The sequence below is a fragment of the Streptomyces sp. TAA204 genome, assembly GCF_000424965.1.
The window spans coordinates 344,527-392,362 of sequence record NZ_AUKW01000009.1; the positions used below are offsets into that span (position 1 = coordinate 344,527).

The 47,836-nt window shown below is 69.6% G+C and carries 47 protein-coding genes (1 of these 47 cut by a window edge); 23 read left to right on the plus strand and 24 right to left on the minus strand.

Going from position 1 to position 47,836, the window contains the following annotated elements:
* The 3 genes from H343_RS0116185 to H343_RS0116190 all read right to left on the minus strand — a co-directional run.
* Positions 1 to 1,484, minus strand: the 5' portion of a protein-coding gene (locus H343_RS0116185) for an RDD family protein (RefSeq protein WP_486586919.1). 322 nt of this gene lie to the left of the window's left edge; only the first 1,484 of its 1,806 coding nucleotides appear in the window; the start codon lies at positions 1,482 to 1,484; its stop codon lies off the left edge, out of view.
* A 533-nt stretch (positions 1,485 to 2,017) separates the two neighbouring features.
* Positions 2,018 to 2,155, minus strand: a complete 138-nt coding sequence (locus H343_RS35950; RefSeq protein WP_078505708.1) for a DUF397 domain-containing protein — start codon at positions 2,153 to 2,155, stop codon at positions 2,018 to 2,020.
* Positions 2,112 to 3,026, minus strand: coding sequence for a Scr1 family TA system antitoxin-like transcriptional regulator (locus H343_RS0116190; protein WP_028432008.1), 915 nt, complete (start codon positions 3,024 to 3,026; stop codon positions 2,112 to 2,114). Before H343_RS0116190 ends, H343_RS35950 begins: the two co-directional genes overlap by 44 nt.
* A 152-nt stretch (positions 3,027 to 3,178) precedes the next feature.
* On the opposite strand from H343_RS0116190, the gene H343_RS35295 reads away from it, so the two are divergent.
* On the plus strand, positions 3,179 to 3,340 hold the full coding sequence (locus tag H343_RS35295; protein WP_158679568.1) for a hypothetical protein: 162 nt from the start codon (positions 3,179 to 3,181) through the stop codon (positions 3,338 to 3,340).
* Positions 3,341 to 3,725: 385 nt separating this feature from the next.
* Complete coding sequence (locus H343_RS0116200; RefSeq protein ID WP_028432009.1) at positions 3,726 to 4,202, plus strand: SsgA family sporulation/cell division regulator; 477 nt, start codon at positions 3,726 to 3,728, stop codon at positions 4,200 to 4,202.
* Positions 4,203 to 4,301: 99 nt separating this feature from the next.
* Here H343_RS0116200 and H343_RS0116205 read toward each other — a convergent pair whose 3' ends face one another.
* Both H343_RS0116205 and hppD read right to left on the minus strand, forming a co-directional pair.
* Positions 4,302 to 5,669: an FAD-linked oxidase C-terminal domain-containing protein gene (locus H343_RS0116205; RefSeq protein ID WP_028432010.1), complete on the minus strand. Its 1,368-nt coding sequence runs from the start codon at positions 5,667 to 5,669 to the stop codon at positions 4,302 to 4,304.
* Positions 5,670 to 5,776: 107 nt separating this feature from the next.
* The gene (gene hppD, locus H343_RS0116210; RefSeq protein ID WP_028432011.1) at positions 5,777 to 6,946 is read right to left on the minus strand and encodes a 4-hydroxyphenylpyruvate dioxygenase; all 1,170 of its coding nucleotides are present in this window, start codon (positions 6,944 to 6,946) and stop codon (positions 5,777 to 5,779) included.
* A 134-nt stretch (positions 6,947 to 7,080) separates the two neighbouring features.
* Here hppD and H343_RS0116215 point away from each other — a divergent pair, with 134 nt between their 5' ends.
* The 5 genes from H343_RS0116215 (at position 7,081) to H343_RS0116235 (ending at position 11,691) form a co-directional block, all read left to right on the plus strand.
* Complete coding sequence (locus tag H343_RS0116215) at positions 7,081 to 7,584, plus strand: Lrp/AsnC family transcriptional regulator (protein ID WP_028432012.1); 504 nt, start codon at positions 7,081 to 7,083, stop codon at positions 7,582 to 7,584.
* Positions 7,585 to 7,720: 136 nt separating this feature from the next.
* Complete coding sequence (locus tag H343_RS0116220; RefSeq protein ID WP_028432013.1) at positions 7,721 to 8,368, plus strand: ABC transporter permease; 648 nt, start codon at positions 7,721 to 7,723, stop codon at positions 8,366 to 8,368.
* Positions 8,361 to 9,686, plus strand: a complete 1,326-nt coding sequence (locus H343_RS0116225; RefSeq protein WP_028432014.1) for a betaine/proline/choline family ABC transporter ATP-binding protein — start codon at positions 8,361 to 8,363, stop codon at positions 9,684 to 9,686. The genes H343_RS0116220 and H343_RS0116225 overlap by 8 nt, the downstream gene beginning before the upstream one ends.
* Positions 9,683 to 10,594, plus strand: coding sequence for an ABC transporter permease (locus tag H343_RS0116230; RefSeq protein WP_486586920.1), 912 nt, complete (start codon positions 9,683 to 9,685; stop codon positions 10,592 to 10,594). Before H343_RS0116225 ends, H343_RS0116230 begins: the two co-directional genes overlap by 4 nt.
* On the plus strand, positions 10,594 to 11,691 hold the full coding sequence (locus H343_RS0116235; RefSeq protein WP_078505710.1) for a glycine betaine ABC transporter substrate-binding protein: 1,098 nt from the start codon (positions 10,594 to 10,596) through the stop codon (positions 11,689 to 11,691). Before H343_RS0116230 ends, H343_RS0116235 begins: the two co-directional genes overlap by 1 nt.
* 54 nt (positions 11,692 to 11,745) lie before the next feature.
* Here H343_RS0116235 and H343_RS0116240 read toward each other — a convergent pair whose 3' ends face one another.
* The 3 genes from H343_RS0116240 to gdhA all read right to left on the minus strand — a co-directional run bounded on the left by H343_RS0116240 (position 11,746) and on the right by gdhA (position 14,857).
* Positions 11,746 to 12,540: a S16 family serine protease gene (locus H343_RS0116240; RefSeq protein WP_028432017.1), complete on the minus strand. Its 795-nt coding sequence runs from the start codon at positions 12,538 to 12,540 to the stop codon at positions 11,746 to 11,748.
* Positions 12,541 to 12,659: 119 nt separating this feature from the next.
* Complete coding sequence (locus H343_RS0116245; protein WP_028432018.1) at positions 12,660 to 13,304, minus strand: helix-turn-helix domain-containing protein; 645 nt, start codon at positions 13,302 to 13,304, stop codon at positions 12,660 to 12,662.
* Positions 13,305 to 13,477: 173 nt separating this feature from the next.
* Positions 13,478 to 14,857: an NADP-specific glutamate dehydrogenase gene (gene gdhA / locus H343_RS0116250; RefSeq protein WP_028432019.1), complete on the minus strand. Its 1,380-nt coding sequence runs from the start codon at positions 14,855 to 14,857 to the stop codon at positions 13,478 to 13,480.
* A 341-nt stretch (positions 14,858 to 15,198) separates the two neighbouring features.
* Between gdhA and H343_RS0116255 the strand changes: the two genes are divergently transcribed.
* Both H343_RS0116255 and H343_RS0116260 read left to right on the plus strand, forming a co-directional pair.
* Positions 15,199 to 16,656 (plus strand): MBL fold metallo-hydrolase, encoded by a 1,458-nt coding sequence (locus H343_RS0116255; protein WP_028432020.1) that lies wholly within the window; start codon positions 15,199 to 15,201, stop codon positions 16,654 to 16,656.
* A 125-nt stretch (positions 16,657 to 16,781) separates the two neighbouring features.
* Entirely contained in the window at positions 16,782 to 17,621 is an 840-nt protein-coding gene (locus H343_RS0116260) for a sulfite exporter TauE/SafE family protein (protein ID WP_028432021.1), read from the plus strand.
* Positions 17,622 to 17,629: 8 nt separating this feature from the next.
* On the opposite strand, the gene H343_RS0116265 is transcribed toward H343_RS0116260, so the two are convergent.
* Positions 17,630 to 17,908, minus strand: a complete 279-nt coding sequence (locus tag H343_RS0116265) for a metal-sensitive transcriptional regulator (protein ID WP_028432022.1) — start codon at positions 17,906 to 17,908, stop codon at positions 17,630 to 17,632.
* A 149-nt stretch (positions 17,909 to 18,057) separates the two neighbouring features.
* Here H343_RS0116265 and H343_RS0116270 point away from each other — a divergent pair, with 149 nt between their 5' ends.
* On the plus strand, positions 18,058 to 18,624 hold the full coding sequence (locus H343_RS0116270) for a rhodanese-like domain-containing protein (RefSeq protein ID WP_028432023.1): 567 nt from the start codon (positions 18,058 to 18,060) through the stop codon (positions 18,622 to 18,624).
* A gap of 117 nt (positions 18,625 to 18,741) precedes the next feature.
* Here H343_RS0116270 and H343_RS0116275 read toward each other — a convergent pair whose 3' ends face one another.
* From H343_RS0116275 to H343_RS30970, 6 genes are all read right to left on the minus strand, one after another.
* A complete protein-coding gene (locus tag H343_RS0116275; RefSeq protein ID WP_028432024.1) occupies positions 18,742 to 20,535 on the minus strand; it encodes a DEAD/DEAH box helicase in 1,794 nt (597 codons plus the stop codon).
* 157 nt (positions 20,536 to 20,692) lie between these two features.
* Positions 20,693 to 21,994, minus strand: coding sequence for a putative sulfate exporter family transporter (locus H343_RS0116280; protein WP_078505712.1), 1,302 nt, complete (start codon positions 21,992 to 21,994; stop codon positions 20,693 to 20,695).
* Positions 21,994 to 22,593 carry a cysteine dioxygenase gene (locus H343_RS0116285; protein ID WP_028432026.1) on the minus strand — a complete coding sequence of 200 codons (600 nt, stop codon included), beginning with the start codon at positions 22,591 to 22,593 and terminating at the stop codon, positions 21,994 to 21,996. Before H343_RS0116285 ends, H343_RS0116280 begins: the two co-directional genes overlap by 1 nt.
* Before the next feature lie 137 nt (positions 22,594 to 22,730).
* A complete protein-coding gene (locus H343_RS0116290) occupies positions 22,731 to 23,636 on the minus strand; it encodes a LysR family transcriptional regulator (RefSeq protein ID WP_028432027.1) in 906 nt (301 codons plus the stop codon).
* Positions 23,637 to 23,677: 41 nt separating this feature from the next.
* Entirely contained in the window at positions 23,678 to 23,923 is a 246-nt protein-coding gene (locus H343_RS30965) for a hypothetical protein (protein WP_037903899.1), read from the minus strand.
* A 3-nt stretch (positions 23,924 to 23,926) separates the two neighbouring features.
* Complete coding sequence (locus tag H343_RS30970; protein WP_078505714.1) at positions 23,927 to 25,615, minus strand: MFS transporter; 1,689 nt, start codon at positions 25,613 to 25,615, stop codon at positions 23,927 to 23,929.
* Positions 25,616 to 25,871: 256 nt separating this feature from the next.
* Between H343_RS30970 and H343_RS0116305 the strand changes: the two genes are divergently transcribed.
* A complete protein-coding gene (locus H343_RS0116305) occupies positions 25,872 to 26,261 on the plus strand; it encodes a VOC family protein (RefSeq protein WP_028432028.1) in 390 nt (129 codons plus the stop codon).
* A 342-nt stretch (positions 26,262 to 26,603) separates the two neighbouring features.
* On the opposite strand, the gene H343_RS0116310 is transcribed toward H343_RS0116305, so the two are convergent.
* The 3 genes from H343_RS0116310 to H343_RS30975 form a co-directional block, all read right to left on the minus strand.
* A complete protein-coding gene (locus tag H343_RS0116310) occupies positions 26,604 to 28,172 on the minus strand; it encodes an FAD-dependent oxidoreductase (RefSeq protein WP_028432029.1) in 1,569 nt (522 codons plus the stop codon).
* 22 nt (positions 28,173 to 28,194) lie between these two features.
* The gene (locus tag H343_RS0116315; protein WP_028432030.1) at positions 28,195 to 29,121 is read right to left on the minus strand and encodes an AurF N-oxygenase family protein; all 927 of its coding nucleotides are present in this window, start codon (positions 29,119 to 29,121) and stop codon (positions 28,195 to 28,197) included.
* Between the two features lie 349 nt (positions 29,122 to 29,470).
* Entirely contained in the window at positions 29,471 to 30,088 is a 618-nt protein-coding gene (locus H343_RS30975) for a DUF6199 family natural product biosynthesis protein (RefSeq protein ID WP_037903902.1), read from the minus strand.
* A gap of 164 nt (positions 30,089 to 30,252) precedes the next feature.
* Between H343_RS30975 and H343_RS0116325 the strand changes: the two genes are divergently transcribed.
* The gene (locus H343_RS0116325; RefSeq protein WP_028432031.1) at positions 30,253 to 31,128 is read left to right on the plus strand and encodes an alpha/beta fold hydrolase; all 876 of its coding nucleotides are present in this window, start codon (positions 30,253 to 30,255) and stop codon (positions 31,126 to 31,128) included.
* Here the strand turns inward: H343_RS0116325 and H343_RS30980 are convergent.
* A complete protein-coding gene (locus H343_RS30980) occupies positions 31,112 to 31,486 on the minus strand; it encodes a hypothetical protein (RefSeq protein WP_051265331.1) in 375 nt (124 codons plus the stop codon). The two genes, H343_RS0116325 and H343_RS30980, sit on opposite strands and share 17 nt — an antisense overlap.
* An 89-nt stretch (positions 31,487 to 31,575) precedes the next feature.
* Here H343_RS30980 and H343_RS0116335 point away from each other — a divergent pair, with 89 nt between their 5' ends.
* The 4 genes from H343_RS0116335 (at position 31,576) to H343_RS0116350 (ending at position 33,596) form a co-directional block, all read left to right on the plus strand.
* The gene (locus H343_RS0116335) at positions 31,576 to 32,391 is read left to right on the plus strand and encodes a Scr1 family TA system antitoxin-like transcriptional regulator (protein WP_028432032.1); all 816 of its coding nucleotides are present in this window, start codon (positions 31,576 to 31,578) and stop codon (positions 32,389 to 32,391) included.
* Positions 32,388 to 32,633: a DUF397 domain-containing protein gene (locus H343_RS0116340; RefSeq protein ID WP_028432033.1), complete on the plus strand. Its 246-nt coding sequence runs from the start codon at positions 32,388 to 32,390 to the stop codon at positions 32,631 to 32,633. The genes H343_RS0116335 and H343_RS0116340 overlap by 4 nt, the downstream gene beginning before the upstream one ends.
* A gap of 178 nt (positions 32,634 to 32,811) precedes the next feature.
* Positions 32,812 to 33,291, plus strand: a complete 480-nt coding sequence (locus H343_RS0116345) for an NUDIX hydrolase (protein ID WP_028432034.1) — start codon at positions 32,812 to 32,814, stop codon at positions 33,289 to 33,291.
* Positions 33,291 to 33,596 carry a hypothetical protein gene (locus H343_RS0116350; RefSeq protein WP_028432035.1) on the plus strand — a complete coding sequence of 102 codons (306 nt, stop codon included), beginning with the start codon at positions 33,291 to 33,293 and terminating at the stop codon, positions 33,594 to 33,596. The genes H343_RS0116345 and H343_RS0116350 overlap by 1 nt, the downstream gene beginning before the upstream one ends.
* A 109-nt stretch (positions 33,597 to 33,705) precedes the next feature.
* Here H343_RS0116350 and H343_RS0116355 read toward each other — a convergent pair whose 3' ends face one another.
* The gene (locus H343_RS0116355; RefSeq protein ID WP_051265333.1) at positions 33,706 to 34,311 is read right to left on the minus strand and encodes a dihydrofolate reductase family protein; all 606 of its coding nucleotides are present in this window, start codon (positions 34,309 to 34,311) and stop codon (positions 33,706 to 33,708) included.
* A gap of 430 nt (positions 34,312 to 34,741) precedes the next feature.
* Here H343_RS0116355 and H343_RS30985 point away from each other — a divergent pair, with 430 nt between their 5' ends.
* The 7 genes from H343_RS30985 to H343_RS0116390 all read left to right on the plus strand — a co-directional run bounded on the left by H343_RS30985 (position 34,742) and on the right by H343_RS0116390 (position 42,185).
* Positions 34,742 to 35,707, plus strand: coding sequence for a hypothetical protein (locus H343_RS30985; protein ID WP_486586921.1), 966 nt, complete (start codon positions 34,742 to 34,744; stop codon positions 35,705 to 35,707).
* A gap of 189 nt (positions 35,708 to 35,896) precedes the next feature.
* Positions 35,897 to 37,045: a DUF819 family protein gene (locus H343_RS0116365; protein ID WP_028432037.1), complete on the plus strand. Its 1,149-nt coding sequence runs from the start codon at positions 35,897 to 35,899 to the stop codon at positions 37,043 to 37,045.
* Between the two features lie 215 nt (positions 37,046 to 37,260).
* Positions 37,261 to 37,482, plus strand: a complete 222-nt coding sequence (locus H343_RS30990; RefSeq protein WP_078505716.1) for a hypothetical protein — start codon at positions 37,261 to 37,263, stop codon at positions 37,480 to 37,482.
* A gap of 212 nt (positions 37,483 to 37,694) precedes the next feature.
* The gene (locus H343_RS0116375) at positions 37,695 to 38,141 is read left to right on the plus strand and encodes a hypothetical protein (protein WP_028432038.1); all 447 of its coding nucleotides are present in this window, start codon (positions 37,695 to 37,697) and stop codon (positions 38,139 to 38,141) included.
* The gene (locus H343_RS0116380; RefSeq protein WP_028432039.1) at positions 38,138 to 40,417 is read left to right on the plus strand and encodes a DUF6571 family protein; all 2,280 of its coding nucleotides are present in this window, start codon (positions 38,138 to 38,140) and stop codon (positions 40,415 to 40,417) included. The genes H343_RS0116375 and H343_RS0116380 overlap by 4 nt, the downstream gene beginning before the upstream one ends.
* A 1-nt stretch (position 40,418) precedes the next feature.
* On the plus strand, positions 40,419 to 41,075 hold the full coding sequence (locus H343_RS0116385) for a hypothetical protein (protein WP_028432040.1): 657 nt from the start codon (positions 40,419 to 40,421) through the stop codon (positions 41,073 to 41,075).
* Positions 41,076 to 41,186: 111 nt separating this feature from the next.
* Complete coding sequence (locus H343_RS0116390; RefSeq protein ID WP_028432041.1) at positions 41,187 to 42,185, plus strand: IS481 family transposase; 999 nt, start codon at positions 41,187 to 41,189, stop codon at positions 42,183 to 42,185.
* Between the two features lie 353 nt (positions 42,186 to 42,538).
* Here H343_RS0116390 and H343_RS0116395 read toward each other — a convergent pair whose 3' ends face one another.
* The 4 genes from H343_RS0116395 to mycP all read right to left on the minus strand — a co-directional run.
* Positions 42,539 to 43,630 (minus strand): hypothetical protein, encoded by a 1,092-nt coding sequence (locus tag H343_RS0116395; protein ID WP_158679569.1) that lies wholly within the window; start codon positions 43,628 to 43,630, stop codon positions 42,539 to 42,541.
* Positions 43,631 to 45,859, minus strand: a complete 2,229-nt coding sequence (locus H343_RS35300) for a hypothetical protein (RefSeq protein WP_158679570.1) — start codon at positions 45,857 to 45,859, stop codon at positions 43,631 to 43,633.
* 14 nt (positions 45,860 to 45,873) lie between these two features.
* Positions 45,874 to 46,380: a hypothetical protein gene (locus H343_RS35305; protein ID WP_158679571.1), complete on the minus strand. Its 507-nt coding sequence runs from the start codon at positions 46,378 to 46,380 to the stop codon at positions 45,874 to 45,876.
* An 80-nt stretch (positions 46,381 to 46,460) separates the two neighbouring features.
* The coding region (gene mycP, locus H343_RS30995) for a type VII secretion-associated serine protease mycosin (RefSeq protein ID WP_486586922.1) at positions 46,461 to 47,836 on the minus strand (1,376 nt) is incomplete at its 5' end.

Here is a 47,836-nt window from a genome sequence, read left to right on the forward strand (position 1 = left end):
GCGTCGAGCAGCCAGACCGTCCGGGTCTCGCCCGCCAGCCTGACCGCCTCCGTCTTCTGCTCGATGTGGTCCACGGCCTGACCGGCGAAGGGGAAGCCCACACCGACGGCCACGACGGACGTGAGCAGGCCGTCCACGACGCGCGCTCCGAACCGCTTCCCCGGAGCGGCCGGCCGGGCGTCCTGCTCCGCGGCGGCCTGCAGGAAGGGGTCCGAAACCGGCGGACGCCAGGGGGTGACGGCGTCGGGACCCGCACCGTGCTGCCCGTGCGGCGGGCCCGGCTGCCCGGAGGGGTGGTGCTGTTCGGGACCGGCGCCGCGCCCTGCCAGATCCTGGACCTGCTGGGCCCACGAAGGCTGCTGCGGCGCCTCCGGAGCACGGGGCGCGGCCTGCTGACCCGCGGAGTACGAGGCGGGGGCGGCCGGCTGAGCGGGCTGAGCGGGGGCGCTCTGCGCGAACCCGCCGTGCGGGGGCGGGGCTTGAGGGGGGATCTGCGGCGCCTGCTGGGCGTGGGGCGTCTGAGCCTGGGGGTGTGGCGTCTGCTGCTGGGCGGGAGGCTGTGGCGTCTGCGGCTGGGCGGGCGGCTGTGGCGTCTGCGGCTGGGCGGGAGGGCCGGGCACGGCGGGCGCCGTCGGTGACGGCCCCTGCTCGCCCTTCCCCAGGCCCGGCACGTCCGGGCGCCGCAGCCCCACCGTGTGCTCGGGCGGCTGCGCGCCCCCGCTGCCGGACTGCTCCTGCGCCGCGTTCCTGAGCGCCTCCGGGCTCACGGCCCGCATCTGGAACGTGCCGTCCGCCGGCGGCGACGCGGCGGGGCCGCCCGCCGCGCCCGAACCCGCGCCGCTGGTGGTCCGTCCGTCCGCGCCGCTGTCCGCACGGCCCTCTCCGCCGTCACGTCCCCAGCCGCCGCGCGGGTCGGCGGGGGCGGCCGTACCTTCGGGCTCCCCCTCGCCCCCTTCGCCGCGGCCCCACGAGACGCGCTCCTCGCGCTGCCCGGCGAAACCGGTCTGCCGGGCGGCGTCGGCCTGCCAGGCGGAGGCGGGCTCGGGACGCAGTCCGTGCAGCCGGCCCGGGTCGTCCCAGTCGATGGAAGCGGCAGGGGCGACCTCGCCGCGCGGGCGCACCTCGGGCAGCGACCCGCCCTCCCGCGCGCCCGGAACCCGGCCGGCGCCCTCGGCCGCGCCGTGGCCGGCGCCCGCACCCGTATCCGGGCCGGCGTCCTCGTCGAGGAAGACCGGGCCGGTCTCCTCCGCCGGGGCGGGTTCCTTACGGGAAGGGGGCGGGCCGGCAGAGATCGCCGAGGCGGCCGCGGCCGCCGACGGCGGCGAAGGCATCGGTTCACCCTCGCGGGGTTCGGGACGGCTGGTGCCCGGCACCCATGAACTCCCGTTCCAGTAACGGATGTAGCCGGGAATGGACGGGTCCGGGTAGAAGCCCGCGCGGGGCGCTCCTCCGCCGCTACCGCCGTCGGGGATCAATGCAGCCAACTCCCATCACCAGCACACTCGACCTGTCCGCCCTGCCGGAACGGCGATCGCGGGATCGCGCGCCTGCGTGGGCAGGGGCGGGTACGCCCCTGCTCTCACACCGGGCCGCGCGTCGTGCCGGCCTCGGCGGCCGGGGCGCGTATCTCCGTCCGTCCAAGGAAGACATTAACGAAGAACGCAGGGATCGGAAGAAGACGACCGGGCGTGGGGAGGGCCGTTGAGGCCCCGGGGGAAGGTGCCGGGTCCGAACGTGCCGCGGGAAACCGGCACTCCGCTGTGAAGATTCCCGGGAACTCGGACACCAGTGCTTACAGAAAAACCAAATCACTCGTCCGAATGACGTTGTCGACGGGGTTGCCCCCGTCCGGAGTGACGGGGGACGGCCTGTGGTGCCGTGGCGGGCCGGCCGCGGGCCTCAGCCGCCACGATCTCCGCCGCCCCTTCCTGCAGTTCGCAGGCGCGGGGCCTTTCGCCGGGGCACCGCCGGGAGGCCCGGGCCCGTCCCCGCTCTCGCGGAAGGGACGGACGATTTCTCAGACGGACAACTTCCCGTGGCTCACGGCGGAGACGAAGACGCCGAACGAGCGCGACGACGCCATCAGCCACGGCCCGTCGGGGCATTTGCTGTCACGGACCGGAACCACGCCGGGAATCCCGTCCGAGACCTCCACGCAGTCGCCCCCCTCCTGATTGCTGTAACTGGACTTGCGCCAGGCGGCGGCGCCGGGACCGGGAAGGGATACGTGAATCATGGTCGTTTTCCTCCATCGCAGCTCGAATCAGCTCTGCTGACAAGCCAGGGGGAAATGCAAGTGCCCTCAGCCGATCGTAGGTCCGAGCGTAACTCCTCACGTCACGCGGGTCTTCGACGAGCTGTCCGGTCTCCGCGCCCTCGGTGTAGGCCACGTCCGTCTCGTCCGGCATCGTCAGCAGGCTCAGCGACCCGCCGAGCGTCGCGTGTTCACCGCTGCTGAACGGGAGCACCTGGACCGTCACATGCTGTCCCTCCACCGGTTCCAGCAGCCGTGCGAACTGCTCGCGCATCGCCCCGGGACCGCCGACCGGGCGCCGAAGCACCGACTCGTCCAGCACCACGCACAGGTCGAGCCCGCCGGGGCCGTCCAGGAGACCGTGCCGGCCCATCCGGGCCCGCAGTCGCTCCTCGAGTTGCTCCGGGGTGCGCAGTGTCCGGCCGACCCGCAGCAGCGCCCGCGCGTAGTCGCTGGTCTGCAGCAGCCCGGGGACGACGTGCGCCGCGTACTGGTGCATCTCCGTCGCGTGCTCGGACAGCTCCATGAAGCGGCGTGACCAGTCGGGGAAGGATTCCCGGTGGACGTGGGGCCACAGGTCCATGAGCAGGTCGTCGCCGTGGAGCAGTTCGTCGAGCGAACGCGTCAGGGCGACTGTCGGCTTGTGCCCCGTCGCGCGCTCGACCTGCGCGATACGCGCGGCCACCACGTGGACGTTCCTGCCGAGTTCGGCCTGTGTCAGCCCCGCACGCACCCGCAGGCGCCGAAGTCGCGTCCCGAACAGCGCCGCCATGGAAGCCGCCGGATCAAGGTCGTTGGCCATGAGCTCACTCCCTTGTTTACGGATCGTGCCGTAAAGCCGCCGACCCTTATGACGATACGCGCACGGGCCGATTGTTGACGGACGGAGAGTCAGCACTGTTGACAGCGGAGAGGTAATGAGCTGTGGAAGCCAGTCCGGAGGGAACCGAGCGGGAAGGCGGCGAAGATCTGCCCACCGCCGACGAGCTGAACAGGCGCGCCGACGCGCTCATCGAGAAGGTCGACAGGCACCTGGCACGCCGGCGGCCTCCCCCCGACGCCTCGGTGGTGCCCCGGACCGCGTGAGGGCGGACCAAAGGGCGCCCGGGCGGAGACGAGGGCTTCCGGGCCGCTGCCGCGCACCGGCCCGTTCCCGGCCCGTTCTCCGCGGCGCCGCAGGAGACGCAGCTACTGCTTCCGGCCGATTCTGCGCCCCGGGCCCCCGAATCCGTCGACAGCCGTGTCGTCTTGTGGCGTATGTGCTCCGCAGACGCTCGGCAAGGGGCGGCCCTGAAGCGTAGTGTCCTCATCTACCGGACGGGGCAGGGAACTTGCCCTCCAACTGGACGCGGACGCCCTCGGAGCAGGAATGCAGCGAAGACGCGTGAGGAAACACGGCCTGGGCCCTCTCTTCCAGTGCACGCCACCGCCGGCTGCGCGACTGATCACGTGATCACGAAAGGGCGCTCCCATGGACATCCTCGTCGAATGCGAACTGGAGATCAGGCTCGTGCTCTCGCCGGAGCGCAGCCTTCCCGTCCCCGCACGGCTCGCCTACCGCGCCAACGATCCCTACGCCGTCCATATCGCGTTCCACCTCGACCCCGGCTCCACCATCACCTGGACCTTCGCACGTGAACTGCTGGTCGAGGGCGTCTTCCGGCCCTGCGGCGAGGGCGACGTGCGTACGTGGCCCGCCAAGGTGCAGGGGCGCGACCTGATCTGTGTGGCACTGTCCTCGCCGGACGGCGACGCCCTGCTGGAGATGCCCTCGGCGGTGGTCTCACGCTGGCTGGAGCGGACCCTGAGGGCCGTGGAGCCGGGACGGGAGGGCGAAGTGCTGGGCCTGGAGGCGGGGTTGGAGGCGCTGCTCGACCGGGCGGCCGGCGGGGACGTCTGCCTGCACGACCCCATGCCTTCCGACGATTCCGGTGACGCCGAGAGGTGAGGAGCACCGCGCGGCGTCCCGCACCGCCGGGCCCCGCGCCGCGCCCGTGGACGGCGTGCTCAGCGGCACTCCGCCAACCGTGCTGCCGGCGAGGCGAGTTCAGAAGAGTTTGCCCGGGTTCAGCAGTCCCAGCGGATCGAAGACGTTCTTCACCGCGCGCTGCATCTCCAGCCCCACCGGCCCCAGTTCACGGGCCAGCCACTCCTTCTTCAGCATGCCGACTCCGTGTTCGCCGGTGATGGTGCCGCCGAGCTCCAGGCCGAGCGCCATGATGGCGTCGAAGGCGTCGTGCGCGCGGCGCGTCTCGTCCTCGTCGTCCGGGTCGAAGCAGACGGTGGGGTGGGTGTTGCCGTCTCCCGCGTGCGCGCAGACGCTGACGGTCAGCCCGTACTTCTCGCCGATCGCCGCGGTGCCCTCCAGCATGTCGGCCAGCCGTGAGCGCGGTACGCACACGTCGTCGATCATCGTGGTCTTCGCGAACGCCTCCAGCGCGTAGTGCACACTGCGCCGCGCCTGGAGCAGCAGCTCCGACTCCGCCTGGCTCTCGGCGGGTACGACCTCGCTCGCGCCGGCCGCCTCGCACAGCGCGCCCACGGCCGCCAGGTCCTCTCCGGGCTCCGCGGTGTCGAACGCCACCAGCAGCAGCGCCTCCGTCGACTCGGGAAGCCCCATGCCGGTGAGCGCGTTCACCGCGCGCAGCGTCGTGCGGTCCATCAGCTCCATCAGTGACGGCACATGGCCGCTCTCCATGATCCGGCACACCGCGTCGCCCGCGGCCGCGGCGGAGGGGAACTCGGCGGCCAGCGCGAGCTGTCGGGGCGGCCGGGGACGCAGGGCCAGCACCGCGCGCACGACGACGCCCAGGCTGCCCTCGGAACCGACGAAGAGCCGGGTCAGGTCGTAGCCGGCGACGCCCTTGGCGGTGCGGCGGCCGGTGGACATCAGCCGCCCGTCGGCCAGTACGACGTCCAGGCCGAGCACGTACTCGGCGGTGACCCCGTACTTCACACAGCACAGACCTCCGGCGGCGGTGCCGATGTTGCCGCCGATGGTGCACTCCTCCCAGCTGCTGGGGTCCGGGGGGTAGTGCAGGCCGTCCTCGGCTGCCCTGCGGGAGAGTGCCGCGTTGACGACTCCGGGCTCGACGACGGCGGTGCGGTCGACCGGGTCGATCTCCAGGATGCGGTCCATGCGCACCAGGGAGAGCACGACGCAGCCGTCGGAGGCGTTCGCCGCGCCCGAGAGCCCCGTGCGGGCGCCCTGCGGGACGACGGGGACGCGCAGGGCCGTCGCGGTGCGCATGACGTGCTGGACCTCTTCGACGGTGCGCGGCAGTACGACCGCGCCGGGCGTGCCCGACTCGCAGAAGTCGGCCATGTCGCGGGCGTAGGAGATGGTGACATCCGGGTCGGTGAGGACGGCGTCGCGGGGGAGGCCGTCCCTCAGCCGTGCGGTCAGCTCGCTCATGCTCACACCCTCGCACCTGCCCGCGGGGGCGGGAAGTCCCGGCGGTGGCGGGCAGGTGCGGGGGCAGGCCGGGTACCGCGGCGCCGGTGGGCGGCCCGCGGCGCCCGTCAGAGGTTGCCGCGCTTGTCCTGCTCGCGCTCGATCGCCTCGAAGAGGGCCTTGAAGTTGCCCTTGCCGAAGCCCATGGAGCCGTGCCGTTCGATCATCTCGAAGAAGACGGTCGGACGGTCCTGGACCGGCTTGGTGAAGATCTGCAGCAGGTAGCCGTCCTCGTCGCGGTCGACGAGGATCTTCAGCTCGCGCAGTGTCTCCACCGGGACGCGGGTCTCGCCGGCCCACTCGCCGAGGGTGTCGTAGTAGGAGTCGGGGGTCTCCAGGAACTGCACACCCGCGGCACGCATGGCGCGGACGGTCGAGACGATGTCGTTCGTGGCGAGCGCGATGTGCTGTACGCCGGCGCCTCCGTAGAACTCCAGGTACTCGTCGATCTGCGACTTCTTCCTGGCGATCGCGGGTTCGTTGATCGGGAACTTGACCTTCAGGGTGCCGTCGGCGACGACCTTCGACATCAGCGCGCTGTACTCGGTCGCGATGTCGTCACCCACGAACTCCTTCATGTTCGTGAAGCCCATGACCTTGTTGTAGAAGGCGACCCATTCGTTCATCCGGCCGAGTTCGACGTTGCCCACGCAGTGGTCGATCGCCTGGAAGTTGCGCTTGCCCGGCTCGACCATGGGCGGCACGGCGGTGTAGCCGGGCAGGTACGCGCCGCTGTAGCCGGAGCGTTCCACGAGGGTGTGGCGGGTCCTGCCGTAGGTGGCGATGGACGCGAGTACGACGGTGCCGTGCTCGTCCTTGATCTCGTGGGGCTCGGTGAGGCCCTCGGCGCCCTGGGCGACCGCGTGTTCGTAGGCGGCGCGCGCGTCCGGCACCTCGATGGACAGGTCGATGACCCCGTCGCCGTGTGCGGCGACGTGCTCGGTCAGGAAGCGGCCCCAGTCGGTGGAGGGCTTGATGACGGAGGTGAGGACGAAGCGGGCGGCGCCCGATTCGAGGACGTAGCTCGCGGTCTCACGGCTGCCGTTCTCCGGGCCGGAGTAGGCGACGAGCTTCATGCCGAAGGCGGTGGAGTAGTAGTGGGCGGCCTGCTTGGCGTTGCCGACGGCGAAGACGACCGCGTCCATCCCCTTCACCGGGAAGGAGTCGGCGTCCCCTGCGTGTGCCGGGGCGGAGCCCTGCCGGGCGGTGTCGGGAGCTGCGTGGGTGGTCTCAGTCATACCTTCAGGCTCCCGCCGATCCACAAGGTGCGCAATACTTCGCGTATTCACTGGACAAGCTGCACAGTAACCTCTGGCCCACGCCGGACGATCTGTGCAAGGTGCGCAGCAGACCGGTCGCCGAAAGGGAAACCATGGGCATCGACCCGCTCGACGGACGCCTCCTCGAACTCCTCGCGGACGAACCGCGGATCGGGGTGCTGGAAGCCTCCCGGCGCCTCGGCGTCGCACGCGGCACCGTCCAGGCCAGGCTGGACCGGCTCAAGACGGCAGGCGTGATCCGCGGCTTCGGCCCGGACGTCGACCCCGCGGCGATCGGCTATCCGGTCACCGCCTTCGCCACCCTGGAGATCAAACAGGGCCAGGGCGCGGACGTACGGGCGCACCTGGCCTCGGTGCCGGAAGTGCTGGAGTTGCATACGACGACGGGACACGGCGATATGCTCTGCCGGCTCGTGGCCCGCTCGAACGCCGACCTGCAACGGGTGATCGACCGGGTGGTCGGCTACGGCGGCATCGTGCGGGCCTCGACGGCCATCGTCATGGAGAACCCGGTACCGCTGCGTATCGTCCCGCTGGTCCGGCAGGCCGCGGGTGCGGCGCGTGCGCCGGAGGAAACGGGGCAGGACCAGCTCTGACGGCCGTACGCGGCACGGCAGGGGTGCCGCCGGGCCGCCGGACCGCCGGGAAGCCCGCCGCGCGGCCGTTCGCGGTGGCGGCGCCGGTGGTGGTGAGGGAAGTGACGGAGACGAATGAAGGGCGAGGGATGCCGGAGTGAGCTTCTGGGAGTATCTCGGCAACCGGCATGCCCAACTGCTTGCGGATTCGCTCCAGCACGCGAGCGCGGTCCTGCAGTGCATGCTGGCCGCGACGGTTCTCGGCGTCGTGATCGGCGTCGTGACCTACCGCAGGGAGTGGGCCGCGGACCTGGCCACCACGACGACGGCGACGATCCTGACCGTGCCCTCGCTGGCGCTCATCGGTCTGCTGATCCCTCTCGTCGGCCTCGGGGTGGCGCCGACAGTCGTCGCGCTGACGCTGTACGGGCTGCTGCCCGTCGTCCGCAACGCGATCGTCGGTCTGCGCGGCGTCGACCCGTCGCTGGTGGACGCGGCACGCGGCATCGGCATGTCACGGGCCAGGCAGCTTCTGAAGGTCGAACTGCCGCTGGCCTGGCCGCCGATCCTCACCGGCATCCGTGTCTCGACGCAGATGCTCATGGGCATCGCGGCGATCGCCGCCTTCGCCTCCGGGCCCGGCCTGGGCAACCTCATCTTCCGCGGCGTGGCCTCGCTCGGCAGTGCCAACGCCCTCAACCAAGTGCTCGCGGGGACGCTCGGCATCGTCGTGCTCGCCCTGCTCTTCGACGCCGCGTACGTCCTCATCGGACGCCTGACCATCCCGAGGGGGATACGTGCCTGAGATCCAGCCCGCGACACCCGACGACACAGGCGCCACCGGCGAGACCCGAGACGCCGGCGAGGCCGGCGAGGCAGCCCGGCAGCGGTCCGGGCCCCCGCGGGGCGAGGCCGCGTCCGGAGCGACGATCCAGCTCGAAGGGCTGACCAAGCGCTACCCCGGGTCCACGGCGGCGGCCGTGGACGACGTCGGCCTGGAGATCCGTGCGGGCGAGATGGTCGTCCTCGTCGGCCCTTCGGGATGCGGCAAGTCCACCCTCCTGAAGATGATCAACCGGCTGATCGAGCCCACCTCGGGGCGCATCCGGATCGACGACGAGGACGTCACCGGCATGGACGCGGTCAGGCTGCGCCGCAGCATCGGCTACGCGATCCAGTCCTCGGGGCTCTTCCCGCACATGACCGTCGCGCAGAACGTCGCGCAGGTCCCGAAGATGGCGGGCTGGACGAAGGCGCGGATCAGGGCGCGCGTGGAGGAGATGCTCGACCTCGTGGGCCTGGACCCGGCCGAGTTCCAGGACCGCTACCCGCGTCAGCTCTCCGGCGGACAGCAGCAACGCGTCGGCGTCGCCCGTGCGTTGGCCGCCGACCCGCCGGTGCTGCTGATGGACGAGCCGTTCGGCGCCGTCGACCCCATCACCCGCGACCATCTGCAGGACGAACTGATCCGGCTGCAGCACGAGTTGCGCAAGACCATCGTCTTCGTCACGCACGATTTCGACGAGGCGATCAAGCTGGGCGACCGGATCGCGGTACTGCGCGAGCAGTCGCACATCGCGCAGTTCGACACCCCCGAGGCCATCCTCACCAACCCCGCCGACGACTTCGTCTCCGGCTTCGTCGGCGCGGGCGCGGCGCTCAAGCGCCTCAACCTCACCCGGGTGCGGGACGTCGGGATCGTCGACTTCCCCACCGCGACGGTCGAGGAGCCGCTGGAGACTATCTCGGAGATGCTCAGCGAGGGCACCACGAACGAGGTGCTGCTGCTGGACCGCAGGCAGCGCCCGTACAAGTGGCTGCGGCGGGGCGATCTCACGCACGCCAAGGGCTCGCTGGCCCGTGCGGGGACGCTCGTGCACGACACCGTCACCCGTGACGCGACCCTGCGTGACGCGCTGGAGGCGGTCCTCACGGACAGCGGGGGACGCGTCGCGGTGACCGGCAGACGCGGCGAGTACACGGGCGTCGTCGATCTGGAGACGCTGATGAACTGCGTGCACGAACTCCTCGACGCCGACCGGCTGGAGGCCATCGAGCACCGGCACCGGCTCAGCGGCAGCCGGGCCCGGCGCACCTACGCCGCGCAGGAGGGCCTCAGGTGAGCGACGCGGGCCGTGAGGCCACACAGGAAGCGGCGGACGAGGAGGCCGCCGACGGCGGGGTGCCGCGAGCGCGGACCCCGCAGCAGACACCGCACGGGTCACCGCAGCGGACACCGGGGTCTCCGCAGGGGCGGACGCCCTCTCCCCCGCCGGCCGCCGACGGGCTCCGCTCCAGGCTCACCTGGCAGAAGCTGACCATCGTGCCCGGGGTCGTCGCGCTCGTGCTGCTCGGCACCTGGCTGTGGTTCCAGGGGGCCGAACTCGACTCGATCGCCCGCAACTCCCTCGCCGACGGCAACGTCGCGCTGCGCCTGCGCCAGCACATCGAGATGACCGCGGTCTCCACATTCTTCGTGCTGATCATCGCCATTCCGCTCGGCATCGCGCTCACCCGCCCCTGGCTGCGCCGGGCGACCCCGGTCGCGATGGCGCTGGCGAACCTGGGCCAGGCCGTGCCCTCCCTGGGCCTGCTGGTGCTGCTGGTGTTCTGGCTCGGCATCGGCCAGGAGACCGCCGTCGTGGGCATGGTGGTCTACGCCGTGCTGCCCGTACTGGCCAACACCATCACCGGGCTGCGCGGCATCGATCCCGGCCTGACGGAAGCCGCGAAGGGCATCGGGATGTCGCCGCTGCGGGTGCTGAGCAAGGTCGAACTGCCCCTCGCCGTACCGCTGATCCTCGCCGGGGTGCGCAACGCCCTCGTCCTCAACGTCGGTACCGCCACCCTCGCCACCTTCATCGGCGGCGGCGGACTCGGCGACCTGATCTCCTCGGGCATCACCAACCAGCGGATGCCGGTGCTCATGCTCGGCTCGATACTCACGGTCGTACTGGCCCTGCTGGTCGACTGGCTCGCCTCACTCGTCGAACTGCTGCTGCGCCCGCGCGGCTTGGAGGGATCGTCCTGATGCGCACGCTGGGCCGACGCCGGCAGCAGGGTGAACGGCGACATGAACCGCGGTGGCGGCCGCGACTCCGGTGGTCCGCGCGGTCACGCCGCGGCGGCCGTACGTACCGCCGCACATACCGCCGTACGTACGCGCTGGCGGCGGCGTCGGCCGTACTGGCGCTCACCGCCACGCTCAGCGGCTGCGGCCTGGTCAGCGGCAGCCCGCTGAGCGACGAGGTGCGGCCGGGAAAGGTGGGTGCCGGGAAGCCGCTGGAGGGCGCCCAGCTGACCGTCACCTCCAAGGAGTTCACCGAGCAGATCATCCTGGGCAAGGTCATGGGGCTGGTCTTCCGCGCCGCCGGCGCCGAGGTCGTCGACCGCACCAGCGTCCAGGGCTCCATCGGCGCCCGCTCGGCGGTCGAGTCCGGCACGGCGGACGGGATGTACGAGTACACCGGCACGGCCTGGATCACCTACCTCGGCCACACCGAACCGATCCCCGATCCGAGGGAGCAGTGGGCGGCCGTACGGAAGGAGGACAGGGCGAACGGCGTCGAGTGGCTGGAGCCCTCCGTCCTCGACAACACCTACGCCCTGGTCGTCAGCGAGAGACTGCAGCAGAAGTACGGCACGAAGACCCTCTCCGACGTCGCCGAACTCTCCCGCGAGAATCCGCGGGCCGCGTCGGTGTGCGTGGAGAACGAGTTCGCCTCCCGGCAGGACGGCCTGGTGGGCATGGCCGAGAAGTACGGCATGAAGTTCCCCTCCAGCAGGGTGCACAAGATGGCGGGCGGCGTCGTCTACACGCAGACCGCCAAGGGCAAGCCGTGCGCCTTCGGCGCGATCGCGGCGACCGACGGCCGGATACCGGCGCTGAAGCTGAAGATCCTTGAGGACGACAAGAAGTTCTTCCCGAACTACAACGTCGCACCCGAGATGAACCGCGAGACGATGAAGAAGCATCCGGAGATCGCCGGACTGCTCGCCCCGATCACCGAGGCCCTGAACAACAAGATGGCGCAGAAGCTCAACGCAAAGGTCGACGTGGAGGGCCAGGACCCGCACGACGTCGCCAAGGACTGGCTCGTGCGGGAGGGCTTCATCAAGACGGGCTGAGGCGGGGGGAGTCCGGCATCCGCCCCGTCCGCCCCGTCGGCCGCGGCCCGCCGGTCAGCAACCGGGCACGTGCCCGCCGTCCTTGAGCGACTCCAGCGAGTCCAGCGCGCCCTCCAGCGTGCTCACCGGCACCAGCCGCATGCCCTCGGGCAGTTGTGCCTGTGCGTCGGCGCACTCGGCCTTCGGCACCAGGAAGACGGTGGCGCCGTCACGCTTGGCCGCCTTGGTCTTCAGCGGCACCCCTCCCACGGGCCCCACCGCGCCGTCGGACTCGATGGTGCCGGTGCCGGCGATCGTACGGCCGCCCGCGATCCCTTCGCCGCGGCCGCCGCCGTCGAGCCTGTCGATGATGCCGAGGGAGAAGAGCAACCCCGCGCTGGGGCCGCCGACATCGGCGAGGCGGAGTTCGACCCGTACCTTCTCGGGCGAGAGGCGGAGCTGCCGCAGCGCTGCCTCGACGGCCGCGTTCTGCGACTTCTTCATCTCGCCCTCGGCGTGCTTCTCGGCCTCCTCGGTGGACTCCCCCACCGGATAGACGGCGCTGGTCGGCATCACCGCCCGGTCCGTGCTGAACCATGTGCGCACGACCTGGCCGATCCTCACCGTCGCGTCCGGCGGCGTCGCGGCGATGGTCGTCATCAGCAGACTCCCGTTGTTGTCGGCCACGCCGCGCGACTTCGCTCCGGAGACGGTGATGACGGGCTTGCCCTTGTTCTGGCCGAGGACGTTCGCCGTCATGCCGGGCTGTACGAGCGACATCGGCAGCGGCGCGAGAGCGGCCACGGCCAGCAGCGCCAGCAGCGGCACGGCGCAGATCAGCAGAGTGCGGTGGCGCGAGGAGAGACGCAGCCGCGAGCGGAGCCGCCCGAAGCGGGAGTCGAGCGGCGGGCGCGGGTCGGGAGTCTTCACCCCGGCAACCTAACAACCCGCCCCGGCCGTCCCTGACGCACCTGTGTTCCCGCACGGGATCACCGCAGGGCGTCCGCCACTTCCTGCGCCGCCTTCACCACGCGCAGGCCGACCTGCTGGGGAACCGCGTCCATGAGCATGACCACGCCCACGCTGCCCTCGATGCCGGTCACGCCCAGTACGGGTGCCGCGGCTCCGCTCGCTCCCGCCTCCAGTTCGCCGTGGGTGAGTACGAAGCCCGGCTCCGATCCCGCGTCGGGTTCACGTCCGGCCAGTACGGCCCGGCCCGCCGCGCCCCGGTCGAGGGGATGGCGGAAGCCGGTGCGGTATGCCACGTGGTAGTCGGTCCAGCTCGGTTCGACGACGGCGACGGCCAGCGCCTCCGTCCCGTCCACGAGGGTGAGGTGCGCGGTCGCTCCGACCTCCTCCGCCAGGGAGCGCAGCGCGGGCAGCGCGGCCTCCCGTACGAGGGGATGCACCTGCCGCCCCAGCCGCAGCACCCCGAGCCCGACCCGTGCGCGTCCGCCGAGGTCACGGCGGACGAGCGCGTGCTGCTCCAGGGTGGCCAGGAGGCGGTAGACGACTGTGCGGTTGACGCCGAGTTTGTTGGACAGCTCGGTCACGGTCAGGCCGTGATCGGTGTCGGCGAGCAGCTTGAGGACACGCAGTCCCCGGTCGAGCGTCTGAGAAGTCTCCGCTGTCACGACGCTCCTCTCCTCATCGAGTGGCGGCCGCACGGGGCCGCGGGGCCGGGGCGTGGTGTGACGGGAAACTTAGCGAGCGGCACCGCTGACCGGAAGAGTCCGTCCAGAATCCGGTCACTTCCGCTCGCGCGATGCGCACTGCCGTCCGTTTTCGTACGCCCCGTGCCCCGCCGTCAGACGACGCCCTGCGCGAGCATCGCCTCCGCGACCAGTTCGAACCCGGCGATGTTCGCTCCGGCCACGTAGTTGCCGGCCTGCCCGTAGCGCTCGGCCGTCCCGTGGCACGAGTCGTGGATGTGCCCCATGATGTCCGCGAGCCGCTGCTCGGTGTGGGCGAACGTCCATGAGTCCCGCGAGGCGTTCTGCTGCATCTCCAGGGCGCTGGTGGCGACGCCGCCGGCGTTGGCGGCCTTGCCCGGGCCGAACGCGACGCCGTTGTCCTGGAAGACCTGCACGCCTTCGGGGGTGGTCGGCATGTTGGCGCCCTCGGCCACCGCCTTGACCCCGTTGCGCACGAGGAGCGCGGCGTCGTCGCCGGTGAGTTCGTTCTGCGTCGCGCAGGGCAGCGCCACGTCGCACGGGACGGACCACACGCTGCTGTCCTCGACGAACCGGGCACCGGTGCCCCGGCGCCGGGCGTACTCGGAGATCCTGCCCCGCTCGACCTCCTTGATCTGCTTGAGCAGTTCGACGTCGAGGCCCTTCTCGTCCACCACGAAGCCGCCGGAGTCGGAGCAGGTCACGACGGTGGCGCCGAGCCGCTGCGCCTTCTCGGCGGCGTAGATGGCCACGTTGCCCGAGCCGGAGACGGCGACGCGCTGCCCCTCCAGGTCCTCTCCGCGCACGCCCAGCATCTCCTTGGTGAAGAACACACAGCCGTAGCCGGTGGCCTCCTTGCGGCCCTGCGCCCCGCCCCAGCCCAGGCCCTTGCCGGTCAGCACGCCGGACTCGAAGCGGTTGGTGATCCGCTTGTACTGGCCGAAGAGGTAGCCGATCTCCCGCGTGCCCACGCCGATGTCGCCCGCCGGTACGTCCGTGTACTCGCCGAGGTGCCGGTAGAGCTCCGTCATGAACGACTGGCAGAAGCGCATGACTTCGGCGTCCGAGCGGCCCTTGGGGTCGAAGTCGCTGCCGCCCTTGCCGCCGCCGATGGGCATGCCCGTCAGCGCGTTCTTGAAGACCTGTTCGAAGCCGAGGAACTTCACGATGCCGACGTTGACCGAGGGGTGGAAGCGCAGCCCGCCCTTGTACGGCCCGAGCGCGCTGTTGAACTCCACGCGGAAGCCCCGGTTGATCTGCACCCTGCCCTCGTCGTCGAGCCAGGGCACGCGGAAGATCAGCTGGCGCTCCGGTTCACACAGCCGCTCGATGATCCGCGCGTCCCGCAGTTCGGGCATGCGGGCGAGGACGGGCCCGAGCGAGTCGAACACCTCGCGCACCGCCTGATGGAACTCCGTGTCGCCGCCGTTGCGCCGCAGGACCTCGCGGTAGAGGGGCTCCAGCGCGTCGTACTGGGATCCGTTCTGCGGTGTGCGGCGCTCCGTTGAGGGCATCTGACGGGTCTCCTTCGGCACGTGGGATGCGGGCGTGCGTACGGCCCCTGGTGCGTACGGCTCCTGGATCGTACGTGACCTGCTGCGCGCCCCGGACCGGCGGAGGCACCGCACGGGGCGGACGGTGCGGGCCCACCTGTTACGCACGGGGCGGGCGGTGCCGGCCCACCGTGCTTCGCGCCCTCGCGGAGAGCGGATTGCCCGCCGCGGGCGTGGTTACCCGGTCGGCGACGGGCGCCGGGCCGTCCCGCACCCTCTTTCCCAAATACCCCCATGGGTATTACTGCTACAGTGGCGACCAATACCCCCCGGGGTACAGCGCACCAGAAGGAGCCACAGCCGTGTACTTCGTCGACACCCTCGAAATCGAAGGTCTGGGCAACCGCAGCTACCTGGCCGGCGGACCGGAGGCCGCAGTGGCGGTCGACCCGCCACGGGACATCGACCGGGTGATCACCGCGGCGGCCCGCCGCGGAGTGCGCATCGCGTACGTCGCGGAGACCCATCTGCACAACGACTACGTCACCGGCGGGCTGGAGCTGGCCCGCGTCACCGGCGCCCGCTACCTCGTGCCCGCCGGCGCGGCCGTCTCCTTCGAGAGCACACCCGTCGCGGACGGCGACACCGTCACCGTCGAGGAGCATCTGACGCTGCGGGCCCTGGCCACCCCCGGTCACACGCCGCACCACACCACCTACGTCCTTCAGGAGGACGGCCACGGGACCGCCGCCTTCACCGGCGGCTCGCTGCTGATCGGCGCGGTCGGCCGCCCGGACCTCGTCGAGCCGCGCCTGACGGAACAGCTCGCCCGCGCCCAGCACACCTCCGCGCACCGCCTGGCGGACGAACTGGACGACGAGGTGCAGGTGCTGCCCACACACGGCTTCGGCAGCTTCTGCTCCTCCGTGCAGGCCGAGGGGAAGACGACCACGATCGGCGCCGAGCGGAAGAGCAACGACGCGCTCACCCAGGACGTGGACACCTTCGTCTCCCAGGTGCTCGCCGGTCTCGACGACGTACCCGCCTACTACGCGCACATGGGCCCCCTCAACTCCTCCGGCCCCCCGCCGGTGGACCTGACCCCGCCGCAGCGGGCCGACGCGGAGCAGATCGCCGCGCGGCTGGCGGCCGGTGAATGGGTCGTGGATCTGCGCAGCCGTGCGGCGTTCGCCGACGGTCACGTCGCCGGCTCGTACAACTTCGAGGCGGAGGGCAAGCCGGCGACCTATCTGGCGTGGCTGATCCCCTGGGGCAAGCCGGTCACCCTGCTGGGCAGCAGCTCTCAGCAGATCTTCGACGCGCAGCGTGAGCTGGCCCGGGTGGGCATCGACCGTCCGGCGGCGGCCGCCGCCGGCGGTCCGTCCGACTGGACGCGCGACGGGGAGCGGGCCGCGTCCTTCCCGCGCGCCACCTTCGCCGACCTGGCCCGCGACCTGGCTGCGGCACGGGACGGGCACGCGGACGGCGGCGAGGGCACCGGTCAGGACAGCGGCCAGGACGCCGGGCCGGAAGGCAGCCAGGACGGCGGTCGGGACGGCAGGCCGGTCGTGCTGGACGTGCGCCGCGACTCCGAGCGCTCCGGCGGCTACGTCGACGGCTCGGTGCACATCCCCGTCCACCAGCTCCACGGACGGCTCGGGGAGGTACCCGCGGGCGTCGTGTGGGTCCACTGCGCGAGCGGGATGCGGGCGACGATCGCCGCCTCCCTGCTGGACGCCGCAGGCCGCTCGGTCGTCGCCGTCGACGACGTCTTCGACGCCGCGACCGCCGCCGGGCTCACCGTCACGGACGCCCGCTGACCCCGCCCCCGGACCCGCGCACGAAGGCACCCGATGTTCTCCTCCCGTTCCTCCCCGCACCGCTCCTCCCCACAGCGCCTCACCCCTGAGCAGGCCCGGGCAAGCGTCGACGACGGCACGGCCGCGTGAGCGCGCTGCTCCTGGCGCTCGCGGCCGGAGCGGTGGTCGGACTGGCACTCGGGGCGCTCGGCGGAGGCGGGAGCGTCCTCGCCGTCCCCGCGCTCATCTATCTGCTCGGTCTCGCCCCGGCGGCGGCCACCACCGCCGCCCTGCTGATCGTCACCGCCACATCCCTCACGGCGCTGTACGCACACGCCAGGGCCGGGAACGTGCGGTGGAAGCCGGGAGCGGCCTTCGCGGCGGCCGGGCTGGTGCCCGCGGCGCTCGCGGGAGCCGCCGCGGTGCGGCTGCCGCAACCGGTCCTGACCGTCGCCTTCGCGGGCGTCGCCGCCCTGGCGGCTCTCAGCATGCTGCGCCCCGCCCGTACGGCGGGCGCCGGCGCGGCGGCAGGAGGCGAGGCGGGGACACAGGCGGGGACACAGGCAGAGACAGGGGCGGGGGCAGGGGCTCAGTCCGGAGCGGAAGCGGAGATGAGCGGCGTGCGGCCGGCGCGCGCGGCGGGTACGGGCGCGGGCCTTGGCGCGCTCACCGGGCTCCTCGGCGTCGGCGGCGGCTTTCTCGCCGTCCCGGCCCTGGTGACGGTCCTGGCGTTCGAGATGCAGGCCGCCGTCGGCACCAGCCTTCTCGTCATCACGGCGAACTCCGCGGCGTCCCTGGTCACCCGGGCCGGGGCGGAGCTGACGCTGGACTGGGCGGTGATCGTCCCGTTCGCGGGGGCCGCCGTCCTGGGAGCGTGGGACGGCAGGCGCCTGGCGTCGAAGGTCTCCGGCCGGCACCTTCAGCGCCTGTTCGCCGCCGTGCTGCTGACCGTGGCCGTGTTCATGGCCGTGGACGCCCTGTCATGAGCTTCCGGTCAGGCCAGGGAGAGGAACAGCTTCTCCAGCCGTGCACGCATCTGGTCGCGGTCGGCGACCGCGCCTTCCCCCTCGGCGAGGCAGTGCTGCAGGCCGGTGGCGATGATCGCGAATCCGGCACGGTCCAGCGCCCGCGAGACCGCCGCGAGCTGCGTGATCACGTCCTCGCAGTCCCGGCCCTCCTCGATCATCTTGATGATCCCGGCGATCTGGCCCTGAGCCCGCCGGAGCCGGTTGAGCACCAGCTTCAGCTCGTCGGCCGCCATGTCCAGCTCCACGGTTCCTCCTTCGACATATACCCCCTAGGGTACCCCTGTCCGTAAGTCTCCGGACGGCAACCATGGACGGCCACCCGCAGAGGCACCCGCACCCGCACCCGCACCCGCACCCGCACCCGCACCCGCACCCAGGAAGGGAACACTCCCGCATGACCGCCCCCGAAGCCCTCACCCCCGCCCAGGCGGCGGGACGTCTGCCCGACTGCACCGTCGTCGACGTCCGCACCCCCGGCGAGTACGCCGCCGGACACCTGCCCGGCGGTCACAACATCCCCCTCGGCCACCTGCGCGCCGCGTTGCCCGCCCTGCGGACCGCGGCGGCCCGTCGCGAACTCCTCGTCGTCTGCGCGAGCGGCAACCGCTCCGCCGACGCCTGCCGGCAGCTCGCCGACGCCGGCGTCCCCGCAGCCACGCTCACTGGCGGAACCACCGCGTGGGCGGAGGAGGGACGTCCGCTGGACCGCCCCGGGGGCGCCCGCACAGTGTGGCCGATGGAACGTCAGGTCCGCCTCGCCGCCGGTTCCCTCGTTCTGCTCGGCCTCGCCGCCGGCGCGCGTTACCGGCCCGCCCGCTGGCTGTCGGGAGCGATAGGGGCGGGTCTCGTCTTCTCCGCCGCCACCGACACCTGCGGCATGGCCGCCGTGCTCGCCCGGCTCCCCCACAACAAGCCCCGCGGGGCGGATCTGGAGGCCACCCTCGCGGCCCTCGTACGGTGACCGGCGCGGGCGGGCGGCGCGGCGCGAGTCGCCGCTGCGCGCCCGTACGTACACGCGGCGGCACAGCACCGTCGGCCGCGCCCCAGCCGGGCCCCGCCCGGCCACGCGCCCGGCACGTCAGCGCATGCGGGTCGCCCACTCGCGCACCTTCGCGATGCGCGACTCGATCTGTCCCGCCGTGGCCTCCGCGCTCGGCGGCCCACCGCACACGCGGCGCAGCTCGTTGTGGACCGCTCCGTGCGGCTTGCCGCTCTGGTGCACGTAGGCGCCGACAAGGTTGTTCAACTGCTTGCGCAGCTCCATCAGTTCCTTGTGCGTGACCACCGGCCGCCTCTCGGCGGGGAGTTCGAGGAGGTCCGCTTCCGCGTCGGGCCGCTTCCTGCTGTGCGAGATCTGCCGCGCCTGCCGCTTCTGCAGCAGCGTCTGCACCTGCTCCGGCTCCAGGAGCCCAGGAATGCCGAGGTAGTCCGCCTCCTCCTCGCTGCCCGGGTGCGCCTGCATGCCGAACTCGGCGCCGTCGTACGTCACCCGGTCGAAGACGGCGTCCGACTCCAGCGCCTCGAAAGGCAGTTGGTCCTGCTCCCCGGTGTCCTCGTCGTCCTCGCGCTCGGCCTCCTTCAGGAGGTCCTCCTCCTGCGCGTAGGGGTCCTCCTCGGCGTCCTTCTTCGGCTTGTCGAGCACGTGGTCGCGCTCGACCTCCATCTCGTTCGCGAAGGTCAGCAGCATCGGGATGGTCGGCAGGAACACGGACGCCGTCTCACCGCGCCGCCGTGAGCGTACGAACCGGCCGACCGCCTGGGCGAAGAAGAGCGGCGTGGAGATCGTCGTCGCGTACACCCCCACCGCGAGGCGCGGCACGTCGACGCCTTCGGAGACCATGCGGACGGCGACCATCCATCTCTCGTCCGAGTTGCGGAAGTCCTCGATGCGCTGCGAGGCGCCGCCGTCGTCGGACAGGACGAGCGTGGCACCGGCTCCGGTGATCTCACGGATGAGCTTGGCGTAGGCGCGTGCCGACTCCTGATCGCTGGCGATCACCAGTCCACCCGCGTCGGGTACGGCTTTGCGCACCTCGCTCAGCCGCCTGTCCGCCGCCCCCAGCACGGCCGGCATCCACTCGCCGTGCGCGTCGAGCGCCGTGCGCCACGCCTGCGAGACCGCGTCCTTGGTCATCGGTTCGCCGAGCCGCGCCTCGATCTCGTCCCCGGCCTTGGTGCGCCAGCGCATGTTGCCGCTGTAGGAGAGGAAGATGACGGGGCGCACGACTCCGTCGCCGAGCGCGTTGCCGTAGCCGTAGGTGTAGTCGGCCACGGAGCGGCGCACGCCGTCGGCGTCCTCCGCGTAGTCGACGAACGGGATCGGGTTGGTGTCGGAGCGGAAGGGGGTGCCCGTGAGCGCGAGCCGGCGCGTGGCGGGCTCGAACGCCTCCTGGCACGCCTCGCCCCAGGAGCGGCTGTCGCCGGCGTGGTGGATCTCGTCGAGGATGACCAGCGTCTTGCGCTGCTCGACCCGGTTGCGGTGCAGCATCGGGCGTACGCCGACGCCCGCGTACGTCACCGCGACGCCGTGGTACTCCTTGCTGACCGGACCCGCGCTGTAGTCCGGGTCCAGCTTGATGCCGATCCTCGCCGCGGCGTCCGCCCACTGCTTCTTCAGATGCTCGGTGGGCGCGACGACCGTCACCTGCTGCACGACGTGGTGGTGGAGCAGCCAGGAGGCAAGGGTGAGCGCGAAGGTCGTCTTGCCCGCGCCGGGGGTGGCGACGGCGAGGAAGTCCCGTGGCTGCTGCTGGAGATACGCGTCCATCGCCCCCTGCTGCCAGGCGCGCAGCTTGCTGGCCGTGCCCCACGGGGCGCGGCCCGGGAAGGCGGGCGAGAGGTGGTGGCTGGTGGAGGAAGCGCTGGTAGTCACGGTCTCCGGTGGGGTCGGGGCGGCGTCGCAGCCGGCGCCTGGGGTGGCGGCGGTGCGCGCGTCGGGAACCGGGTCAGCGTACCCGCGGCGCCCTGCCTCCTTCCGGGGAGCCCGGGCGCCCGCCTTCCCCCCGGGTGCGCGCGGGGGCGGTCCGCGCTCACGCCGTCAGCAGTACGCCCCCGTACGAGGCGCCCGCGATGACCGCCCACGAGCACAGTCCGAGGGCGGCGACCCGCCATCCCGTACGGGCCAGCGTGGGCAGGTGCACCGCGCTGCCGAGCCCGAACAGGGCGGCGGCGAGGAGGAGTTCCTGAACGGTCCCGGCAGTACCGAGCACGCTCTCGGGCACCCACCCGGTCGTACGCACGGCCACCATGAGGAGGAACCCGATCACGAACAGTGGGACGAGCGGCGGGCGCCGGGGGGCCACGCCGCCGGACGGGCCCGCTGCCGCTCCGCTTCCCGCTGCGTCGTCCGTCCCGGCTCCCGCTCCGGCTGCCTGCCCGGCCCGGTGACGCGCCCGTACGGACAGCACCACCGCGGCGACCAGCGGCGCCAGCAGCGCCACCCGCATCAGCTTCACCAGCACGGCCTGGCCGAGGGCGTGCGGCCCCGCTGTCTGCGCGGCGGCGACGACCTGTCCGACGTCGTGCACTCCCGCGCCGATCCAGCGGCCGAACTGGGCGTCGTCCAGGCCGAGAGGGTGGTGGAGGAGCGGCAGTACGGCGATGGCGAGCGTGCCGCACAGGGTGACCAGGGCGACGGACGTGGCGACGTCACGCTCCTCGCTCCTGCGCACCTCGCTGACCGCGCAGATGGCCGAGGCGCCGCAGATCGAGTAACCGGTGGCGATGAGCAGGGGCTGGTCGCCGGGGAGTCCGAGCTTCGCGCCGAGCCACCGCGTCCCGCAGAAGGTGGCCGCGACGACGACGAACACCATAGCGACGGTGGCCCAGCCGAGCCCCAGGATGTCGCCCACGCTCAACTTCAGCCCCAGCAGCACGACTCCGAGCCGCATCAGCCTCTTCCCGGCCAGCGACAGACCCGGCCGCCCCGTACCCGCGGCGAACGTACGCAGGCCCGGCACGTGGGCGACGAGGACGCCGAGCACCACGGCCGCGGTGAGCAGCGGCACGGGCGGCAGCAGCAGATGGACGGTGCCGGCGGCGGCGACGCCGAGCGCGGCGAGCGCGAGTCCGGGCACCTTGCCGGGCGGGCGGCCCGGACGGGCCCCGCCCGCACCGGACTTGGGCGCACCGGAGGCGGGCGCACCGGGATCGCCGGCGCCGGGACGGGTGCCGGGACCGGTGACAGGGCCGGGACCGGTGACAGGGCCGGTGACAGGGCCGGCCGTCCCGGGTACGCCGCTGGCCTTGCCAGCGTCGGGCACGGCGCGGGGAGCGCCCGCCCGCACCTGGTCATCGGCTGACGCGGGCGGGCGCTCCCCCAGCAGCGCCATCAGCGGTCCGCCGGCAGTTCGTACACGCGTCGGACGCTGCTGCCCAGACGGGAGATGTCCGCTCCGTAGACGTGGAGCGAAATGGCCTTCTCCCGGCAGCCGTTCCACACCTTGTGTATGTCGCCGGGCGGTGCGAAGCCGCAGACCGCGCCGACCGGGTTGACCACGTCCTCGGTCGCGACGAGGCGCGCGCTGCCGCCCGGGGCCTCGGCGGGCAGCAGCCGGTAGCGCCGCTCGTGCTCCTCGCCCCGGTGAACTCCCGTGACGCACCAGGAGACATGGTCGTGCACGGAGGTGAACTGGCCGGGCAGCCACACCAGTCCCACGATCGAGAAGCTTCCGTCGGACTCGGCGTGCAGCAGGTGCTGCCGGTAGCGCTCGGGGTCGCCCTCGTGCTGTTCGGGCGTGAGCAGGCTGTCGGCTCCGTCGGTGCCCAGGTGCGGCGCCAGCTTCTCGCCGACGAGGTACGCCGTGACGTCCGGTGCCATGCCCCGGCCGACCACTTCGCGCACCTCCTCGACGAGGGCGTCGAGCCGCGCGGTCGTCCGGCGGCTCCCACGGGCGGCTGTCGCGGTGTGCTGCTCCGTCGAAGTGGTCATGTTCGCAGCGTGACCGCGCGGACCCATCACGTCCAACGACGGTTGTTTGGGTCTCGTCCAACATCCGCTTATGGGCGCGGGATCGAACCACGACGAGCGCGGCCACCGCGTCCCGGACGGGATTTGTCGGACTCCCCCTAACACCCCACACGGTTCGCGGCGGCCGACCTCAGCTCCTCCAGCACCAGCGCGGTGGCCGGTGTCTCCAGGTGTTCGGGCAGCACATACGCGGAGACCTGGCGCCGGGAAGCGGGGTCGAGGGCCCTCCCGGTGACCTTACGGTGCACGAGGAAGGAGAGCACCAGCCCCGGCATCATCGCGATGCCCAGCCCTTCGGCGACCAGGCTCTGCACCACGAGTATGTCGTCGGTGGTGAAGGCGATGTCCGGCGCGAATCCCAACTCGGCGCACTCGTGGAGGAAGTTGGCCCGGCAGCGCAGGCACCCGGCGATCCAGCGCTCCTCCGCCAGATCGGCGAGCTTGACCGCGCGGCGCCGGGCCATGGGATGCCCCGTCGGCAGCAGCACCGTCAACTGGTCCTCCATGAGCGGGATCTCGACCAGTTCCTCCGGCACCTGTTCGTGCAGCCCGGGATAGGTGAAGGCGAGGGTGATGTCGCACTCGCCGTCGACGACGCGGCGCAGCGAGTCCGGCGGCTCCGCCTCCTGCAACTCGACCCGCACACCCGGGTGTTCGGACGCCAGCCGCGCCAGCGCCTCCGGTACGAGCGTCGCTCCCGCACTGGGGAACGCGCACATCCGCACCTTCCCCGCGCGCAGCCGCGTGATCGCCGACATCTGCTGCTGCGCTGCCTCGATGCGCTCCAGGATGACCCCGGCGTGCCGCTCCAGCGCCTCCCCCGCCTCGGTGAGCCGCATCCGGCGGCCCACGCGTATGAACAGCGGGGTACCGACGGAACGCTCGAGTGCCTTCATCTGCTGTGTGATCGCGGGCTGGGTGTAGCCGAGCGTCCGGGCGGCGGCCGAGTACGAACCGGCGCGCACCACTTCGTGGAACGTCCGTAGGTGCCGCGAGTCGAACATGCCCGAACCATAAGCGGATTTTGGGTCGCGGCGACATCCCCTCAGGACGACTTGGGGATCACGCTGCCCGCTGCCACGTCGTCGGCTTCCCTGACCGCGTTCTCCCGCACCGTGGCCTCGCCCGTGTCCCGCACCGGGTACCGCTTCACGGCCCGGAGCACGACGGCGTGCACACTGCACCCTTCGAGTTCCGCCTGCTTCTTGAGCGCTTCGGTGAGCCTGTCATCAAGACGAAGACTCTTCAGCCACGCCGGAACGGCACCGTCGGGTACATACCGGTACCGCACGAGTCAGCGGCTCCGCAGCCGCCCCGCCACCCCCACACCCGCCGCGCACACCACCGCCGAGAGGGCGTACACGGCGACGAACGCGAGCGGCTGACCGTCCGCGGCCCCGCCGCCCGCCGCGGCGGGCCCGTGCGCGCCGCCCACGCTGACCGCCCCGCCCCCGCACAGCGCGAACGCCGCGCCCGTGGCCGCCAGCAGCACCACGTTGGAGAGGCTGTCGGACATCTGAAGCGCCGCGGAGTTCCTGCCCGCCTCGTCCGGCGCGGAGAGCTGGAGCAGCAGCACGCTCGTGGAGGAGATCACCAGGCCCATCCCGTAGCAGCCGACGGCCATCGCCACGGCCAGCGTCCACACCGGAACGGCGTGCACCAGCACCACCGGCGCGTACGCGACACCGCCCGTCACCAGCACCATTCCGCCCCGTGCCAGCCGCTCCCGGTACGGTCCCAGCCGTGGCCGCGACTGTGTGAAGGACCCCAGCGCCCACGTCGCGCCGCCCGCCGCCAGCGTCAGCCCGGCCATCGTGACCGACAGTCCGCGCTGGCTGACCAGCATCAGCGGCACGAAGCTCTCCGCGACGATGAACCCGCCCGCCGCGATCCCCCGCAGCAGCACCACGGCAGGCAGCCCGCGTGCGGCCCGGTACGTGCCGGGCGGCAGCAGCCGCAGCGCGGCCGGTACGAGCAGCGCGGCCCCGGCGACCGCCGGCAGGAGGGCGAAGAGGCTCAACTCCTGCCCCGCGTACTGGAGCAGCCCGGCCCCCACGGCCAGCACCCCGGCGAACCTCAGCCGTCCCCGGTCCACGGGACGCGGCCCCTCCGGCCCGTCCCCGCCGGGCGGCGGCCCCGACGCGGCCCGGCGCAGCGCGGGCATCATCACCGCCAGGGGGACGGCGACCAGGGCCGGAATGCCCAGGAACACCCAGCGCCAGCCCAGATGCTGGGTGACCGATCCGGCTATCAGCGGCCCCACCACGGCCGGCACGACCCACGCCGCCGCGAACGAGGCCATCACGGGCGGCCGCAGCCGCTCCGGGTAGGCCCGGCTGACCGTCACGTACAGCGCCACGATGACCAGTCCGCCGCCCACGCCCTGCACCGCGCGGCCCAGTACGAAGATCCCCATGGTGACGGCCGTGCCCGAGAGCACCAGCCCGGCCGCGAACGTCCCGATCCCGGTCGCCAGCGGCGGCAGCGGCCCGCGCCGGTCGCTCCACTGGCCGGAGACGACCATGCCCAGCAGGGCGGTGGTGAAGTAGGCGGAGAAGGCGAAGGCGTAGCCGGAGACGCCGTTCAGCTCGTCGGCGGCCACGGGCATCGCCGTACCGACCGCCGTCGCCTCGAAGGCGATGAGGAAGACGACGGAGACGATCCCGAGCGTCAGCGCGCGGTAGCCGCGCCCGAGGACGCTCTCCTCCCGGGGAGGCGGGCCGAGGACGGCGGGGTCCGCAGGAGCCGAGAAGGCCGAGGAGGACGCGGAAGCCGACGAGGGCACGGAGGACGAGGAGGGCGCGGATGTCGAAGCGACCCGGGTGGCCGAGGAGGGCGAACTGCCCGCACCCGGCCGTTGGTTCGCCTTCGCCCACCCCCGCTCCGGGCCGCCGGCCCCTGCCACGGTCCCGCTGACGGACCCGGCACCCCCGCCTCCGGCCGCCTCACCGGCCTCTCCCGGGCCGTCCCCATACGCAGTCATACGCGCACGGTATGGCCGACCGCCGACACTCGGCATCTGCCTTTCGTCGGCATGGCCCGTCGGCCATTGGTCCTAGTGCCGCTTTCTCAGCTGCGAGGTCCTCCAGATCACACCGGACCGCAGCCAACTCCTCACCCGTCGGACCCGATCCCGAGCGAACCTGACCTGGCACGACTAGGATCTACGGCGACATCGCGTGTCGGTCACCGGCTGGGTGAGGCATGGAGGTGTCAGGAGGTGCCTTCGGAGGCATTCCTTGACAGTTGAGTTGAATCACACGATCGTCCACGCCCGGGACAACCGGGAGTCCGCAGAGTTCTTCGCGGACCTGCTGAGCCTTGAGATCACCGCCGAGTGGGGCCCGTTCATCGCGGTCGATCTGAGCAACGGCGTCACGCTGGACTTCGCCACTGTCCCCGCGGAACGGATCGTTCCCCAGCACTACGCTTTCTTGATCTCAGAGGATGAGTTCGACGCGGCGTACGCGCAGATCAGCCGGCGCGGCATCGAGCACTACGCCGACCCGCGCCGGCAATACCCCGACACGATCAACCACAACGACGGCGGCCGCGGCGTGTACTTCATGGATCCAGTGGGCCACGCCATGGAACTCATCACCGTGCCGTACGGCGGCTGGACCTCGTAAGCACAGGTGCTGAGGGTCGCACCGCAGCGCGGGTGCGACCCTCAGCCACTGCTTCTTCCCGGTGTACTCGCGGTCGGGCACCCTGCGATTACCTGCCGTGCCGCCCAGTCCGGCGCCGGCGGCTCCAAGCGCGGTGCCCGGCGGCCGAGGTCGCCCGCCTCCCCGAGGACAGCGACCACCTGAAGGAAACGGGGGCAACGCTGTCGAGGTCACCGCCGTCTCGCGCGGCCTGCCACACCGGGCCCCTCAGACGTGCACGCGGTCGCCGCCGAATCCGGCAATCCGTTCTGGACGGATCACACCGAAGGCCAACCCGAGTTGCGCGGTCTGCTGGAGCGCGGGTCACTTGCGGCGGCGTCGGCGGCGGCGTGCAAGGCGGTGGAATGCCTTCGGCCCGCCGGCCGGCGCGGGCAGTACGCCCGCGACGGCGTCGGCGAGCAGGGCGCCGACCGTCTCGGCCGCGCAGGAGCGGTTGGCCCCGATCCCTCCCGAGGGCCCGCGTTTGATCCAGCCCACCGCATACGTCCCGGCCCTGCCGGTCACCCGGCCGCCCTCGTGGCGGACGGTCCCGGTCGCCTCGTCGAACGGCAGCCCCGCCTGGGGCACTCCGCGGTGGCCGACCGCCCGCACCGCCATGCCTGCCGGGATCTCCAGCTCGCCGTTCCCGCCCGTGGCGCGCACGGCACGGATGTGTTCGCCGCCGTGTTCGCCACCGTGTTCGTCGCCGCACATCTCCACGGGCGCGGAGAGGAAGCGGAAGACGATGCGGCGCCGCCCTCCCGCCCCGCCCGGTGAGGTGGACCAGTCGACGGCCTCCCGCGTCACGCCCCGCAGTACCGCCGCCTTGTCCTTCGGCCCGGCGGTGTCGATCATCTCCCCGATACGCGGATCGTGGTCGTCCACGATCAGGTCCACCTCGGGGAGATGTTTCAGAGCGAGCAGTTCGGAGCGGGTGTACGCCGCCTGTTCCGGACCGCGGCGCCCGAGCAGCACCACTTCGCGCACCTTGCTGCGGCGCAGTTCCGCCAGCGCGTGACGGGCGATTGCGGTGTCCTCCAGTGTCTCCGGGTCGGAGACCAGGATGCGGGCGACATCGAGGGCGACGTTGCCGTTGCCGACCACGACGACGCGTTCGGCCGAGAGGCCGACGGCGTCCGGTGCGACCTCCGGATGCGCGTTGTACCAGGCGACGACGGTTCTCGCGGAGACGCTGCCCGTCCGGTCCTCCCCGGGGACGCCCAGCCGCCGGTCGGCGGCGGCGCCCACCGCGTAGATCACCGCATCGTGGTGTGCGGCGAGTTCCTCCGCCGTGACGTCCCGGCCCACCTCCAGGCCGAGGTGCATCCGCACGCGGGGATGCGTGTGGAAGCGGGCGAAGGCGTCGCCCGCTTTCCTGGTCGCCTGGTGGTCCGGGGCGACGCCGTAGCGGACGAGTCCGCCGGCGGCCGGGAGCCGGTCGACGAGCGTCACCTCTGCCCGGGTGTGCAGCAGCAGATCCTCGGCGGCGTACATGCCCGCCGGACCGGTGCCGACGATCGCGACCCGCAGCGGCCCGAAGTCCGAGGGCAGTACGCGCTCGAAGGTGGGCTCGCCCCAGGCGTGCAGGTTCGGTCCGGGGCCGCCCGGTCCCGGCTCCTCCGCCTGCGGCTTCTCCTCGGTGTGCCCGAAGTGGGCCGCGTTGATGTCGGCGTACTCCCGCTGATCGGCGGTCAGAGCGTCGACCGGGAGGACGGCGTCCACCGGGCAGGCGTCGGCGCAGGCGCCGCAGTCGATGCAGGTCTCCGGGTCGACGTGCAGCATCTCCGTACTGCCGAAGTCCCGCTCCCCGGGCACGGGACGGATGCAGTTGACCGGGCAGACGGACACGCACGTGGCGTCCTTGCAGCAGGTCTGGGTGATCGCGTATGCCATGTCGTCCGCTCGCGTGAGGTCGTCAGATGAGGTTGGCGCGCTTGTAGAAGAACAGCGCGGGCCTGGTGAGCAGCCCCACCGACGCCAGGAACTCCATCAGGCCCGAACAGCTGGAGCGCATCATCGACTTGTGGTGCTCGTTGCTCTTCGCCTCACGAAGGGCGCGTTCCTCGTCCAGTCCGGCGTTCGCGTAGACCTTGCGGTTCACCATGCTGGTGACGATGACGTAGGCCGCCACCGCGATCATGAAAGAGTGGACGTGCCGGCGCACTCGTCCTGCGCGTGCGAGATGCCTGCGGGTCTCCTCGCGGGCGAACTTCATGTGCCGTGATTCCTCGACGACATGGATGTTGTTGATGGTGCGGACGAACGGCACGACCCGTGTGTCGCGCATCCAGTCGCGCTGCATGACGTCGAGGACCTCCTCGGCGACCAGGATCGCCGCGTACGCGGCCTCACCGAACGCGACGGTCTTGAAGAACCGGCCGAGTTCGATGGCCACCCGGTGCGGGCGGTAGGCCGGCGCCCGCAGCTTCTTCGCGCCACGGGCGAACATGATCGAGTGGCGGCACTCGTCGGCGATCTCGGTGAGCGCCCACTGGAAGGTGTCGCTGGCCGGGTCCTTCGCGTAGATGTCCCGCAGCACCATCTGCTGGAGGATCATCTCGAACCAGATACCGGTACCGGCCACCGAGGCGGCCTCCTGCCGGGTCAGCGCCTTGCGCTGCGCGTCGGTCAGTTCGCTCCAGTACTCCGTGCCGTAGAGGGTGCTCCACTCAGGGCTGGCTCCGTGGAAGTCCTCGTCCAGCGGGGTGTCCCAGTCGACCTCGGTGAGCGGGTCGTAGGAGAGCTGCGCGGACGAGTCGAGCAGCCGCCGCGCGGTGTCGTCCTCGGGCGTACGGCTCGTGGTGCGGCTCGTGGTCTCTGCTTGCGAGATGCTGCTGGCCATGCTGCGACTCCTCGAGTCGGTTCCGTGAAGTGCCTCATTCCCCGCGATTATTACCAGCGGTAACAGTATCTTGTTGACAGACCTTATAACAACGATCGCCGCCTGCCTACCCCCGCGTAACCCGCAGACTCGCGCCGACTGACGACCGGCACAGCGTCGAGATCCCCGCGACGGGCCAGGGGGCGGGGAGCAGCGGCCGCGCCGGCCTTCACCGGGTCTCGCGGCAGCCGCCCGGACCGGACTCCCACCGGCAGCGACAGCAGACTTCCGCCCGGAGATCACCTGCGCCGTCAGGCCCTCCGGGGCCGCCGGGACCGCTGAGCGCGGCGGAACGGGGAGACCGAGGCCCCTACGGGGCGCAGGCGCCGGCGCGTGACTCGGCGTAGAAGTTCGCACCGGACCCGGTGGAGCCCTCCACGCCCTCCGAGCCGCCTGGCAGTTCGCCCATCGTCAGACACCAGGGATGCTCGCCCTCCTCGTTGACGAGGGTGAAGCTCACCGTGCCGTCCGCGGACGGAGGCTCGGGGTCCGGCCCCTCCCGCTCGACACCGCCCCGCTGCGGACCGAAGCCCGTGTAGGCCTCCTCGTTGACCTTGTCCGTCGCCGCGTCGAGCCGCTCCTCGAAGCGCCAGACCGTTTCCTCGCTCGTCTCACTCCCGAGGGGGACGGGCCACGAGCCGTTCTCCAGTTCGTCCACGGTCCGCTGCACCACGGTGGCCATCTCGTCCTTGTCGGTGGTGGCCGCCTCACCGTCGTGCCAGATGTAGCCGCTGACGCCGAACGCGACCAGCGCGCCCAGCACGAACTGCACCCGGTAGAGGCCGTATCTGCTCTCCGACGGCTCATTCGCCTCCGGATCGCGGTACTTCCAGGACTGCGTGCCCCAGTAGATGTTCCTGGGATCGATACAGGCCAGGATCACCAGGATCACGCCCAGCACCATGAACAGGACCATGTAGTTGGACATGCGGACGCTGCTCTCCCCGTGAGTGTCGACACCCGGCGCCGGACGACGCCGGACAGGCTGACGGCTCCGCGCGGCGCTCCACCACGCCCGCCCCGCTGCGACACCGCCCCGCCGCGACGGCGACCGTACCCGTGGCCGCCCGTTCCTGGGGCACGCTGAGAGGTATGCCCTACTTCACCTCGTACGACGGGGCCGAGCTCAGCTACCGAGTCCTCGGCGACAGCCCCGCCAACCAGGACCGCCCTCCCCTGCTGTGCCTCGCCGGCGGCCCGGCCCGCGATGCCGCGTACCTCGGCGACCTCGGCGGACTGAGCGCGTACCGGCGGCTGATCGTCCCCGACTCACGCGGAACCGGTGACTCCCCCACCGCAGACGACCCCGGCGAGTACGCCTTCCCCGGCCTCGCCGAGGACACCGAGGCCCTCCGCGCCCACCTGGGCCTGGAACGCTTCGCGCTCCTCGCTCACGACGCCGCGGCAGCCACCGCCCAGACGTACGCGGCAGCGCACCCCGCACGCCTCACCCACCTCGTACTGCTCAACCCCGGCTCCCGCCTCCAGGGCGAACTCCCCGACGACGCCCGGGAGATCTTCGAGTCACGCGCCTCCGAAGGAGACTGGTGGGAAGAGGCGCACCAGGCCGTGAGACGCCTGGAGGAGGCCACCGACATGCCCGAGATCCGTCAACTGCTGCTGCGCGCCGCCCCGATGGCGTACGGACGCTGGGAGGCGGCACAGCGCGAACACGCCGCAGGCGAGGGCGACCAGCTCAACCCGGTGCCCAGGGCAGGGTTCTGGCAGGGCGTCGACGAACCCGCGCGCAACTCCATCCTGGACGCCGTGCGCAAGGTGGAGACACCGGTCCTCGTGGTCACGGGCGACCGCGACGCGGTCACGGGGGTACGGGCGGGCGAAGCGGTCGCCGAGTCGTTCCCGAACGCGCGGCACCAGACCCTCGGCGGCGTCGGCCACTTCCCCTGGGTCGACGCCCCCGGATCGCTCACGCGCCTGCTCCAGGACTTCCTCACGGAGACGGGGTGAACCAGGCCCTTCGGTCCGCCACCCGTTCCGGCTCATGCCGAGCCAGCCGCTCGCCCCGCGACTCCGCGACCCGCAGTGCGTCGCGCAGCGCCTCCGCCAACCGCTGCACGAGGAAGCGCAGTTCCTGCTCACCCGCCGACGACTCCCCTGACGCCTCTCCGACGGTCAGCAACTCCCGGACATGGAGCAGCAGATCGCTCCCGAGCCCGAGCTGCGTCTCCTCCATGTGGTCCGCGAGCGCGTCGATGAATCCGTCTCCGTCGGAGGAGAGATAGCAGGGCCTGCCGTCCTCGCCGCTCCACGGCAGGAGCCGGTGGCCGCGCTGTCGGGACTGGTCACGCTGAGTTCCGTCATTCATGCCCCCACCGTGCTGACCTGTACATATGCTCACCAGTAACGATCCCGGTACGCAGAGTGGCGTACCGAAGAGGGGGACGGTGAGCACCCATGACCATCGACAGCAGCCAGCCGCCCGTCGCATGGCGCTACTGCGGCAACCAACTCAAGCGCTGGCGCCTCCAGTCGGACGTCAGCCGGGAAGACCTCGGCAAGGAGGCGGGCTACAGCTACGAAGCGATCAAGTCCATGGAGCAGGGGCGCCGCAAGCCGACCCGGCGCGTCCTGGAGGTCGCGGACGACATGTGCGGGGCTGGCGGCAAACTCCACGCGGCGACGGACTACTTGGAGCCGGAGAAGTACCCGGCGCGTACCCATGAGTTCATGGAGGCGGAAGCGACGGCGATCGCGCTGCACTCGTACCAGCCCTTGCTCGTCCCTGGGCTGTTGCAGACCGAGGAGTACGCACGCGCTCTGCTGCACGCATACCGCCCGCCGCTGGACGACGAGACGATCGGTGAACGCTTGGCCGCGCGGATGCAGCGGCAAGAGATGCTGACTGACAAGTCGACCGTGAGCTTCAGTTTTGTCATCTACGAGGCCGCACTCCGCACACTGGTGGGTGGACGGGAAGCCATGCGCCGACAACTGAACCACGTGGTGAAGCTGAGCGAATATCGCAACGTGTCGATCCAGGTGCTCCCAGCCGATACGGGCGCCCACGCCGGCTTGGACGGGGCTTTTGTCCTGTTGGAGACCGATGAGCACGTGCGGTACGCGTATGAGGAGGGGCACGAAATGCGCTGCCTCTCAACCGCCCCGGAAACACTCCAGGTACTGAACGACCGTCATGGCATGATCCGAATGCAAGCGCTCAGCGCCGAGGAATCAGCCCGGTTCATCAGAAGGGTGGCAGACGAGCTATGAGCAGCGAACTCGCTTGGTGCAAGTCCAGCTACAGCGGAACCGCAGGCGGCGACTGCGTCGAAGTCGCCGTCGCCTGGCGGAAGTCCAGCCACAGCGACACCGAAGGCGGAAACTGCGTGGAAGTGGCCGCCAACCTCTCCACCGTCCACGTCCGCGACTCCAAGGACCCCGCCGGTCCGGTGCTCAGTGTCACCCCGGACGAGTGGTCGGCCTTCATCCGCTACGCCACGCACTCGGCCTGAGCACGAAGTTGACCTGCCGCTCCCCGGCAGCGGGGACGTTCCCCGCCGCCGGGGAGGCCGCTCGTCGCGCGCCGAAAACCCTTGGCGTTCCCGGACCCCGCCTGGTTACGGTCCAGAACCGTTCCGCGACGGCTCGGGAGGTCCAGGTTGAGGCACAACACGCAGGCGGCGACCGGAGATGGCTGAGGGCAAGCACACCGCACCACCTGAACGCCCCCGCGACCGCGCGCTGACGGCACCGACCGTCTCCTGCGTCTTCGTCTGCCACGACGGCGCGGGACGCGTCCTCCTCGCCCGGCGCAGCCCGGGGGCGCGGGACGAGCCGGGCACGTGGGACACCGGAGCAGGCGCTCTCGAACACGGTGAGTCGTTAGAGGAGGCGGTCACGCGTGAGGTCCGCGAGGAGTACACCGCTGAGCCCCTCACCGTCGAGACGCTCGGCGTCCGGAACATCCTGCGAGGCACGCCGACCTCTCACTGGGTCGCGGTCGTCTTCGCCGTCGAGTTGGACCCGGCCACGGTCGCCATCGGTGAACCCCACAAGTTCGACGCACTCGACTGGTTCGCCCCGGACGGGCTGCCCCATCCGCGGCATTCCCAACTGGCCGAAACCCTGGCCCTCTTCCGTGCCCGAATGACCACGGCCGAGGAGATGTGATGCACCCGCTCGCAGTCGAGCAGAACTTCCGCGCCCGCGCCGACTTACGCACCGGATGGGGCTGGGCGCTGCTGGTGGCAGCCGCGGCGCTGTGGCTCTGCGCGTTCTGGCAACTGCTCACCCAGCAGCCCTTCAACGGCGACGAACTGGCGTGGGTGCTCGTACCCCTGACGCTCTCGGTACCGTTCTCGGCCGTCGGCGCCGTCCTGCTCACCTCGGGAACCGTGGCCAGCCGGCTGCGCCGCCATGAAGAGGAGCTGCGCCGAGCCGAGAAGGACGAGGCCGAACGCCGCGCCGGCAGGTGAGGAACGTGCCGGGCCGCACCGGGTCGGCAACTTGCCGGAACCGCCCGGCCGTCGCCGTTCCGACTGCAGCCATCAGGCACCACTGGTCCGGAACGCCGTCGACGCGCCGTCAACCGGCCACGAGCGGGTGGTAGCGCAGGTTCACCTCGGCTGAGCGATCGGCGCCGTTGAGCAGTTCAAGGCGGACGGGGGCCCCGCCCGGGTTGTCGAACAGCCGGATCCCGTCGCCGAGGAGCACCGGTGCGATGTGCAGGTCGATCTCGTCGATCAGCCCGCGCTGAAGGAGTTGCGCGCCGATCGTCGGCGAGAGGACCTCGAGGTTCTTGCCGCCGGCGGCCTCCAGACCGATCCGGACCGCCTCGGCCACGTCGCAGCTCAGGAACGTCACGCCGTCGGCGGGCTGAGCGTCCTCAGGATGGTGCGTCAGGACGAAGAGCGGCCCCTGCCACGCGCCGCCGTAGAGGTTTCCGGCATCGGGGAAGGCGTCCCACCCCTTGCGGCCGCCCAGTACGGCGCCGGTCGTCCCGGTGTACTCCTCGATGAGTCCGGGCCGGGACGTGAAACCCGTCAACCAGTCCATCGCGTGGTCCGGTCCGGCCACGAACCCGTCCAGCGACATGCTGAAGTGCCAGAGAACCTTTCCCCCGGCGGTCTGTCGTTCCGTGTCCGGGATGAACCTGATGCCGGCGTTCCCGGGTGTCTCTGCGGCGCCCATGATCGTTCCTCTCGTCGGTCTCCCTCGTACTGGTCGACCCGCCTCCCCCTCGAAACTCATCGCAGGGCCACCCGGAGAGCGCTTCCGGAAGCTGCCCGCTGCGACGTGGCGACCGTCTCGGGACGCCTCGCGGGGTGCCGCCTGCCCGCCACCGGAGCCCGGCCCGCCCGGCTCCGGTCGCCGCTGGCCGGGCCTGGCCGTACCGGGCCCCGGTCGCCCCGGAGATCCCGGTAAGGACCGGGATGAAGGAACCCACCCACCGGCCCCCGCGCGCAGGTCATGCCAACGGGTCGCCCACACGGGTGATTTGGTCGCCACCTCTCCCCGGCGCGGGTTACGCTCCGCAACGGAATCCGCACACAAAGACGGCCCCGGCCGGGACTGGCATCCCGACCGAGGGCCTTACCGATCCGGAAGCGAGACCTTCCCGATGGCTGTCCAGCACCTTAACGCGCCCTCGTCCGGCGTCGTCCACGTCCGCTCGCGCCACCGCGAGAACTTCACAATCCTCGCGAACCGCCTCGCTCAACGCTCGGGCAGCGCAGTCACGGTGGGAGTCGCGGCCTACGTCCTCTCCGTCGCCGACGGCACCCCGATCACCATCGACGCGCTCCAGGCCCACTTCACCGAGGGCGAGACCCTTCTCGGCCGTGCCCTCAACGAACTGGAGGCCGAGGGCTGGCTGGAGCGGCGTCTCGAACGCACTCCTCAAGGCCGCCTCACCACGCGTACGTTCGTCTACGACAGCCCCTCCGCACCGTCCCCGTCACCGCACCCGGACGCCGCTCCCCCACCGGACACCCCGGCAGCCGCCACAGCCACGACCGCACCCGCACCCGCTCTCGTGCCCGCGCCCGCGCCCGTAGGGGAGGTACCCGGGACACCGACCCCGCCGCCCGGAGCCACCCCGCCCGCTCCAGCCGCTCCAGCCACTTCACCCGCGTCGCCCGCGTCGCCCGCGTCGCCCCAGGCCCTCGGCGTACTGGCGGCGCTGCGCACCCACGATCCCCGACTGGCCCTCACCGAACGGGACATGACCCGTCTGGCTCCGGCTGTCGACGCCTGGTTCCGGCGCGGCGCCTGGCCGTCGCACGTCACTCAGGCGATGACCACCAACCTCCCGGAGCGGCTGACCGCCGGCCCGGCCGCGCTTCTCGCCTACCGCCTCCGCGAGTTGCTCCCCGATGCCCGCTCCGCCGCCTGTCCGTCCGGACGTCCCGCTCCCGTACCGCTGCAGACCTGCGAGGGCTGCGACCGCGCCTTCCGCAGCCGGGCCCCCGGCCACTGCCGCGACTGCCGCCCGGCGCAGCCCTCGGCCCGCGCGAGTTCCCAACGGACGGGCCCGCAGCCGCAGTCGCACCCGCAGTCGCGGCGGCCGTCACAACATCGGCCGTAGCCGCGGCGACAAACGCAACCGCAGCGGCACAGCGCTCAATGCCCGTGGCGTGCACAATGCCACGATGATTCCCCCCACCTACGCCGCTCCGTCCCTCCCGGGCCGGGGACGGCACACACCGGCCCACGCCCAAGTCCGCAGCCTGGACCCGCTTTCCCGCCTTGAGGCGCGGGGGGTGAGCGCGCACATATGATCACCGACGGCTTTCTGTACCTCGGCGTGCTGCTCGCACTCGCCGGCACCATCGTCTATGTCACCCAGCGACGCGAACACCGTGTCTTCAAGTACGTACCGGGGATCGTCCTGCTGTACCTCGGCGCGGCCCTGCTCAACACCCTCGGCGTCTTCGGCGAGTCCGAGTCGGTCGAGACGGCCGGCGGAGCCGTGAAGGACGCCCTTCTCCCGGCGATGATCCTGCTGTTGCTGTTCAAGTGCGACCTGCGCAAGATCGTCAAGCTCGGGCCGAAGCTGCTGCTGACGTTCACGGTCGCCGCCGTCAGCATCGTCCTCGGATTCGTCGTCGCCTATCTGCTCCTCCAGGCCGCGCTCGACCCGGAGGCGGACAAGGCACTGGGCGCGCTGGCCGCCTCCTGGACGGGCGGCTCCGCGAACATGGCGGCGGTGCAGGGCATCGTCCACGCGCCGGAGAACCTCTTCGGCTACGTACTGATCGTGGACACCGTTCTCTACTCGCTGTGGCTGCTGCTGATGTTCTCCTCGGTCGCCTTCTCCGAACGGTTCAACCGCTGGACCCGTGCCGGGACCACCCAACTCGACGCGCACACGGTCACGGAAGAGAAGGAACGCCCGATCGACCTGACGTCGCTCATGACGCTGATCGGCTTCAGCCTGTTCGCCTCCGCCGTGGCGACCTGGGTGGGTGGGCTGCTGCCCGAACTCGGCGACGTCGTCGACGGCACCACCTGGGCCATCCTCATCGTCAGCGCGCTCGGCCTGGTGATCGCGTCCACGCCGCTGGGGAGGACCGCGGGTTCCTCGCAGCTCGCGACGGTCATGCTCTACGTCATCATCGGCATCATCGCCTCCGGTTCCGACTTCACCTCGCTCACCGAAGCACCGCTGTATCTGGTGGCGGGCATGGTCGTCCTGGTCGTCCACCTCGCCGTGATGGCGGTGTACGCCAAGCTCGCGCGCGCCGAACTGTTCAGCCTGGCCGTGGCCAGCACCGCCAACATCGGCGGTGTCGCCTCCGCTCCGGTGGTCGCCGGCGCCTTCAACCGTCAACTGGTGCCGGTCGGGGTGCTGTTCGCGCTGATCGGCTCGCTCATGGGGACGTTCCTGGGCCTGGCGACCGTCCAGATCCTCTCGGTGCTCTGACGGCACGGCCCGGCAGCGCGCCGTCCCGGACAGGTTCCACCGTGCACTTCGGCGGAACCTGTCCGGGGGTAACGTTCCTGTCCGGTCCGGCACTTCATCGAGACGTAGCACGAAAAGAGCGCGGACGGACGGAAGGTCGTAAGAACCGAGGTCGAACCGTCCGTATCGCCCGCGAACTGAGGGACTACGGCGGCCGGAGTGGAAGAGGAGATGACATGAGCGCGGGCCAGGTCATGTTGCGTCTGCTGGAAGCGGCATGCGCGCTCATCACGCTGCTCTTCGTGGCGCTCCTGGCGCTGGCCACCGACTACGACCGCCTGCGGGCCGCCTACCACAACGGTGCCCTCACCCCGACGGTCACGTTCTTCGTGGTGGTGTGCGCCACCTGGCTGGTTCTGTGGCGCAAGCGCACCAAGCGGCGCGCAGAGCCGGCGTGACCGCCCGCATGACGAAGGCGCCATCGCGGAGAGGTTGGCGACCGGGCCATAGACGTCGCTGCCCCGCACCGCCTTCTTTCGGCTCGGCTGGGCTGTCACAAAAGGGACGTTGGTGAACCAACCCGCTTGCGGGGTGCGTCTTCGCGCCACCCGCGCTACCTTCTGGTGCCAAACCTTCCGCATCATCACCGTGCACGGGGGAATCGAGCCGGATGTCGTTCGAAGAAGAGTGGGCGCAGCACAAGTCTGCCGCCGTTCAGAAGCAGTCAGTCAGCATGCAGCTCAACCGGCTCGATCCGGGCGGCGGCGGTGGCGCTCCCACGGGTGATCTGCGGGTCAGCCAGAAGGACTTGGCGGCGGTGGGCGACGAGGCGTTCAAGCTGTACCAGCGTCTCGACAAGGACGGCGACCACGCGAAGGCGTCCAGCCAGAAGGCCGGGAACGCGCTCAAGGAGGACTTCTCACTGGGCGGAGCTCTCGGCGACGTGGCGGAGACCTGGAACAGCCAGGTCAACACCCTTCTCCAGTCGTGCGCGCACATCTCCAACCACCTCGACTACACGCAGAAGGCGCACGCCGGCGACGAGCACTACATCGCCACCACCTTCAGCGTCAGCGAGCTCGGCGAGGGCTTCGACGAGAGGACTCAGCGGCAGTGAAACTCAGCGCTCTGCGTTTCGCCGACTTCTCCTCCCTCGGCGAGGCAGTCACCGACTGGTCCGACATGGTCAAGAAGCTCAAGACGCTCTCCGACGACGCGAACGAAGCACTCAAGGGCAAGGCGGACAAGGCCGACTGGGCCGGCGCCAACGCGACCGTCAGCCGGGAGTTCATCACCAAGACCTCCCGCGAGTTCAAGGACGCGCACACCGAGGCCCAGTCCATCTACAACATCCTCAACGACACCAAGACCGAGCTCCAGGGCTACAAGACCCAGCTCAACGAGAGGATCAGCCGGGGCATCCGGGACCACAACCTCACCGTGACGGAGACCGGGGACTCCTTCACCGTCACGATGAACGTCCACCCCGACCGTTCCTCCGACCCGGACTCCCTCCCCGACCACGACGAGAGCCACGCCGAAGCCCTGCGCGACGACATCGAAACCATCCTCAACAACGCCACCACGAGCGACACGACAGCCGCCGACGCCCTGCGCGCCATCGTGAACTCCACCCAGTTCGGCTTCGCCGACATCTCCTACTCCGACCGCGACACCGCCGCCGACGCCCTGCGCGAGGCCGAGCGCATGGCCGAACTCGCCAAGGACCCCAAGGACTTGTCACCGGAGGAGTTCGACGAGCTCAAGGACGGCCTGGGCGAGCACAGCGGCGACGCCCTCTTCGCCGAACGCTTCGCCACGGAACTCGGCCCGGAGGGCACCCTGAAGTTCTGGGCGACCATCAACGACCCTCACGACTCCATGGAGTTGGGCAGCGAACGGGTCGACGACTACGGCGACCTCCAGAAGAACCTCAGCCTCACCCTCGCCACCGCCACACAGTCCGACAGCACGGCGATGCGGACCTGGGAACGCGACATGGTCGGCCTGGGCGACAAGACCATCGAGACCGGCAGCGCCCGTACCAACGGCTTCCCGATCATGAGCAACCTCATGCGGTACGGCGACTTCGACGACAAGTTCCTCAACGAGTACGGCAACGCGCTCATGGCGACCGAGAAGGAACGGACGCAGGGCACCGACAACGCCGACATCAGCTGGCACACCCCCATGGGCCTGGCACTCAACCGCACCGGCTCCGACACCGGCATCGACCCCATGACCGGCTACATGCACGCCCTCGGCAACAACCCCGAAGCCTCGACGGAGTTCTTCAACGACGAGTACGGCGACCTCAAGAGCGACGACGAGGAGAAGACGCTCAGCAACTTCGACTACCTCTTCGAAGAGCGCAACTGGGTGCCGGACCACAACGACGACATGAACGAGAGCGACGAGGGCCACAACGCCATGGGCCGCGCCCTGGAAGCGGCGACCACCGGCCACCCCTCGGGCACCAGCCCCACGCTGGAGAACATTCCCCACAGCCAGGAACAGGCCGACCTCTACTCCAGGGTCGTCCAGTCCGTCTCCGCGGACCCCGACCGGCTGCTGGACCACATGAGCATGGGCGACAGCTTCGGCCGGATGTCGGCGGAGTACATGCCCGACATCCACCGCGCCCTGGACCCCGCCCAGGAGGGCGAAGACAGGCTCTACCCCATCTCGGGCGCCGCGGCACCGGACCTGAGCCAGCAGGACGTCACCCGCTTCCTGCACACCGTCGGCCGCGACCCCGACGGCAACGCCGCCGTCAACGTCGGCCAGCACAACTACACCGCCGCACTCATGCAGCACCACTTCGAGAACCCGAACGCCTACATCAATGACCCGGCGTTCAGCGACAGCGAGAACCTCAACTCGACCATCGGCAGGATCTCGGAGCGGGCCGGCGAAATCCAGGGCACCATCGGCGCGGGACGAGCGTACGAGGCGGAAGTGGACGGCGGCGCGAAGGACGCCGAGTTCAACGGGGCGCTCGACAGCGCCAAGGAGTGGGGCAGCGGCCTCGTCGGCGTAGGAGTCGGCGTCGCCACGGCACCGTTCAGCGGACCGGGATCGATCGTCGCGGGCGGCGTCGCCACCACCGGCGCGGACCAGATCCTCGACGCCATCTTCGGCGGCATGGAGAAGGACAGCGCCGGCGAGGTCATCTACCGCAACGGGGAGGAGTGGGGCGCGACCGAGGACTCGACGTACACACTCGTCGAACGCGAGGCCCGCAACGCCTCCGAGGCCACCGGGCAGCCCTCACCGCACATCATCGCCGGCGCCTCGGAACACGCCGAGGAGGGCTTCAACAACGCCGGCACCAACGTCCAGAAGTACATCGACGGCGAAGGCGTCCCCGGCAGCCTCGACTCGGACGACTGACGTGACGGCCAAGACCCTCAAGCTCAGCGCCGCGGCCACCGTGCTGGCCGCGGCGCTGGTCTACAGCGCCCTCGGCTACTTCACCGGCACGGTGCCCTTCCCGGCCCAGCAACGCGGCGAACTCCGGGCGGACGCCGTGTGCTCCGCACTCGGCGACGGCGACCGGGCGGCAACGGAACTCAACAAGGTCCTCCCCACCCGCGGCGACTACAGCACCGAGGAGACCAACCCACCCCGCACCACCGACGACACCACTTGGCAGTCCACCTGCTTCATCAACGGCGACGGCGACCAACTGCTGGTGGCCGGGGCCGAACTGGCACGATTCGGATCGGCCGAGGACTGGCTCGACGATCCCTCCCGTGCACACGCCTCGGCGCCCGATGCCAGCGGCCCGAAGAAGAGCTTCGAGGCAGGCGAAGCAGCAGTGGTCACAAACCGCACCGCCGAGATCCTCGTCCAATGCGTCCCGGAGGGCGAACTCCCGGGCGGCGCCCACCAACTCAGCATCGAGGTCCACGCGAAGCACACCCTTCAGGGCACCCCGGCCGAAACCCGCCGTGCCCTGACCACCCTGGCCCTCACCACGGCCGACGCCGCCCACACCCGCGCGAAGTGCTCGACTCCCTCGCAACTCCCCCGGAAGATCACGGGCTAACTGTGATGCCCAGGCACGTTGTGCGATCGGATACGGCGTGCCGTAGATAGGTGAAGGCCTCCCGGATGTGGAGTGGAGCTGTCTAGGAACCTCTCCACCTAGGAGGCCTTCGTGGCTCACGTTAACGCTGCGCTGACCCCGAAACACCGACTGCGCCTGGCGCGTCTGATCGTCGAGGACGGCTGGCCGCCTTCGCGGGCTGCTGAGTTCTTCAACGTTTCGTGGCGTACTGCGGCGAAGTGGGCTCAGCGCTACCGGGAGGAAGGGCCGGTCGGAATGAACGACCGGTCCTCGGCCCGACGGACCCAGCACGCCAAGACGCGGCAGCCCATGGTCCGCAAGATTGTGCACCTGCGGTGGAAGCAGCGACTGGGGCCGGTACAGATCGGCGCCCAGCTCGGGATGCCGGCCTCGACTGTCCATGCGGTCCTGGTCCGGTGTCGGCTCAGCCGGCTCTCGCATACGGACCGGGTCACCGGCGAGCCCGCCCGGCGCTACCAACGCTCTCGGCCCGGCGAGCTGATCCACGTCGACGTCACCAAGTTCGGCAACATCCCCGACGGAGGTGGCTGGCGCTACCTCGGACGCCGGCAGGGCTACCGCAACTCTGCATCGACCTCACGACGCACCGGACGCCACGGCGGCAACTACCGGCCGGCCGTAGGGACTTGCTTCGTCCATACCGCCATCGATGACTACTCCCGCGTTGCCTACGCCGAATGCCACGACGACGAGAGGGCCGCAACGGCCGTCGGTGTGCTTCATCGGGCAGTGGCCCGGTTCGCCGAACGTGGCGTCACCGTCGAGCGAGTGCTGTCCGACAACGGCAGCGCCTACAAATCCTTCCTCTGGCGCGACACCTGCGAAGAACTCGGTATCACGATGAAGAAGACCCGGCCCTACCGTCCCCAGACCAACGGGAAGATCGAAAGACTCCACCGGACCATGTCAGATGGCTGGGCCTACAAGAAGCTCTACCGCACCGAAGACACCCGACGAGCAGCCCTGGAAGGATGGCTTCACCAGTACAACCACCACCGGCCCCACACAGCACTCAGTGGCCTTCCACCCATCAGCCGGTTGGACAACCTGGCTGGACATCACAGCTAACCTGGCCTCCAAGTCACAGGCGGATGACCCCGCTCCTGCACTGAGGATGGGGCGACGATTCGCACTCCACGTCCCAGCTTTCTCGACCCAAGTTCAAAGAACAATGCTCAGGACGTCCGGCAGCAGGATGAGTGTGCACACCCCAACCCCCCACCATCCGACAATGCGGATAGTCCCGACACTGGCGCTGCCGACTTTCCCCCTTCGGGCGTAGAAGGCGAACACAGATTCAGCCGTGCCCTTGAAGTTCAGAGCCAGGACAAGACTCCAGAGCATCCACAGTAACGCGATAATCCAGATTGCCAACAGGTCAAGTTGTTCGGCCGCGACGTTATTCGTACTGGTTAGAGACGTTATGGAAGTTCCAACCCGGTGCACTGACGCCGGTCGATTGACCATTCTGCAAAAGCCTCCAACGCCTCACGCTCGAACGATGGACTGGTTTCGAAAAACTCCACGTATCCGGTGTGAAGATTGCTCACCGTGTACAGCGAACGGGGTTGATCATCAGCACAGTTGGCACTTCCCCATGCCCAACCCTCTTGATCCTCATCCCGCCCGGCCTCACCGGAGACCTCACGAAAGGAAGCCGCACCACGAAACGCATCGGCCAGTACATCGTGCAACGCCGTGAGCCGATACACGGCGTCGCCATCATCGTTCAGCAGCAGGCACTCCTCAACAGGGGCCACCTTGTCGGCAGTCGTCCCGGCCACGCTTTCGATACCCCACTTCCGGGCCGTCCCTGCCACCTCACGGGCGAAGCGACAACTTCCAGAAGCCTGCGCTATGTCCTGCGGCTCAGCGCCATTCGGTGTCTGCGCGATACGTTCACCCACCACATCACCTTCCACCGAGCCACCGCACCCACGCTGCCTCGCCGACTTCTCGGCCGTCCCCGTCGCGGTCCTGGCTAGGTCCGCGAGTTTCCCCCGGTCCTCGAACAAATCAGATCCGCGCAAATGGGCAGTCACGTTCACCATCACGCGGGCTTCCTCGCCCTTCGCCGTGCAAGGGAGTATCACAGTCGCGTGCGCCGTCTCCCTGTACTGAACGGTGACCACCCCAGGCCATCCACCGCCGATCGACGCCGAAGTGGCACCAGGCAACGACACATCGGCGTGCATCATCTCCCGCAGCACGTCAGACGCATCCGACTCATCGCCCACCTGGAAGACCACCCGCTTGCCGGCCCCGGACACTGCAACTTCGCACTCGGACAGCTCGGACGAATCTTCTGTACCCCTGGACGAGTCGGAAACGGCACCAAAATCCTCACTACCGAGTACGCGGTGAACATCACGAGTCTCCACCGCACTCCCGCAAAGGGCTCGGAGAGCTTCCTTTTCCTTCTTCGGGAGAAGGAAAAGGAAGTAGGCCGCGACTGCGAGACCGAGTACTGCAAGGCAGGCCACTATGGCCCACAAGTTTCGCTTGATACGCACCTAGTAGTCCCCATTGCCGAGTTGACTGCTTGTCTCATCGCGCACGTCGTGGCGAGCCTGCATAGCAGCTTCCTGCAAGACATTGATCTGAGGGCTGTCCCGTGCATAACCCGCGCGCTCGCCCCAATCCCCTACGAAATGGCGCGTTTGGGATTCAGACTCCAGATACCTTTCTGCGATTTTTGCATTTGCCTCGGTGGTAGCAGATTCCTTCTGATCATTCGACATGTTCCATGTCCACGTATCAATCCCCCGCTGCACGGCGTCCCCGGCACCTGGAATAGGCGTCAACGCACCACCGACGATGTGGTAAACCACCTTGGCGTTCCAGTCGGCCTCCGCTTGCTTATCATCTCTGATATCAGTGGTGATATCCTGTTTGATCGCGTCAAACACACCCATACTCTTGGCGGCATGCCCCATCGTATCTTCCACAACGAGGCTATTCGGCTTAGCATCGCTTGGAAGTGACGCTATTTCCTGTTTGATCTGTTCACGCTCCGCTTGGTGGAGCAGGGTATACGCATCTGGATCATCCGAGACACCACGCATAACGCGTCTCAACGCGCCAGGTTCCGCGAACATCCGCGCATCGTCCGCTGACCCCCTGACACCGGGATTCGTCCCTTCATCCGACACTCGATCCAGCGATTCATGTGTGTCCGGTGCATAGTCTGCCAGTGCATTTGCCAACGGTCGCTGAACATTTTTGTGGATACCATCACCTCCAACGCCCGGATCGGTAAGATTGATGGCTGATTCCATCACCCTCGCTTGTGGCGACGTATGTGTGGCGTTCGGCCGAGGGGGGTCATCCGGGCCCAAGGGCTGTTGTCCAGTCGCCGCCGCTTCCATCGCGCGTCCCAGGCCCATGCGACTGTCGCCGTCTTCGATTCCCTTCGTGTGCGAGACATTACCTGTCCAGGTGGTTTCTTCGCTGATTTCCCAGTCCCGTTCCTTAATCAGGTAGCGAAGCATATCGTTTTCCTTGTCAGGGCCGGGATCCAAAAATTCTGTGGCAGTGCCCGGTTGATGACTCATGATTCCCAGAGTGCTGTCCATGGGGTCATTGGCGAACCAACCGTCACTCTTCCCCGAGTGCGTACCTGGAAGATCCCAGATATCTGAATCACCACCCTTGTCAGGGTCTTCTGCAGCCCTGATGTCCTGTCCGAGGTCCTGCAGCATTTCCGAAGAGAAACTCTTGGGGTCGCCCTGTTCCATCAAAGTAAGCATGGACTGGTAACCACGTGGCTGAGAAGACTTCTGGCCGACCGCCGAGGGGAGTGCGTCATCGAATCTCTGGACGCCGACCTTCTTCATTTCTTCACGCCACTTCTTGTAGAAAGTGGAATCGGTATCCTTGGTGGCAGTTCCCAGGCTGTTTGCCAAGCCCTTCTCAATGGCCAAATAGCCGGACTTGTTTCCCGAGTCCGAATCACGGGCGGCCATGTTCAGATTGTTCGTGAACTCAACTGTGCCCTGGGGGCCGAGACTGTTCAGCAACGTCCTGCTGAACGCAGTATCATGTGAATTGTCCCGCGCCAGTCTCCTCATCTCCGCAATCTCCCGCGGAGGCAGTTTGCCTTCAGAGTCCAACTTTGTGGCAAGCTCGGAGGCTCGTTTGGCCTCTACCTTCTCCATGTCCCCTTCGGCAGCGCTGTTGAAGCCGTTGAGACTGCCCTTGCCATCCGTATCCGTGACAGCAGCGGTGAGGGCAAGTTTGACTCCATGGTCAGCATCATCGGCCTCCTTGACCAACTTCTTGATGCTGCTTGTGAAACCGCGCTCGGCCTTCTTGATCACGCGAAGGTTCTCAGGATCGTTCTTGATCGTCCGAATTTCCTCCGGAGTCAGAGACCCCCAGTCGTACGTCACTTCACCGGTATGAACGTTAACCCTGTAGTTCTTGCCCTCTGCTTCTTTGACGATCCTTTCGATCGATTTCTTGAAGCCAGCGAACTGGGTCTGAGCTTCATTGAGAATCTTGGCAATCGCTAGGGCTTCCGCCTTGGCCGCGCCGTACTCGTGCTTGATGACCCCGGACGCACTGGTGGCGGCCTGGAAGCCTTCTCCTCGCCAGGAGCCATCGCCAGTGGCTTTCAGGACATGGTCCTCGAAATTTTTCTCAAGCTCTCCGAACCTGTTACCCATCTTCTTCCACGCCTTGGCCGCATCTGCGAGCATGTGCAACTGCGTGGTCGTAACGTCGTGGTATGTGAGCGGCACGTCAGCTTCTCTTTTCAGTAGTCCGAAATGCCGCTGCGGGGCGAGGGGTTGGTGAGAAAGGGGGAGTTCGGGGACTGGAGCAAGGGACCATTGGTTCCATTGAACTGTGACCCTGTGAGGCCATCTTGGCCCTGATAGAGATTGTTGGCACCACGCAGCGCGGACATGTAGTGAGTCAGGCGTCCTTCCAATGCCTTGACCTGACGCTCCCACGCTGACATAGCCGTACTGAGACCGGACTTTGTCGCCCAGTCCCTGAACTCCCCACCGCCTCCGGCGGAGGCCATGGGTGGATGCCACTTCTGCTGCGGGAGGAACGTCCCCATGATGGGCCCGGATGGGGATCCGCCACCGGCTACGGCGCTGGACTCCTCATCTGCCAACCTGCCGGCGGATTGCGTGTCGGGAGCCAGGTGCTCCTCGATGTACTTGGCTGCCTTCTTCTTCTGAGCCGGGGAGGTCGCAAGATCGCCCCCGGGGCCACCTGAACCACCCCCGCCGTCAGCCTGGTTGAGCTGCATGCTCGTAGAGTTCTCACGGGCTGCAGCCTGATGCTGGGCCCACTCTTGCTCGAACGACACTTAGTCCCCCCGGATCTGTGTCAGTGGCGTTGGTCGTTGGGGTGGTGCTGGGGTGGCGGTGGGGTGGTCTGCCACGGGGTGGCGGGCGGCTGGTAACCCCGCGCGACCGTCGGCTGGGATGTGCGGCGGCGACGGACAATCAGAGGTGTGGCGATTGCAGCGCCGAGAACAGCGGCCCCTCCGAGGCCGTAGCCGATCAACGCGCCCGTGGAAGTCCCGTCGTCGTCGGACGCGGCCGGCGCGGCCTGGTGGTCGTCCTTGTCCTTCGCCTTAGCTTCCGCCTTCTTCTTGGCGTTGTCTTCGTTGTACGGGCCCGGCAGGGGATTGGTACTGGGGTCACCCGGGTCACCCGGGTTCTTGAGAGCGATACGAGGACGGATCACGCCATGGCCGGTGTAGTCGTTGCTCTTGCCGGGGTCGGCCTTGCTGGCCGTGTTCACGAGAACGCGGGTGACTTGGTTGGCTGTCCAGTCCGGGTGCTTGGACCAGATGAGAGCGGCCGAAGCAGAGGCGATAGCGGTGGCGTCGCTAGTGCCATGGCTCTTGCATAGTCCTGTTCCTCCCGGACATGCAGCAACCATCTCATCGCCCGGAGCCGCTAGATCTACCTGCGAACCATGCTCTGACTCGTCCGTAGCTTCGATCTTCTTGTCGACTGCGCTTATTCCGACCACCCCAGGATTAGCCGCGGGGTACATAACCGGATTTCCCTCTTCTGCGCTGTTCCCGACTCCAGCGAAGATCAGCTTTCCCTTAGTCAACGCCTGAGCGATCGCCTTATCCACCTTTTGCGAACGATACGTATTAGCCATGGAGATGTTGAGAATCTGTGCATCAGATGTCGCTGCATGACGAATTGCTGCGGCGAGACTCTCTGCGAATTCCTCGTCAGCGACTTCGGCATTCGGCGCGTCATCGTTCTTGGCATCCATCCTGAGAGGAAGAATCTTCGCACCGGGCGCTAGGCCATAAGTGCCTTTCCTTCCACCCCGCTTACCTGTCGCAGCAATGAGCGCCGCCATGCTTGTTCCATGGTTCGAATAGTCATCGTGCGGCCCACCAGGAATTTCAGCGAAGTCCTTCCCCGGAAGCACGCGTCCCTTAAGATCGGGGAGCGATTCGTCGACCCCTGTGTCGATGACGGCGACAGTGATGCCCGCGCCCCTGCTCACCTTCCACATCTCTTCTGCTTGCATGGCGTCCAGATGCCATTGCTGGGAGCGCGCACTTTCCGCGTGGGCAGGGGTAGCGGCAAGACCAACGAGCATCACGCTGACGGCTCCGACCGTCAGTTTCTTCAGCTGTCCAACCGTCAGTACCGTGAGTCCCATGTGGTTCCTTTGGCTCGCTTCACTTACTCGATGACCGGCGGCGCCGTTCTCTGCTTCCCCGGCGA

What these genes read in the sequence shown, in the direction of transcription:
- H343_RS0116200 (WP_028432009.1), top strand. Translation starts at nt 3,726, where the DNA reads ATGGACATCCTCGTCGAATGCGAACTGGAGATCAGGCTCGTGCTCTCG.
- H343_RS30985 (WP_486586921.1), top strand. Translation starts at nt 34,742, where the DNA reads ATGGCTGTCCAGCACCTTAACGCGCCCTCGTCCGGCGTCGTCCACGTC.
- H343_RS0116280 (WP_078505712.1), bottom strand. Translation starts at nt 21,994, where the DNA reads ATGGCGCTGCTGGGGGAGCGCCCGCCCGCGTCAGCCGATGACCAGGTG.
- H343_RS0116205 (WP_028432010.1), bottom strand. Translation starts at nt 5,669, where the DNA reads ATGAGCGAGCTGACCGCACGGCTGAGGGACGGCCTCCCCCGCGACGCC.
- H343_RS0116365 (WP_028432037.1), top strand. Translation starts at nt 35,897, where the DNA reads ATGATCACCGACGGCTTTCTGTACCTCGGCGTGCTGCTCGCACTCGCC.
- H343_RS0116235 (WP_078505710.1), top strand. Translation starts at nt 10,594, where the DNA reads ATGCGCACGCTGGGCCGACGCCGGCAGCAGGGTGAACGGCGACATGAA.
- H343_RS0116325 (WP_028432031.1), top strand. Translation starts at nt 30,253, where the DNA reads ATGCCCTACTTCACCTCGTACGACGGGGCCGAGCTCAGCTACCGAGTC.
- H343_RS0116190 (WP_028432008.1), bottom strand. Translation starts at nt 3,026, where the DNA reads ATGGCGGCGCTGTTCGGGACGCGACTTCGGCGCCTGCGGGTGCGTGCG.
- H343_RS0116290 (WP_028432027.1), bottom strand. Translation starts at nt 23,636, where the DNA reads ATGTTCGACTCGCGGCACCTACGGACGTTCCACGAAGTGGTGCGCGCC.
- H343_RS0116340 (WP_028432033.1), top strand. Translation starts at nt 32,388, where the DNA reads ATGAGCAGCGAACTCGCTTGGTGCAAGTCCAGCTACAGCGGAACCGCA.
- H343_RS0116315 (WP_028432030.1), bottom strand. Translation starts at nt 29,121, where the DNA reads ATGGCCAGCAGCATCTCGCAAGCAGAGACCACGAGCCGCACCACGAGC.
- H343_RS0116350 (WP_028432035.1), top strand. Translation starts at nt 33,291, where the DNA reads ATGCACCCGCTCGCAGTCGAGCAGAACTTCCGCGCCCGCGCCGACTTA.
- H343_RS30970 (WP_078505714.1), bottom strand. Translation starts at nt 25,615, where the DNA reads ATGACTGCGTATGGGGACGGCCCGGGAGAGGCCGGTGAGGCGGCCGGA.
- H343_RS30990 (WP_078505716.1), top strand. Translation starts at nt 37,261, where the DNA reads ATGAGCGCGGGCCAGGTCATGTTGCGTCTGCTGGAAGCGGCATGCGCG.
- H343_RS0116345 (WP_028432034.1), top strand. Translation starts at nt 32,812, where the DNA reads ATGGCTGAGGGCAAGCACACCGCACCACCTGAACGCCCCCGCGACCGC.
- H343_RS0116270 (WP_028432023.1), top strand. Translation starts at nt 18,058, where the DNA reads ATGACCGCCCCCGAAGCCCTCACCCCCGCCCAGGCGGCGGGACGTCTG.
- gdhA (WP_028432019.1), bottom strand. Translation starts at nt 14,857, where the DNA reads ATGCCCTCAACGGAGCGCCGCACACCGCAGAACGGATCCCAGTACGAC.
- H343_RS0116375 (WP_028432038.1), top strand. Translation starts at nt 37,695, where the DNA reads ATGTCGTTCGAAGAAGAGTGGGCGCAGCACAAGTCTGCCGCCGTTCAG.
- H343_RS0116285 (WP_028432026.1), bottom strand. Translation starts at nt 22,593, where the DNA reads ATGACCACTTCGACGGAGCAGCACACCGCGACAGCCGCCCGTGGGAGC.
- H343_RS0116215 (WP_028432012.1), top strand. Translation starts at nt 7,081, where the DNA reads ATGGGCATCGACCCGCTCGACGGACGCCTCCTCGAACTCCTCGCGGAC.
- H343_RS0116355 (WP_051265333.1), bottom strand. Translation starts at nt 34,311, where the DNA reads ATGGGCGCCGCAGAGACACCCGGGAACGCCGGCATCAGGTTCATCCCG.
- H343_RS30975 (WP_037903902.1), bottom strand. Translation starts at nt 30,088, where the DNA reads ATGTCCAACTACATGGTCCTGTTCATGGTGCTGGGCGTGATCCTGGTG.
- H343_RS30980 (WP_051265331.1), bottom strand. Translation starts at nt 31,486, where the DNA reads ATGAATGACGGAACTCAGCGTGACCAGTCCCGACAGCGCGGCCACCGG.
- H343_RS0116310 (WP_028432029.1), bottom strand. Translation starts at nt 28,172, where the DNA reads ATGGCATACGCGATCACCCAGACCTGCTGCAAGGACGCCACGTGCGTG.
- H343_RS0116335 (WP_028432032.1), top strand. Translation starts at nt 31,576, where the DNA reads ATGACCATCGACAGCAGCCAGCCGCCCGTCGCATGGCGCTACTGCGGC.
- H343_RS35305 (WP_158679571.1), bottom strand. Translation starts at nt 46,380, where the DNA reads ATGCAGCTCAACCAGGCTGACGGCGGGGGTGGTTCAGGTGGCCCCGGG.
- hppD (WP_028432011.1), bottom strand. Translation starts at nt 6,946, where the DNA reads ATGACTGAGACCACCCACGCAGCTCCCGACACCGCCCGGCAGGGCTCC.